We start from the raw sequence: 43,919 nt of genomic DNA, 5'->3' as shown, positions 1-43,919 counted from the left end.
TTTCCACAATCAATTTCTACCTATTTCTATAAATTTCAATCTATTTCTATTATCTTATCTCCATATCACTCTTATCTCCTTATCCCCTTTCTTACACTTTTGATATATAGCCTGAACGGTTACTAATATTTAATTTTTAATTTTGTATTACAAAACTTATTGTATTTCAAATAGTTTTGTAATAACTCGATACTTTTCCTTCATGTTCTCTGACCACGCTAAACAGGTACTTAATTTGATTAATTCTGCTTTCGAGGTCTGACCCCAAAGCCCCCTTTACTAAAACTTAAGCTCTCGTCTCATCTCCATATCATACAATATTCTTTCTTTGGGTTTATCAATTCCAAGTGCCTTGCGTTTTTTATTGATGTGGTCAATCGTGAGATTGACAATCTCTGATGGAGTAACGGCTAAAGCAAATTTGCCATCGACAAGCTCGCCATATTTCTCAAAAACCATCTTTTTTGCTGATTCACTGCCAATGACAGGATAGGTGACGCCAAATATGGTAAAAATTCCAGAGGCAACAACATAATGCCCAATGGCGATTGCCTTTTCGGACATCCATTCTGGTGCGATTCCAACTACAGGTAATTCTGAAATATCATTCCCAAGTCCACCTTCACGAACCATTTCGGTGCAGGCAATAAGGATGCGGGAATTATCCACACAGGAACCACAATGGAGCACAGGTGGCATACCAACTGCCTCACAGACCTCAGCTAATCCCTTACCCGCATATTTCACCGCGGCCTCTGGTAATAATAATCCTTCCTTAGCACAGGCTATCGCCGCACAGCCTGTCTGCACAACTAAAATATCATTGGCAATAAGTTCTCTGGTAACTTCAAGATGCACCGCATCATATTTCACCTTTGGATTATTACATCCCACAATTCCAACCACACCTTTTATCCGACCATTGATAACATTGTCATTAAGTGGGCGGTAAGAAGCCCGAAACCTTCCACCAAGCATATAATTGACATATTCATGGGTAAAGCCGGCAATTAATTCCATAGATTGTTTTGGGATAACGACATCTTTTTTGCGATTTTTGAAATTCAAGACAGCCCGTTTAACAATCTCTTTTGCGGTATTTATGGCATCGTGTTCATCAAACTCGATATGGATTGCACCTGGAATTTTTGCCTTTTTTGAGGTGGTAATTATTTTGGTATGAAAACAGGAGGCAACCGGAGTCAGGGATTGCATAATACATTGGACATCCACAATCATCGCCTCCACCGCGCCAGTCATAATTGCCAGTTCTTGTTGTAAGAAATTACCTGCAAGCAGAATGCCGTGTCGCATAAGGATTTCATTTGCCGTGCAACACATTCCTGCAATATTTATACCTTTTGCTCCTTGCTCTTTTGCTAATTGAATCATTTCTGGCTCTGAAGAAACGGCAACGACCAGTTCAGATAATATCGGTTCATGTCCATGAACAATGATATTTACCTCATCTTCTTTAAGCACACCCAGGTTGGCCCGTGACCTCACGGGGACAGGGGCACCAAAAAGGACATCTTGAAGTTCAGTCGCAATCATTGACCCTCCCCAACCATCTGCCAGACTACACCTGAAATTGGCTAAAGAAATATCCTCAACATCATCACTTACGCCGGTATGAATCTGATGCATTAGATAAACTACCTCGCGGTCTATACCTCCTGGGACAATCCCCAGTTTTTTCCAGATTTCCTGTCTTTTTTCCGGAGCTCGTTTAATGAATGTTAATTCGTCATCTTGCTTACCAAATTCTGATAAGGCAAGTTCGCCAACTTCAATGGCAATTTCCTGATTTGTCTTTTCTACGGTGTTTATCCCAAATAATTTTGCGACCTGATGAAGTCTTATTTCATCTTTAATCTGGTAGCCAGGGGCTTCCCCTTTAGCCGCGGCGAGGAATATTTCAGCAACAGCGCGACCGTGGTCTGAGTGAGCGGCAGAGCCACCCACGGTCATTTTAGCCAGATTTCTTGCGGCAATCAAACCGTCATCTGCACCACAAACACCCTGTGGTGCCTTAGGCGTAATTCGACAGGGACCTTTTCCGCATTCACGACAACATATTCCCCCTTCTCCAAATTTACACCTCGGACTCATCTTCTCGTGTCTATCCCACACGGTCTCAATGTTAGCCGTTCTAGCTTTTTGTAGCATTTCCATCGATGCTTTATCTACGGTTAACTCATCAATCTTTTTTTCTACTTTTTTTTCTTTTTCTGTTGTTACAACCACTATTTTTACCTCCAATCAGTTTAAATGTTTACCTGAAAATCGGGACTCGGGGTTCGGGACTCGGGAAGGCTGGTAGCCGCAGGCTTCAACCTGATTTCACCTGAACCATTAAACCCTCAAACCCATTTTTCATCTTTCTTTGTGCCCACTTCCTGTGGGCATGAGCGTTTCTCCTGAAAATGTAAATTGGGACGCAGATTTTCGCAGATGAACAGGATTAAAATTAATTTTTTATTATTGTATTTCTATAGTTATTCCATTAGTGTTTCTTGATGTTTTTAGAGTGCCTTAGTAGTTTTTCTTTAAAATCTTGTAAATCCTGTAAATCTGCGTCCCATTAATTTTCATCGTCGTTTGTGTCCACTCCTGGGACATGCCCAGTTTCTCCTGTAATCAGTTCGCTTTTTTAGCTAAAAGATGGCTAAATGCTGACAACTGATGGCTGATTCCTGAACGCTTACATTTTTATAAGATTTAATGTTTCCTGGTTTATAAGATTTAATGTTTCCTGGGCTATGTTATCTTCTTTATAAATAAATCTTGTCCCAAGTGGGTTATCTTTGTAAAGGAGATTAACTAATTCTTTAGTCCCACTTACCCAGAAATCCTTGCCCAGAATAACTGGTAGTCCACAACCAAGCATAAAAAATGCCTGGGCAATCGCCTTTTCACCTATCCATTCCGGGATGATTGCTAAAATATTCTCCAAAGACATCATTGACACTATCACCTTTGATATGTCCATACAGGTGCCTACATAAATGCACGGTGAAATATTCTCTTGCTCACAAAAGGCGGCAAGATTTTTCCCGGCAAACTGAACAGCAGACTTATTGAACAAACCGTTTTTAGCCAATTCCAAACTCCCACATCCCGCATGCAAAACGAGAATATCATTGGTAATAAGCTCCTTAATCGTTTCCGTATAGTCTCCTTTGCAGTTTAAAACAATCGCTATTCCCTTTATTTTGTCTGTATTAGTCGGGAGTTTTGAGGTAATTTCCAGTTCATTTTCCGTGATGTTCATTGCCCCGCGATTCTGGATGTTGGCTAATGCCTTTTTTAAGATAGAACTGGCATTATCCATCTTCTTTACGCCGGCAATATCTATTGAAGTTAGTGTAAATGCGCGGGTATGGTAGCAGGAGGCAATGAGTAATGCGGAAATTGGTGTTGTTTCATCAGCCACAATGACATCAATCGCGCCCGTCATCATTGCCATTTCCTGGCTGATGACATCTTCTAAATTTATAATTTTTATCTTTGGAATGCCCAATTGTCTGGCAAGGGTTTTTATCTCAGTTTCTTCAGCGGCTTGATAAAAGGCGTCGAGTGACTCCACAGGCACAATAATATTGAAGGCATCTTTTTCTATAAAATTAAGTGAAAATGTGGATAATTGTTTTGGTGGGGATAATGCCTCTTTAACCTGTGAGCCGATAAATGTACTTCCCAGACCAGAGGAGAGGGCAACTCGCAAACCACACTGCAAGAGATTATTAAAATCCTGGTCAACACCCATATGGGTTCGATGCATCAATTCAACAATTTCACGGTCGATGCCGCGGGGAAGAATATCCATTTTTTGCCAGATATTGTATATTTTTTTCGGGACAGATTTAAGAAATCCTGGTTCTCCGGAATGTCTGCCAAATTCTTCTGCAAAAGTTTTTATCTCTTCTGATTCTACTCTTTTTACTGCAGAACGAGTATAATCAGTAAATAATGAGGCGCCAACAGCAATCATTCGGATAAGATTTCTTGCCGCAATCGTATCTGGAGTTGCCCCGCATAAGCCTTTATCGGTTTTTGGTGAGATTCGGCAGGGTCCCATAGCACAGAGCCGACAACAAACACCTGTTGTTCCAAATTTGCAGGAGACCTTTTGTCCCTCAACTCGTGCCTCGTAGTCATAGCTAAATTTTTCAACTACCCCATCGATAATCACTTCTTTAAGAGAAATGACTGATTTTCTTTTTACAGGCATCTCAACAAAGGGAACGGTTGGTTTTTCTTCACCCACTTTTTCGATTATGACCTCTGCCGGACCTTCAATAATAATCTTAACCGTAGCTGGTTTATGTTCGTCTAATCGTTTCTTCAGGATTTCTATCTCTTGCGTAAGTTTTAAAATCACTTCAGACACATCTGTTGGGAGTGCAGGTTTTGGTATTTCTGGCGTGGGTTTAATTTCTTCTTTTGGTTTTTCCACAGCAGTTTTTTCTATTTCCTTACCCAATAATTTATTTGTAATCTTGCGAACTAATTTTAGAGTCTCTGGATGCCGGATGATAATAATATCTGCCCCGGCGATTAGCAAACCCATAGCCGAGATGGCTTCCCAGAGGATACCTCTTTCTCTGGCATCTCCAATATTGCCCAGTTTTGTCTCATAAGATTCGGGTATTTTTACTTCTTTTACCTTCCATGCCTCTTTGCCAAGATTAACCACAATGGGCATTTGCAATTTTACATCATTTTGGGTAAGAGCGGCCTGTTTAGCTCGCTCGATAATTGAATAGACATATTCAATTCCATATCCGAGTGAAGCGGCAGTGGGGTCAATGATAATCTGGTCATCCGCAACACCAAGATTTGAAAGAAGGATATTGAGTTGTTTGGATAAATTCACATCCATCGGAGCAGAGGCAGAGATTTTATTTTTATAACCAATGGCGACCGCACCGATTGTTTTATAATTATTTTCCTGAACCGGGGCTAAAACCAGATTTTTACCTTGAGTGGCATCAGCGACCTTTTTCAATACCTCTGCATCCTTTTCTATTTTCCCGCTTCCCCAGACAAGGATAGGAATATTCACTGCCTCGGCGATTTTTTTACAAAGTTCTGCGGCTTCTTCCGCGGATTTATTCTCAGCGGTTGGGTCAGTGCCAATCAATTGAACACAAATCATATCCGCCCCGTATTCTACGCATCTTTTTGCCCAGGCAACCGGGTCAGAAACCACCTCTTTAAATGGCTCAAGGCAAGCCTGTGGCCAGTCTTTTGGCTCGATGTCATAGACTTCCAATGCGATTCTGGGTTCATTTGGCAAATCCCCTTCGAAGGTATAAAAAGGAAAGGTATTTTCGCCGCCAACCTTTAAATCTTTGCCAATAACGACTTCACCAATTTTACCAGTATATTTTTCTTTTGGTAATTCTATCATAAATTTTTTTCCTCCTTTTTAAGTGGGACAATCTGCCCCACTTTTTCCATTTTTCCCTTATTTACATCTTCAGATGGCTAAAGAATTGCTGGAAAATGTTTAATTTCACACCTCACTACTATCCAAAATATTTTTGCGATAGAATTTTTCATCAATTTTTTGTAATGCTACCAGGCAGGTATTTTTAACTTCTGGAGAGCTATCATTGATTCCATTCAGCAAAGGTTCTAAGACATCTAAATTGCCAATACTCCCAAGCGTTTGAACGCAGGCTATTCGGACAGGTTCATAAGAATCATTAAGACAGGATATAATTGGTGTGATAGCCTTTTCTGTGCCTAAGTTTTCTAAGGCAATAATAGCTATTTTTCGAACTTCTTCATGTGGGTCACGAAGTCTTTCAATTATAGCATCTTCTATTTTTGTATCAGTTATACTTAGTAATTTTAATCCATTAGCCATTGTCACTCTAACTCGCCAATCAGGGTCATCTAATCCTTCCAGAAAAAGCTCTAACGCCTTTGTATCTTTTGATTTACCAAGGGCAATAGTGGCTATTTCTTTTTTCCACCATTCAGATTCCGCAAGCATATTAAACAGGATTTGCATCGTTCGTGGTGTCTGTAAATTACCGAGTGCCTCAGCAACTGCCTTACGAACATCGGTATCCGGGTCATTCGCCATTTCTAATAAAGGCTCTAATGCCTTTTCATCCTTTAATTTACCTAAGGCAATAGCCGCGGCTTCTCTTACTCGCCAAACCTTATCATTAAAACATAATAAAAGGTCATCAACCGCAGACACACTACTTAGATTCCCAAGTGCTTTAGCCGCCGCCTCTCTTACCTCCGCGTGAGAATCCTTCAATCGACGAATAAGTGGTGTTTGGGCTTTGAGATTACCCAGTTTACCCAGAGCCGTCACCACTGATTTTCTAACCTCAGAGTCCGGGTCATTGATTTTTGTAAATAATAATTCCAACGATTTAGATGCTTTTAAAATCCCTAAACCATCTGCGGCCGCCTTTCTTACTCGCCAATCTGAATTCTCTAATTGAGAAATAAATATCTCTAATATCCTTGGACTACCAAAATTACATAAGGCTTTTATCGTCCCATCTCGAACATCTAAATCTGAATCACTTAATCTTTGCAAAAGATAGTCTATTGTTCTTGGGTCCTTCAGACAACCTAACGCCTCTATAACGGCTTTTCTTACCTCTGTTACCGGGTCATTTAATCTAAGAATAAGATGGTCTAAGGCTAAAATGCCATCTTTGTCTAAAATATCAATAATTCTCTTTATCCCATTACTATCTGCTGTTTTAATAGCATCAACAAGCACTTTCTTGAGTTCGTCAGGTTCAATCTTACGAATCCAGAACCACGCCGGGAAATTGTGTTCCAGAGAACTACGCAGTAAAAGTTCTAATGTTTCTTCTGATGCAGGTAAATCTTCTCGATATAGATATGCCTTACTCAATAAGTTAATATCCATTCGCCAATGATGTGCCCGCCAATCATCTAATGCCTTATTGATATTTTCAATAATCTGCCGTAATTCTATATCTTTTCGAGTTAGCCACTTTTTAGTAATACTATTAATTAAATAATTGGAAATTAATTCATAGGTATCCTTTTTTACTTTTCGCAGTAGGGAATAATTTACTAAACAATCTAATATCATATTTAATTTATCTTCTTCAATTTTAATAAAAGAGCAGATTTGCTGGATATTCATTTCTGGATGTGAGTCAAAAGAAGTAACCATTACCTTCAAAATACCTTTTGCCTGCTCTTTTTCATCCACAGATAGCTCGTTCATTTTTCTTAATGTATCTTCAAGGTAATCTGATAAAATCCCTTGAACTCCACCCAGGTCATCATACCATTCATAACTTATTGTTTGGGGTAATATATCCCTTAACAACTCAGGATTCAGGGTTTGGACTAATTTATTACATACGATTTGAATATGAATTGGCTGGATTAAATCTTGCTCATCTCTAATATCCCAGATTAATGCCTCTAAAAGTTCTCTGGCATATTCAATATTAAACAATTTGGCTGGACATTCAATTGCCTCTAATGCCTGAGATTCAGTAAGTTTTGTTAATTCAAAGGCGTTCTGAAATAGCTCCGGTAATCTATCCTTAAAACTGCCTAAATGAACAAAAAGATCTTTTTGTATGGCAAATATAAATTTAACTAGAGGTTTATCGGCATAAGTGCAGGTTGCTATTTCATTTATAAATTCTTCCTGTGCCTCTTTACCTACCTGTTTAAAGAAATTCTCAAAATGGTCAATAAAGATAATAATAGAATAAGGTAAATCGATATTTTTGAAAAAATCTACTAATGACAATGATTTATCTAATTTGAAGCTTCGGATTCTCTCCCGTTTGAATTCTTTTTCAACCTCTTCTTTAATCAAATTCAACGGGTCACGGTTACAATTGATGTAAATAGCAATATTCCCTTCGGATAATTTTGGAATAATTCCGGCTTTAATCAAAGATGTCTTTCCTATCAAGGCATCTCCATAGATAACAACTAATTTATTAATCAAAATATGACCTACAAATTTAGAAATATCCTCTTCTCGTCCCCAAAATAAATCTTTATCGTAAGTTTCATAATAATGAAGGAATTTGTAAGGGGAAATTTGGAGGGGTTTGTTTTTCACCAAAACTTCCTTTTCTTTAATTTTTGATGAAAGAATGAGTTTAATTTTTTGATAGCCCAGGCCATTTTGATAAAAAACTTCTTTGAAAGAATCAAGGTCTTTATTTAATCTTATTTGTATCTTATCATAAATATCATTTATAAGTTCTGTGTTAGCAAGTAGTTCTGATTTTGGGTTTAAATAGGCACAAATTATCCAGTGTTCTGAATCAATTTTCAAATCAACATCAAATCTTTCCTTTAAAAGAGATAGCACGGTGTGGTCTTTAAATGACCTTTTCCAGGGGGTAAGAAGTTCGCGAGGCACACTGCTATTTCCAATATCTAATTTATCTGATAGCCGAAGTAAATAAGCTAAAAACCTAACTAAAGTTCGGTCATCTTCTAATATTATTTTTTCTTCTGTTTCTTTTGCGGATTCCTTTAAAATTTGTGTAATGAAATGTGCATTAGATTCATCAAGTTTCCAATCTTCATAATGTTTATAAATATAATCATGACTTCTGATATGCGTATATCCTTTACCTTTTTCATCAAATATTTCTCCAACATCATGAAACCAAACCGCCAATAGCATACAAAATATCTCCTTATGATTCATTTTACGCTTGAGGGTAGCCGGGAGTAGGTCATTTAGGTTTTGTTCTACGATTTCACAATGTTTAACTCCATGTTGAGCATGATAGACTACATCTCCGCCTGTCTGAATCTTATTAAGTTCATTAAGAATAGAAAAGAATTTAAAATAATAATCTCTGGATTTCTGTTTAAGTATAAATCTTAAACTATCCTTTTGTTCTAAATCAATAACCATTTCGATTACTACATTATCATAAATTTTATAAAAAGTCAAGAAGAAAAAAAGTTGACAGGTAAAAATATTTAATGTATAATTAATCAATTATGAATAAATGGGTAATTTTTATATTAATAGGATTTATATTGAGTGGTTGTCCCGCCAAAAAAGAAGTAGAACAACCAAAGATTATTACCAGTATGCAGGAATTACAAGAGGATGCAGGTATTCAAAAACAACAAATCCTTAAAAAAGTAGACGATTATATTGAAAAGAAAGATTACGAAAAAGCGGTTTTGGAATTAAATAAAGCCATCGACTTAGACCCGACGGATGCCTCATTGTATTATACACTCGGCGACCTCTATGAGCAATTGGGTAAAGATAAAGAGTCTGTTGAGGCATTTGTTAAGGCATTGCAACTGGATAAGGAAAAGAAGACTGAGGATAGAGGGACGAGGTCAGATTTCTAACCTTTGTTTTCTGCTCTGTGATAAAAAAGGAGGAAAATAAAAGAAATGAAAAAAATTTTTTTAAGTGTGCTATGTTTGTTAATAGTTGGAGCAGGTTGTAATAAACCTACTCCACAGACTAATCAAAAATTAGTTAATCTGGAAGAAGAGGGACAACTTTATACAAGTCCAAATAATGGATTTTCTATCAGGTTATTTCCGGAATATGAAAAGGTTAATGAGGATAAAAACAAAGCCGTTTGCTTTTCTTCCGAAAAAATAACAAGATGTGCAGTAATTTTCTGGAGAGAAAATGTTTATGCTGTTCATAAGGAATATAAAAAGGCATTTGAAAATCCTGAGGATTTTCAGAGTGCCGCCTCCTTACTTATACTTGAGGAATTAGGTGTTTTAGGCGAACCAATCAAGGTTGAAAAAATGGATATAAAAGATGTTGATGCATATTATTTTCAAACAAAACATAAAAAACTCTTTACTGAATTTTATCGCACAAGGATTGAGGCATTTCCTAAGAATAGGAATTTACAGATTACGGTTTTCTTTCAAAATAAAGAAGAGGATCTACCTAAGGTCGTGAAAATGATTGAAAGTATGAAAATTATCCCTGGAAAGAAACAAGAAGAAGAAACTCATTCGCATACTCATACTCATTAAGAGTAAGCGTTCAGATAGTAATTCACCGCAGAGACGCAGAGAAACAGAGAAGATATAGAAATAAATCAGATAACAGAAAAGATTATTGGTGCATCTATTGAAATACATAGGACCTGCTTGTCGAATGTTCAGCAGGCAAGTCAGATTTGTTAATCAATTTTGATGTTGTTGTACTCAAAATCTTGCCGTGATGAAAATCAGGGATGGAATTTCTGCGTATTGTCCATAGATTTTCCCCTCTTGAGAGGGGGTAGGGGTGTATTTTTCTCTGCGTCTCTGTGTCTCTGCGGTGAACAGTTACCAAAAAGTATTTTCAGGAGAAAAAGTTGGGAAAAGAAACAATAATTGAATTATCAAATATTACAGTTAAATATGGGGAAAAAATTGCACTATCTAATATAGACTTGAGTATTTTTAAAGGAGAGTTTGTCGGCATAATTGGTCCTAATGGTTCAGGTAAAACTACCCTTCTGAAACTCATTTTAGGCTTATTAAAACCCAGTTCGGGCAAAATTAAGATCTGGGGAAAACAGGGCAGGTTAAGAGGCAGAATTAGAAATAAAATTGGCTATATCCCTCAAAATCCAGAAATAGACCGTTACTTCCCTATTAAAGTCAGAGATGTCGTAATGATGGGGAGATTTGCCAGAATAGGCTTTTTCAAGAACCCTGCTAAAGAAGATAAAAAAATAGTGCTTGAATCATTAGAAAAAGTAGGGATGAAAGAATATGTGAATACACCATTTGGACATCTATCCTCGGGCCAACAACAACGAGTTGCGGTTGCCAGAGTATTAGCTCAACAACCTGAAATGCTTCTTTTAGATGAGCCTACTGCAAACATCGATATTGGCACTCAAAATGTTATTATTAACTTAATAAACGAAATCCATCAAACTCAACAAATAACCACATTTTATGTTGCCCATGAAATCAATCTTTTAAGTAAATCGCTAGATAGGATAATTTGTTTGAATCAGTCTATCTATAAAATTGGGACGCCTAAGGAAATCTTAAATGAACAGGTTTTAGGTGATTTATATAAAGTAAAAGTAACAATATTTTCTCATAATAATCACTATTTCTTTTTAGTTGACGAAGGGGGAGAGTAATATGGACCTGTCTGGATTTGAACTATATGGATTTCTAAAATATAGTTTTGTGCAAAAATCTTTACTGATTGCAATGTTGGTAGGATTAAGCTGTTCTCTGGTTGGGGTATTTGTTATTTTGCGAGGGCTTTCTTTTATGGGAGTAGGGATTGCCAATGCGGCTTTTGCAGGTGTTGCTCTTGGATTCATTCTGAACATCAGCCCAATTGCACTGGCACTTATCATCAGCCTTTGCACGGCATTACTCATTGGACATATTAGCAAACGAGCAGAACTAAAATTAGATGCCTCCATCGGTATTTTCTTTGCTTTTACTATGGCCATTGGCTTTTTTTTGATGGGTGTTTTACCTGAGCAAGCAGAAGAATTACGCCATTATATCTTTGGCACGCTTATTCTTCCATCTGCTTTTGAAATTCAATTACTTATCGTCACGACGATAATTGTCATTCTTGTTATTCTCCTATTTTTTAAAGAATTTTATTTTATTACTTATAATCAGGATTTAGCTGATGCCTCTGGTCTTCCGGCTACTTTCCTCTTCTATTTTCTCCTTTGTTTAGTCGCCGGCACAATTGTTTCTTCTTTAAAGGCAGTTGGGGAGTTATTAGTTGTGGCAATGATTATTATCCCGGCAGCCTCTGCCTGTCAGCTGACCTATAATATTCGCAAAGCCGTTATTTTATCGGCTATATTTGGTGTTACCTCATCATTTCTGGGTATCTGGATTTCATATTATCTTAATCTAAACAAGGGACTAAACGTGCCAACAGGTGCGGTGATGGTTATTATTGCTGGACTTATCTTTTTATTAACCGTCAGCCTCTCTCCTAAAAGGGGTAAAGGTGGGTATTTATAAATTGGGAATTCGGCGAACATAACACCAAAAAGTAGGGAAGTAGATAGTAGGCAAGTAGGCAAGGGAAATCGTTTTTTCCAAAATTACTTATTCCCTCTCTTACTTTCTTACTCTCCTACTTGTAATGGGTCAGTCATTTGGGGAAACAAACATTAACCTGTGGAAGAAAGAGCGATGAAAATAGGCTGAGGGCTGAAGGACATAGGATAAAAAATCTTCAGCCTTAAGCCTTTCGCCTTCAGCCTATTTTCAGGAGAACGCTCATGCCCACAGGGAGTGGGCACAAAGGAGGATGAAAATAGTGGTAGGAGATAGAAGGTGGGAGATGAGGAGATAAGCGTGGGGAGTGATGTTTTCTTTACTTTCTACTCTCTACTCTCTACTCTCTACTTCCTATTTTCAGGAGAATAAAATGGAGAAGATATACATATTTGATACGACATTACGAGATGGCGAACAATCGCCAGGAGCAAGTCTGGAGATAAAAGAAAAACTTGAGATTGCCAAACAATTAGCCAGGTTGCAGGTAGATATTATTGAGGCTGGTTTTCCAATTTCATCCCCTGGTGACTTTGAGGCAGTTCGGCTAATTGCTCAAACAATTGAAGGACCAACTATCTGTGCCTTAGCTCGTGCCCGAAAAGGAGATATAGATAGGGCATGGGAAGCAATCTCTGGCGCTAAAAAACCCAGGATACACACCTTTATCTCTGCCTCCAACATACAAATAGAACACCAACTTCACAAATCCCCGGCTGAGGTAATCGAAATTGTGAAAGAAATGGTTGCCCTGGCTAAAAGTTATACCGATGATGTTGAATTTTCACCAATGGATGCGACAAGGGCTGATGTAGAATATTTATACGAGATGATTGAATCAGCTATTTCTGCAGGGGCAACAACAATCAATATCCCGGATACTGTTGGTTATACTATTCCCGAAGAATTTGGCAATCTCATCAAAAATATCATCGTCAATGTCCCAAATATCTCTAAAGCGATTTTAAGTGTTCATTGTCATAATGATTTAGGATTGGCTGTGGCTAATTCATTAGCCGCAATTCGTGCGGGCGTCCGACAGATCGAATGCACCATAAATGGCATTGGTGAACGGGCTGGTAATGCCTCTTTAGAAGAAATCGTGATGGGAGTTAAAACCAGACCCGACTTCTTTAGGCTTAAAACCGATGTGGATACAACCCAAATCTATAAAACATCTAAAATGGTGAGTCACTACACAGGAATACCAGTTCAGCCCAATAAGGCTATCGTCGGAGCAAATGCCTTTGCTCATGAATCCGGAATCCACCAGGATGGTTTCCTCAAAGAGCGAACAACTTATGAAATTATGACCCCGCAAAGTATTGGACTTCCATCAAGTAAAATTGTCTTAGGAAAACTTTCTGGAAGACATGCCTTTAAACATAGATTAGAAGAATTAGGTTATGAGATTAGTGAGAATGAATTTGAAAAGGCATTTGAAGTATTCAAAAAGACGGCGGATAAAAAGAAAGAAATTACAGATAGTGATATTGAGGCAATCATTAATGATGAAATTTCAATAGTCGAAGAATCCTATTCACTTGATTCTTTAGAGGTGTGGTGTGGAAATAAAATTACACCAACGGCTAAGGTAAAATTGATTACTTCAAAAGGGCAAATATTAGAAACAGAATCAGCTGGCTCAGGACCGGTAGATGCGAGTTACGAAGCCATTGATAAAATAGTCAATCCCAATTGTAAATTAGTTGAATTCGCAGTCCAATCAGTTACAGGTGGAATGGATGCGATGGGTGAAGTAACTATTCGTATTGAAAAAGAGGGAAGGATATTCGTCGGTCGTGGGGCAGACACAGATATTATTGTTGCTTCGGCTAAAGCATATCTTAATGCCATCAATCGCTTAATGCAAACAAAATAGGTAACTATTCAGTAATTATTTAGCCACTGATTAACACGGATTAGCACGGATAAATACAGAGGGCAGAGGGCAGAAGGCAGAGGACAAAAGACAGAGGTCAGAGGCGGGTTGTCCCCCGCTGGCGGGGATTAAGGGGGTGGAAGTTAGAAGGAGAAAAGCCCTTCAGCCTTCAGCCTGATTACGGACACGGATACAGGATACGATTCACGAATTTTCAGTGTTTCATCCGTGTCCATCCGCGGCTGAATAGTTACCAAAATAGAGAAGAAGTCAGTGAAGAATGAATAGTTAAAAATGGAAGCAAAATTTAAGAAAAAAACATCAATACAACTTAAATTTACCCTCGCCGTTAGTCTACTCATTGTTGGGATTTATCTTTTAATCGGTAAGGGTGTCTTAGACTATCAGAAAAAGGCACTTACCGACGAAACACAAAAACGCATTTTGACACAACTAAAACTCATTGCCCAAAGTAGCCAAAAATTACTCCTCCAACCAGAGCCTGAATTTTTCCTTTCCCCTTTAATTAAACGCACTATGGAAGAAGATAAGGATATTTTATACATAGTGGTGGTAGATGCAAAGGATAAAATTAAGGGACATCAGGATATGATGAAAATAGACACGCTGTATGAGGAGGATAAGAATTTAGTCTCTAACCACCTATTTCATGTTAGCACCCCTATTTATCAAAAAGACATAAAGATAGGCACGGTTTATCTTGGCTTTTCAAAGGAGGGGATTAATAAGATATTATTTGCAACCCGAAATAGGATTATTTTGATGACATTAATTATTCTTTTAATTGGAATAATTGGCACTATTTTCCTGGTTAAATTTATTATTAAACCAATCACGACATTAGCAAAAGGGGCACAAGAAATTAGTAACGAGAATTTTGATATTATCCTGCCTATTAAAAGTAAAGATGAGCTGGGTGAGTTAACTTTTAGCTTTAATCGTATGGCAAGAAGTTTGAAGGAAAAGCAATTGATGAAACATACCTTTGAACGATATGTAACTAAAGAAGTAGCAGATACTATCTTACAGAATATAGAAGGTGTTCGGTTAGGTGGTGAGTATAGAGAGGTTACGACACTCTTTGTTGATATTCGTGGTTTTACTCAAGTGTCAGAAAAGTTATCGGCAGAAAAAATAGTGCATTTATTAAATGAGTTTTTTACGATGATGGTTGAGGTAGTTTTTAAATATGAAGGGACAGTAGATAAGTTTATGGGCGATGGGCTGATGGCTATTTATGGTGCACCAATTAAACATGAAGATGACGCTTTACGAGCTGTTAAGACGGCGATAGAAATGAAAGAGATGTTAAATGAATTTAATAAGAATCTGAAAGAATCTATTCATATTGGAGCAGGCATTACTTCTGGTGAGGTAGTAGTAGGCAATATTGGTTCTGAGAGACGGATGGAATATACGGCGATTGGAATGCGGGTAAATTTAGCCGCTCGACTTCAAAACTTAGCCCAAAAAGACCAAATATTACTTGATAAAAATACTTATCTTAAAATAGCAAGTTTAGTAAATCTCCTTAAATTAGAACCTATTATGATTAAAGGATTAGAAGAACCAATCGAGGTATATGAAGCAATTAATTTAAAAGAAAAGGTTTTGAAATAAAAAAATACTTGCTTTTTTATAACTAATGTGATACAATTTATCAACAGGAGGTAAAAAAGATGTCCAAATATTTTATTGTGTTGATTTGTTTGAGTTTTCTTGTAACAGGTTGTGGGACTAAATCCCCAACTTTAGCTACGGTGAGAGGAGAAAAAATTACACTTAAAGAGTTTGAAGACCAATTTCGTAATCTTCCTCCTGCTTATCAATCTATGCTTACTACACCAGCGATGAAGGAGAAACTTTTAGACCAGATGATTACGGAAAAGTTGATGATTCAAGAGGCAATAAAAGAAGGCTTGCCTCGCAAAAAGGAAGTTCAAGAACGATTAACTCTGCTTAAAAATCAAATGCTGATTGAGGAGTTAATTAAGGTTAAGGTCTTTGATAAAATCAAGATAAGCGATGACGAGGCAAAAGAGTTTTACGAAACTCACCAAACACAATTATCTCAAGCGTTCCCAGGAAAAGGATTTGATGAGATTAAACAAGATATTAAACGGATGATGATGCGAAAAGATGAGACAAAAACGCGATTGATGTTTCAGACATGGATAGAAGGATTGAAAAAAGAGGCAAAGATTACTAAGAATTTGACTTTGTTAGGAAGTAGTAAAAAGGAAGAAGGTAAAAAATGAGGTAACTATTCACCGCAGAGACGCAGAGGAACAAAGAAAAAAGGATTTAAATTAGATTGTGGATACCGGATAGATCTTTTAGTTGAAGAAAAAGTTATCGTAGAATTAAAAGCAGTCGAGCAACTACTTCCGATTCACGAAGCTCAACTTTTAACCTATCTAAAAATGATGAATAAAAGGATAGGTTTATTGATCAATTTTAATGTTTCTGTTCTAAGAGATGGAATTAAGCGTATAGCCAATAGATTTTAATTTTTTCTCTGTGTCTCCGCGTCTCTGCGGTGAATAGTTACATTTATTTTACAATTGCTGGAATTGCAGTACTTTATGTCTCTGTCTATGGGATAATTGAAGAAATTAGACCCACTGATAAAAAATAGTTGTTTTACCGAATAAAATGAAAGAGCAATTTACACAATTAGTTGAGATAATTGCCAGATTACGTGGTGAAAACGGTTGTCCGTGGGATAAAGAACAAACCTCTCAATCCCTTAAACCTTATTTACTTGAAGAAACTTATGAAGTGCTCGAAGCGATTGAGAATGAAGAACCTGATGGATTAAAAGAAGAACTGGGCGATTTGATGTTGCAAATTGTGATGCAGGCTCAATTGGCAAAAGAAAAAGGGCTGTTTGACATTCAGGATGTTTTAACCGGCATCTGTGAAAAACTTACACGCAGACATCCACATGTATTTGGCGATTTGAAGTTTAATAATTCACAAGAGGTCATTGCTCATTGGAAGGAGATTAAAAAACAAGAAAAAAATCAGACAATAAAGTGTTAAGGAAACAAGGAAATAAGTTATGTAACTATTTAGCCGTCTGAAGTAACGGTTAAATCAATTGAAAATCACAAAATTCCAAATCACAAATACCAAATTACAAATAAATTTCAATGACCAATCAACTTAATGGCGGCGTAGCCAAGTGGTAAGGCAGAGGTCTGCAAAACCTTTATGCATCGGTTCAAATCCGATCGCCGCCTCCAGAATCAGCAGTAGAGGATAAATTAAGGAGAAAAATCTGTGTAATCGGCGAAATCTGCGGATATTTTCAGGGGAAAGGAAGTTTCACGCCAAGCACGCAAAGAACGCAAAGGGAAATAAGGGAAAAATTACCTTTGCGTGAAAAAACTATTTTCAGAAGAAACGCTCATGCCCACAGGGAGTGGGCACAAAGGAGGATGAAAATCGGGCATAGAGATTAGAGATTGGAGATTAGAGATTAGCAAGAGTGCAGGTTCTAATTCACTAATTCTCTAATCTCTAATTAACTATTTTCAGGAGAAACGGACATGTCCACAGGGTGGACACAAGGAGGATGAAAATAGTGGTAGGAGATAGAAGGTGGGAGGTAAGGAGATAGGCGTGAGGAGTGATGTTTTCTTTACTTTCTACTTCCGTAACCGTTCAGCCACAGAGGCACAGAGTTCACAGAGAATTAGAGAAATTAGCCACAAATGGACACGAATTAACCTGTGACATTCGATAAATGTAGTGCGAACCTTATGGTTTTTGCAAAATTAACTTCCACTTTTCTGGAATACCATAAAATAAATTAAAAATCAAACATCAAAATGTAAAATTACAAATCAAAAATCAAAATATTCTCCAGCTACTTTGTTAATTTACAAGTATTTTTGCATTTTGCATTGTAATTTTGATATTTGCATTTTGATATTTACATTAAAGTTCTTCTTGCTATCGCTCTCCCCAAAAGAGGAACCTATTTATGAAAAAGCAATTAGGTTCGCTTTCCTGCTTGCCAGAAGCGAGGCTAAAGCCTCGCACTACAAATCTTTTTATTATTCGTGTTCATTCGTGATTATATATTCCCTCTGTGTTCTCTGTGACTATATTCCTGAACGGTTACAGAAAATGAAGTTGACCTTTACCGTTTAGCGAGAACTTCTTTACTGATTACTAAGATTCTATTCACCCCCAATTTTTCTTGGTAGAAGGATTTTTTGTAAAGATTCGGTAACTTTATCTTCCTGACTTACCTCTCTTATCTTATGTATTTCTTCAATTGCTTGTTTCCATATAGATTCATTAGAACTAAATTCTGCTAAGTACTCCAATCCTTCTCTATCTTTAGTTTTCATCATTTCATCAATATATTTTTCTAACTCTTGCACCGCCTTAAGGCAAGTATCTTTATAAACACCTTTAGTAGACCTGACTACATATTTGAGAGATTTTAAATCATTAATTTCTTCTACCGCCCTATTTCGTTTTATTCTATTACTACCTAATGCGGCGACATATCGTAAAGAGTCTAAGTCTTTAGATTTGATTAACTCATCTAACAATTTTTCTAATCCGTCTATTGCTTTGCGTTGAGCCTCTCTATCTTTACTGAAGATTATCAAGCATTTCAGACCATCTCTATCTTTAAATCTAACCAATTTTTCAGTTAATTTTTCAAGTTCTTTAACCGCGCGATTAGCCGTATCCCGATACATATTCCACTGAGCAACAAATCGCAGTCCCTCTGTATCTTTAAATTTAGCCAATTCTGCAACTGATTTGTTTCTAATATCTCTAAATCTTCCCCACTGGGCGATATATCTTAATCCTTTGAGGTCTTCAAATCTAACTAATTCCTTAAGGGCTTTATTTCTATTATCACTAAAATAACTTGCCCTTGCCACATATCTTAATCCTTCTAAATCTTTCGATTTAACTAATTCATTGATTAACTTTCCTAATTCTTTAATCGCTCTGTCTCTAATACTCACACATATACTATGTGAATCGCGAATTAATCTATTAATAAGTTGTTTCATGATTTCCTGAACTTCTGGTGTTGCGGCTTGTCTGGATAGTTCACGAATCAAGAATCCTGTAGATGCAATTGTTTCTTCTCCTGTGCCTGAATGAAGTCTATGGAGTGCTTTCTTTATTTTCGGAAGATTAGCTTTTTCAAGAACTAAAGATTGTGAGAATACAGCCATTTTTTTCTTCCCCCTTTCTCCTTTTGAGCTCTCTCAACATCTCCAGAGCTCGGACATCTCTTCCCTCGTTAACTTAATCATTCCTCGCTTCGCTTGCCTCGCCATATAATATCTCCTTCTAAAGTCTATATTATTATCGGTATTATACACAAAAACTTTATATTGTTATATCTACTTATAGAACGCTATACTCGTTAGGTTTTTTCTTTTTTTCCATTTAATAGAATGTTATCTATTAAATTTAAAAAACTTTCAATAGAAAAAAGCCCTTCTTTTACAACCTCTTTATCCAACGCATGTTCATAGAAACCGCTACGATGAAGCATTTCACCACAGGCTTCACCATGCATTAAATCAAGATTGCCGTATTCTTTAGCCAATTGTGTAGCGGTCTTTCCGAAGTCAGCATGACGCCTAATCTTTGGATTCACTACCTTTAGAGCACAGGCAGCTGTAGCCCACCCCTTTTCGCAAGCTTGCCATAAAGATGTTTCCTTCTTTGTCGCCTCATATCTTTTAAGTTCAAGTTTCCCTTCTTCCAAAAACTCTTCTGCTAAGGCTAATTTTTTATTCATTTTTTAAATCCCCTCGTATCATTCTTTTTAAATTATACCATAAATCTTGTTTTTTGTCAAAGTAAAATTTTTCCTGTAACTGTTCAGGTGGTAATTTACCGCAGAGACGCAGAGGAACAGAGAAGACATAGAAATAAATCAGCTAACAGTTTAATGTTGTTGTACTCAAGAGCTTGCCCTGATGAAAATCAGGGATGTTAAGCGTCTCGTCCATAGATTTTAATTTTTTCTCTGCGAACTCTTTTGTCTCTGCGGTGAACGGTTACAATAACTTTTTCATCTACAAATAATTCACCACCAATAACTTCTTTGTATTTTAGTTTAATTGGATATTCTAATTCTGCTAAATGTTTTCGTTACAATAATTCAACCTGCAATGCTTTTTGATAAACTTTTTCCAGAAAGCCATAAAACCTTTGAACATTGTAAACTTCATAGGCTCCTCCGATAATATCCTCTGTTATTTTTTCATATTTTAAACTCATTCTATTTATCCGTGCTAATCCGTGTTAATCAGTGGCTGAATAATTACTTTGAATATTCATACGCACCTATGTCAACCCTCTTATTGATTATCCTTTCCTTCCCATCTTTGTCTTTCCTGGGAAGTTTTGGGGCTTTGTTTGAACCTCTGTCTATGCAAGGAGAAAATGGCTTTAGATGGAAATCAGTTTCGCTGATAAACTTTGGGTCTTTTTGAATCTCATTTGCCCCTAAATGGGATTTGTAGATGTAGTGTTCTGGCTCGTCTGGAGGCTGTGGGGGTTTAGGAGGAGCCAAACAATAATTCTGTGTCCCTCTAATCCCTGGACCATTGTCAAAAAAACAGTTGAAATCTCCTTTAATATCTGAATTTCGGCAATCAATTCCACATCTTGTCTTTCTTTCCCCTTTTCCATTCTGTGCAATGTTCTTTCCATTCTTGGCAATGATGTTGTTCATAATGATTATCTGAGAATTTCCAACATTGATCCCTCCTCGTTTATTTCCTACAATTGTATTATTTGTGATGGTAAGATAAGATTTATTGCCTCCTATGCCATTCTTTCCTTCTGAGATGAGATTGTTGGTAATGGTTATATAAGAAGAGTCATCACTACCAATATTCAAACTATTTCTTGATATTGTATTATTAGTAATGGTTAAAGAAGATTCTGAGCAAGTAATTCCAAATCTGTTATCCAAGAGCATATTATTTGAAATAATTGAATCAGAATCGGAAAAGTCAACAGCACATCTATTCTTCGAAATGATATTTTTTATAATATTCGGAGAAGAGTGCCAGGAGAAAATACCACCATTCTCATTCCCCTTTATCCTATTTTTCATAATCACAGGACTTGCTCCGTCGCAACAGAGTATTCCATTACCTCTATCTAAGAAGCCTTTTGCCCCGGTTATAGTAAAGCCGGTGATTGTCCCATTGGCAGATTTCCCTTCAAAGATAATGGTATTTCCATTTTTGAGATGGGAAGAGGTTATGATGTATTTGTCCGGGTTTATTCCTATCAGGCTAATCCCTTTTTTAATGGTAATACTCTCTTTATAAATGCCCGGGGCAACATAAATTTTATCCCCTGTCTTTGCCTTGTTCACTGCCTTCTGGATAGTTTTGTATTGGCTGGGGACATATAAATCTGCAGCATAAGCCCCTATACTTATACCTAAAAAAATCGATAGTATTAAATATTTAAACATCTTTTTCATCTGAAAAATACCTTTATGATATTATATTTCTCGCAAAGGCGCAAAGCTCGCAAAGGTTACAACCTGGCGCCTTTGCGAGATTAGTAATCTGTCTTCTGTCCTCTACTTTATCACCCCTATCTTTCCTATTTTCTTGCCGCCTTTGCCTGTAATGCAATAGATATAGATACCTGAGGCAATTCTTTTGCTTTTGACATCCCATCTTTGAGGATTTTTAGTTACATCAATCCTGTCTATTTCCTCACCGGCTATGGTGTAAATTTTTATTGTTGAACCCTCACTTACATTGGCAAAGTAAATATCGCCTTCACCCCTCCATGGATTTGGATAGGCAAAGGCGTTATTATTATTTGGTGCAAATATAAGGATATTTATAAGTTTAAATATCGTTATTGCATAATTTCCATAGGCATCTCTTGCTCTAATTGTCTTTGTCCCTTGTGACTGCTTATCTAAAATAAATGTAGTCTGGAATGTGCCAAATTCATTTGAGGTAGTTGTCGCAATGGTCAGATGCGTTCCAAAATCAATATAAATAATGGAATTGGTGCCAAATCCACTACCTTCTAATGTTACTTCCTGTCCTGCCTCTCCTTGTTCCGGGAATACTTTAATTGTTGAAGATTCAAGTGTTATTATTTCAGAGCAAGAATTATATCTTGTATCCCCTTGAAATCTTGCTCTTAAAGTTATTGGATTTGTTAATACAGGAAGTGTAAATTCAAAATTTATTTCTTTGCCTGTTAATGTCCCTTGTTTAATGGTCTGCCAACCATCATTGTAGTATTCAAGGTATATTATCTTTGGCTCGTCTTCTTGATGTAAAATCTCTGATTCGTCATCATCCACCATCTTTATGGTTATATTGCTTGTTCCTTCCTCTTTTATATCTGAACTTAAGAGAGATATTGAGGTATTTTCCTTTAATACCTTTATCCCTTTTGTATCTGTTGCTGGAAGGTAATAGAATCCATCACCTGCAAAGATAGAGGTTGCGGCATAGGTTCCAGGACTAATATCTTCATCAAAATAGCCAAAGCAATTTCCTTGTTTATCTGTCCTTGTAGTCTGGTTTCCTTTTTCCCAGGCAAATTTCACCTCTCCATAAGGCACAGGCTTTTCTCCTGTTGTAGTAGTAATGCTTGCTTGAAGGATTATTGAGTCAGAGTATTGAACAGAAGGAGATTCTAAGAGCATTCTTGTTTCATAAGGGACTACAGAAACAATGGCATTTGTTTTTGTCTCTTCAGGAACACTTGGGAAATATACCGTAGCATAGTTTTCAATAACCATTCCTTCCGTTGCATCAGCCCTTACCGGGACCCTTATGTTAAACTTCCCTCCATTCTTTGACAAAACCTCTCCTCCATTATCAACAAATACAGTAATCATCCTTGTTTTAGGGTCATATCTGTATGCAAAGTTTGCCTCTGTTTCATTTCCATTTTCATCTATTCTCTTAACGTCACCTACCCAAAGAGAAGAATCATCAAAGTCTTTGTCTAATATATCTGTGATATAAACCCCATAAGCAATTCCCTCGCCCTCATTTTCAAACTCTATGGTGTATTCTAAAATTTCTCCAGGATTTACCATCCCCTGCTTTCCATACTTTGCATTTGGGTCATGGGCTACAACGATTATTGTTGGTGGTGCAAACACTTCATCTCCTTCCCTACCTGTTGTTGATATAACTCTTCCTTCTCCTGGACGGTCATCAGGATGTGGATCTTGCGAAGGTGAGGGATTAATGTGATAGATATTGAGTTCGGGATAAGTTGATATTCCTCTCCAATTACCATTGTTATACAGGGTTGCATTATCATGAGGGTTTGTATGAGCGGCATATCCAATTCTGGTTATTGCACCTTGCTGGTTTGTAGTAACTGACGCAACTACTACCGCATGGTGGCTTTGTCCTGTTTGAGGAGAACCCCAAATTATTACATCACCTACTTCTAGATCATTAGGTGGAGCAGCAAATCTACCATTTATTCGTGTAAGTTCATTATGATCTGATCTATCTCCTGTGGTTAAAAAATTATCTAAATCCTCACAGGAAGGGATACCACCTCTATTGTCTCCCATCCCCGAATTATCTATCTCCTGGCTATAACATCCACTTCTAAGTACTTGGGAGACAAAGTTTGCACAATCTGCCCCTCTTCCTTGAGGATTTCCATAAAAGTTGTAATCCGAATTCCAGCCATTGTGTTGTGTGTTGTTGGGATCCACTGCCCAGTCTTGTATGTATTCACTTGCTGAATCTCTATTATATGCAAGTCCATCTTGTGATATAGATAATAAAGCAATTATTAAACTAATTATTATTCTCATTTCTTCCCTCAATCTTGTTCAATAGCTCTTCAATCCTTTGCTTACGTATAGTAATCTTCATTGCTTCTTTTAATGCATCTATTGCAAATTGATTACCTATAAGATCATCTATGTTTTCTCCTAATGTTTGGGCTATTTTAACTGCTAACCATTCACTTACATTATACGGAGGTGTGTAAGGAGGGATTTTTAGAGCCTCAAGTAGGGTAACTAAAGCAACCTCTCTTAGTGTCTTGTCTGCCTTCTTATTGGAGTAATAACCCATAGCTATGATTATACGCATCTCTATATCTTTATGATACATCATTGCTTTAAGAAGATATGGCCTTGCTAAAGGTATATCAACCAAAGCACTTGACCCTCTAGGCCTAAAGTCTCCTACTGGCTTTGAATCTAATGAGAAATAGGTATTTGCCCAAGTCTTTATAACTAAAATGTCCTTTTCTTTCAATCCCAATAAACTGGTTGCGGCATAATGTTTAACATAAATAGATTCATCATTCAATGCCTTCCTTAGTGCTGGAATAATCCGTGGGTCTTTGGGAAATTTATAATATATCCAATATGCAACTGTAGTTCTTACCTCCCAAGAAGGGTCTTTCTCTAAGGCATATATAAGCTGGGGGACGGCAATTGGGTCTGGTGTATTCTCTCGGGCAAGCCAATCCTCGCCACCCCCTCCTAATATCTCTGCAGCCATTGTTCTGCTAGTAGGATCTTTTTCTAAAAGGAGCATCCCTATAAAACCAATCTGTTTTCCACCTTCTTTTTCATATTGCCCAATAAGTTTCTCTCTCATTTCTAAATCACCCAATTTCTGGAAGTATTCAAGGTCATCTTTTTGACCCCATTCTGTTTCTTCTATTAGCATACCTTCTTTCCATGGCTTAACTTCCCATGGATTAGCATCTGCCATCCTAAACCAGATTAATAACATTGTCAAAACCAAGATAATTTTATTTAATATTCTGACCATTGGATTTTCATCTCCTCATCTATAAAAATGATATTTGTCATCAGCTGTTATGTGAAGGAGACCTTTGCCTTTCCCATCTATATTTATACAATGCACGATATTAGGGAGAATTTGTCCCCTTTCCTTAAGTTCAACAGGTTTTAATATTTCTTCTACTTCAAATCTATTCCCTGATATTTTTATTAATCCTTGATATGTATCAGAGGGGATACTTTTCCCATCATAAATAGGAGCTAAAATTCGTATTTGATTGTTTATTTTAAATATATCAAATGTATACCAAACAAAAGATGTTATCTTTTCTTCAGGATGCTCACTTTCCCATTCTTCAGAAGACCATATTTTGTTATTAGCAAACATAACTGTTTGATCAAGTTTGAGACGATTTTTGGACCACATTAGAAGATTAAATCCACTTGGACTTACATCTGACTGGGTTTCCATTATTACAAGTTGATTTTTACTTCTATTAAATATATCTCCAACGCAAACGAGTGTTGGAGGTGGAACAACACGAGGATCATAAAATCCCATTTTCCCTTTATCTGACCAAATTATTTTTATTTTTTCTTTTTGCCGTTTCAAAATAAATAAATATAACTTAAATCCTTCATCTTCTTCACCTTGTGAATTTTCTTGTGTATTCTTTGCAAATAATATAATCTCATTAATATCGTCATTATCAATGTCTCCTACTATTGCTTGATGTATTTCGTAATTTGATAGTTGAGGCAAGTTATACTCTTTTTTTAAAAATTTACCCTCTCCCCACTCATAAGTTTGAATAGAAGGACTTTTTATAAAAATTATTTCATCCTTTTTATCTTTGTTTAAATCACCACATACCCATAAATTTATTTCTTGAAATGGAATTTGATGAACAATATTTAAATTGTTATTTTCAAACTGTGCCGTCATAATAAAATTACCTGCTTGAAAAACAATAAATTCGTGCTCATTACCATAAATATCAGCAACAAAACCATAATAATTATTCGGCATTTCTTTAGGAAGTTCTCCAGAAAGAATATGTTTAAATCCTTCTATCTCATTTGCAAAAAGGTTAAGATTTTGTAATTCAAAAACAATAAAAATGAGTGTTAATAGAAAAACCTTTAATATTCTGACCATTGTAGTTCCATCTCCTCATAAAAGGCTTCATTTTCATCCGTCCGAACAATCTGGACTGTGGGGGCAATCTGAGTTCCTAGAGGAAGTCCCCACGGAATTCTTACCTGAAAATTAAAGTTGATAATACTTTTAGCAGGGATATTAGTAGGATTCCAACGGACGGTATGGAATGGATAACTATATATCCCACCTGGGGAAGTAGAGATAAACTCAACATCGGGTAAAACTGCTACAACAGACCTATTAAAAGCCTCCTTTAACCCACCATTTCTTAGAACAATCACATAGGTTATTATCTGGCCTGGACTTGCCCCATCAGGACCACAAATTCTAACATCCAGATCGGCCATAGGTGGCATAAGGGGGTCAATCCTTGTTATCGTTACCTCTGGAGGGTCCTCAAGGATTGCTAAGATGTAGCCATAGATTGGATTCTTAAGGAAACCATCAAGAGTCTTTTCTTTGACATAGGCATAACCCTCGCCCGTGCCCTCTTCAGAATTATATGAAATAACACAAAAACCTTCGTTTTCTATCCTGACTATAGTTAAGGTAAGAGTAATTTCCCCTTCTATCATTTTCTGCTCTAATGTTACGGTTTTATTTGATGCATCAGGTTCAGAAGATTCTATACTTCCCTTTATTGCCCTTGTGCTTAAAAAGACTTCATCCCCCATCTGGGTTAAAGTAAGGGTGCCAGTATAACTTGAGTCCTCAAAGACTAATTCCATTATTCCTGATGCATATCCCTCTATCACACCATTAAGGAATGAGACTGTTCCTTTTTGATAAGACATACCTTTAAACAAGCAATTGTTATTATCCATCGTAAGGGTTCCTTTGAAAAACCCCCTATCTGTGAATCCACCTGTCTTTATATTTATCCTCTTAAATTCATTGAAAACTATATTTGAATCCTCACTGGTTAGCATTAAATTCCTTTCTTCTATTGTTTCTGTTAAGGTCTTTTCGTTTGAATATGTAGATGAGCCGGTAAAGGAGATAATCACGGTAAATGTTCCTTGATACTCATAAGCACCAATGTCAACTATTCCATTTACTATTCTTGGATTGCCATCCTTGTCTTTTTCTTGAATTCCTGGAGCGGTATTTGAGCCTGCATCTATACAAAGTGAATATGGGGTAAGATGGAAATCTGTTTCACTTATAAATCGAGGATTCTCAGAGATGTCATGGGTCCCAGGAGAGCAATTGCAATAATTTTGGCTACCAGTTAACCCATTATTCCAGAGATTGTTATAATCAATGATTGGACTGCCAGATATTACATAGATACCATAAGAGTTTAAACTTGTTGTTCCAGTTCGGACGATGATGTTGTTAGTGATAGTTGGAGAGGAATTATTGCACCTGATACCCTCCCATTTATTTTCTGAAATTGTGTTATTGGTAATGGTTGGAGAGGAATTATTGTAGCACAAGATACCATCATCCCAATTCTCTGAAATTCTGTTATTGGTGATGGTTGGAGAAGAATTGTAGCAGTAGACACCCACCATGCTACTTTTTGAAATTGTGTTGTTGGTAATGGTTGGATTTGCATTATTTATGCAATATATTCCATCCCAGCCTGCTTCTCTGATGGTGAAACCGGTTATTGTTCCACCTGCGCCATCAAAGATTACTGCACTTACATATCCCAGCCCAGTTGTGGTAATTGTACAAACATTTGCCCCTGCTCCAATTAAACTAATACTTTTGTTGATATAAACTGACTCATTATAAATTCCAGGAGGAACAAGAATTGTTCCTCCTTCAAAGCAACTATCGACACCTCTATTAATACTCGTGTAAGGAGATTCTAATGAACCATTCTCTGTCCCTGAAGTATTATCCTTATTCACATAAATGGTAAGTGATTGGGTAGAAACCATTTTAAATTCTATATTAGAGATTTGGCCATTTATAAGAAGGTTCCTGTAAAATTGGTAATAACCTACAGATGATGCCCGAATGGTGTATGTTCCAAAAGGAAGATTGCTAATTGTAAAACTACCATTATTGTCTGTAATTGCCTCTCCTCTACATGGACTCTTTACTGGACTCTTTATTAAAATATCAGAGATTACTTTTACCAATGCATTGGAAATTGGATTGCCATTTGTATCAGTAAGTGTTCCCGAGATAGAATATAGACCTGTAGGGCTTCCTTGATATTCATAGGCACCTATGTCAACCCTGTCATTGATTATCCTTGGGTTTCCATCCTTATCTTTTTCTGGAATCCCTGGGGCTGTGTTTGAACCTGCATCAATACAGAGAGATTTAGAACTAAGGTGATAATCATCTTGCCCTATAAATTGAGGGTCAAAGGATATATTGTATAATCCAACAACACAATTGTAGTAATTATTGGTAGTAGTAGAACCATTTCCCCAGACACAGTTGTAATCAACAGAAGGATTACCAGAGCAGACATAGATACCATAGGAATCCGTACTTGTTCCATTTTCTGTAATAATATTGTTCATAATAGATGGGGAAGAATTATTACAGTAGATGCCATGATATCTATTTCGGACGATGATGTTGTTTGTGATGAATGGGGAGGAGGAATAATCGCAATAGATGCCCGCATAACGATTTCCTGATATTATGTTGTTGGTGATGGTTGGAAAAGAATTATATTTGCAGTGGATACCATAATTCAAATTCTTTAAGATTGTATTGTTGGTGATGGTTGGAGAAGAATTGAAACAGAGAATACCATCCTCCACATTCTCTGAAATTGTATTATTGGTGATGGTTGGGGAGGAGTATTCGCAGGAGATGCCATGCCTGCCATTCCCCGATATTATATTATTGGTAATGGTTGGAGAAGAATTGTTGCAGCATCTGATACCACCATTACCCCCATTCTTTGAGATTGTGTTATTGGTAATGGTTGGAGAAGAATTGTTGCAGTGAACACCCAGCAATCTACTTTCTGAAATTGTGTTGTTGGTAATGGTTGGATTTGCATTATTTATGCAATATATTCCATCCCAGCCTGCTTCTCTGATGGTGAAACCGGTTATTGTTCCACCTGCGCCATCAAAGGTTACTGCATTTACATATCCCAGCCCGGTTGTGGTAATTGTACAAACATTTGCCCCTTGTCCAATTAAACTAATACTTTTGTTAATATAAATTGCCTCATTATAAATTCCAGAAGAAACAAAAACTGTTCCTCCTTTAAAGCAATTATCAACACCTCTATTAATAGTCGTGTAAGGAAATTCTAATGAACCATTCTCTGTCCCTGAAGTATTGTCCCTATTCACATAAATGGTAAGTGATTGGGTAGAAACCATTTTAAATTCTATATTAGAGATTTGGCCATTTATAAGAAGATTCCTGTAAGATTGGTAATAACCTACAGATGATGCCCGAATGGTATATGTTCCAAAAGGAAGATTGCTAATTGTAAAACTACCATTATTGTCTGTAATTGCCTCTCCTCTACCTGGACTCTTTGCTGGACTCTTTATTAAAATCTCAGAGATTACTTTTACCAATGCATTGGAAATGGGATTGCCATTTGTATCAGTAACTGTTCCCGAGAGAGAATATAGACCTGTAGGGCTTCCTTGATATTCATAGGCACCTATGTCAACCCTGTCATTGACTATCCTTGTGTTTCCATCCTTATCTTTTTCTGGAATCCCTGGGGCTGTGTTTGAACCTGCATCAATACAGAGAGAATTAGAACTAAGGTGATAATCATCTTGCCCTATAAATTGAGGGTCAAGGGATATATTGTATAATCCAACAACACAATTGTAGTAATTATTGGTAGTATTAGAACCATTTCCCCAGACACAGTTGTAATCAACAGTAGGATTACCAGAGCGGACATAGATACCATAGGAATCCTTACTTATTCCATTTTCTGTAATAATATTGTTCATAGTAGATGGGGAAGAATTATCACAGTAGATGCCATGAGATCTATTTCGGACAATGATGTTGTTTGTGATGAATGGGGAGGAAGAATCGCAATAGATACCCTTATAACGATTTCCTGAGATTATGTTGTTGGTAATGGTTGGAGAAGAATCGAAACAGAAAATACCATCATAATTATTTCCTGATATTGTGTTGTTGGTGATTACAGGATTTGCATTATTTATGCAATATATTCCATACATATATGTTTCTCTGATGGTGAAGCCTGTTATTGTTCCACCCGTACCGTCAAAGGTTACTACATTTACATATCCCAGCCCAGTTGTGGTAATTGTACAAACATCCGCTCCTGCTCCAACCAGGGCAATACTTTTGTTGATATAGAGTGCCTCATTGTAAGTTCCAGTTCCAACATAAATGGTATCCCCAGTTGTTGCGGTATTTACTGCAGACTGGATAGTTGTATATGACCCTGGCACATACAAATCAGCCGCATAAACCCCTATATTTATACCTAAAATAATACCTACTGTTAAATATTTAAGAATCTTTTTCATGTGAATAGTTTTCCTTTTTTTCACCGCACAGACGCACAGACACAGAGAAAAAATTAAAATCTATTCACCAGAGACAGAAATTTCCTTTTTTGTGTGCATTTCAGGTCTTTCGTTGTTTATTAATCTTTTAATACTTACTTTCAGTCTTTTTAAACACCGAAAAACGCGAAAAAAAAAGATATCTTCCTCTCTGTTTCTCTGCGTCTCTGCGGTAAAGGATTACCTCAACGGTTACCAAAAACTTTATATTGTTATATCTACTTATAGAACGCTATACCAGTAATCAGTTATCGGTAAGCGGTTTTTTAACACCTTATCTGAGCTACTGATTACCTGATTACCGATAACCGATTACCTGATTTCACTTACGGACACATCTTATTTTTTCTTATCTTTCTTTTCCTTTTTCTCTTTACGCTTTTCTTCGATAGATTTTTGTGCCTTTTTCTTCACCTTACTTTTTTGCCCCATTATTTTTCCCTCCTCTTTTTTGGTAATTGGTTAGAGTTCTGCAAAACTAAGAAACTGTAGTTTTTAAGCGGGTATTTAAAACCTCTATTTTTATCAATTTCCTCCAAAGAGCAAAATGCAAAACTCGTTTATAGTTTATAGTGTATAGTGTATAGTTTATAGTTTATGGTTTATAGTTTATAGTCTATAGTCCTTCAACTATCTACTATCAACTATAAACTATCAACTATCAACTATCTTTGCCAAAGTTCAGTAAAATTATCTCTTTCCTTTCAGCGTTAAAATACTTGAAGCAAAGATATTACCAAATTCCTCCAACTCTTTGAGAAACCCTGCTACTTCCTTTTTGAAATTTGATTTGTAATTTTGCATTTTGATATTTAATATTTGATATTTATTTGTTGTCTCTCCCAAATCCTATTTTGCAGAACCCTATTTGGTAATTGGTAACTATTTACCTGAACGCTTATTCATTTTCCTCCCTCTCCGACAAAATAACTTGATTTGCGTTTAAACAACAGATTAAAAGTCGTCAAACTACCATAAATACGAGTAATATATTGTTGCATTTCTAGCTTTTCTTCATCGGTGAATTTAGTGTTTGAGTTAATTTTTTGTTCCAGGACTCTCAGTCGGTCGCGAATCATAACTATTTTGTGAAAAAATACTTCTAAAGGGATATGTTTTGGTGCAAGGTTTGTATTTTTAGGTCGTATGATTAATTCTCCACCTGTCCATTTTTCCCCAAATTCGATTTCTGCCTCTTTTAATGACAATTCTTCACTTAAGACTTCTTTGACAATCTCTTTTATCCTGTTATAATCTATTTCTGTAGGCAAATCTTTTTTCCCTCCAGTTTATTATTTTACAATAATCTAATCTAACTGTCAAGAAAAATTTAATAAATACTGTAATGCGTCACTGAAATGAGGGATTCCCCTGGAAAGTAGGAAGTAGGAGAGTAGGAAAGTAGGAAAGGGGGAGACATTGCCCCCAGAAGAGGAATACCGTGCACATCCTTTATCCCTTTCCTACTTACCTACTACCTACTTGCCTACTATTTTCATTGCTCTGTCCTCCGGAGGTTAATGTTCATCCCCCCAAATCACTGACGCCTTACTAAATACTAATGACTAATAATTTAATTGTAACCGTTCAGGATATAGCCACAGAGTCACAGAGAACACAGAGGGAATATATAACCACGAATGAACACAAATACAAAAAGATTTGTAGTGCGAGGCGTTAGATTCGCTTCTGGCAAGCCAAAAGGCGAACTTAAAGGTTCGCACTACATTTATGGGATGTCAGAGGTTAATTCGTATCCATTTGTGGCTAATTTCCTTAATTCTCTGTGAAGTCTGTGCCTCTGTGGCTGAACGCTTACATTTAATTTTCTTCCTCAAGAAATTGTTGTATTCTGATAATACTTTTTGCTTTGCCCGTAGAGGTATCAATTTCAACGATTACGCCGCCAATTTGACCTATACCTTTAGCCACTTCGAATCTTAATGGTATTTGAGTCAGGAATTTTTTTAAAACTATTTCCTTTTTTATACCAATAATTGAGTCTCGAGGACCAGTCATTCCGGCATCAGTAATATATGCGGTTCCTTCAGGCAATATTCTTTCATCTGCGGTTTGAACATGGGTATGTGTGCCAATGACTGCACTTACCCTTCCGTCTAAATACCAGCCCATAGCTACTTTTTCCGAAGTAGCCTCAGCGTGCATATCTACAATTATGTTTTTTGTCTTTTCTCTTATTTTAGTAATTTCAGGTAGGACGACCCGGAATGGACAATCTAATTCATCAATGAAAACTCTTCCGGCTAAATTTATCACACATAACAAGTCATTTTGGACTTTATAAAGATTATATCCTCTTCCGGGAACTCCAGTGGGATAATTAAGGGGTCTTAAGATATTTTCATTTTCTATTATTTCATAGACTTCTTTTTTACTCCAGACATGGTTACCACTGGTTAGAACATCTACGCCCGCAGTAAAGACTTCATTTGCTGTTTTTTGAGTTAATCCAAATCCGCCAGCAAGATTTTCACCATTGGCTACACAGAGGTCAATTTGATATTCTTGTTTAATCTTAGGTAATAATGCCTTAATTACCTGTCTTCCTTTTTTTCCGACAATATCACCTATAACTAAAACTCTCAAGATATATTCTGTCCCCTCCTTCAGGTAATCGGTAAAAGGTTTTTTCGTCACCGATTACTTTTTATTTTGCATAAACTACTTCACGGGTTTCTCTAATTATGGTTACTTTAACCTGACCTGGATATTCTAATTCTTCTTCAATCTTTTTAGCAATTTCTCTTCCCAGAGCAAATAATTCTGCTTCATCTATTTCGTTAGATGAGACGATAACCCGTAGTTCTCTACCAGCCTGGATTGCGTAAGATTTTTCTACACCACGAAAAGAAGTAGCAATTTGTTCTAATTTTTCTAATCGGCGGATATAATTTTCCAGGCTTTCTTTTCGGACACCAGGTCTTGCGGCCGAGACAGCATCTGCGGCTTGAATTAAGACTGCTTCTACGGTTTTTGGTTCAACCTCTCCATGATGAGCGGCGATAGCGTGTATTATTTCAGGTGATTCACCATATTTACGGCATAAATCGGCGCCAATAGAAGCATGTGAACCTTCTACGGTAGAATCGATTGATTTGCCAAGGTCATGGAGTAATCCGGCTCGTTTAACTAAAGGGACATCTACATTTAGTTCTGCGGCCATAAGAGCGGCTAATTGAGCAACTTCGATACTGTGTTGTAAGACATTTTGACCAAAACTGGTACGGAATTTCAATTTACCCAGTAAATACAGCATTTCCTTGTTAAATCCATGAACACCGAGATCAAAAGTAGCCTTCTCGCCTTCCTCTTTTAGTGATTGTTCTACATCCTTTTCTACTTTTGCAATTACCTCTTCAATTCTTGCGGGATGAATCCTTCCATCTGTAATCAATCGTTCTAATGAAATTTTAGCAATCTCCCTTTTTATGGGGTCAAAGCCCGAGAGTATAACTGCTTCTGGCGTATCATCAATAATCAAATCCACACCAGTCAAATTCTCAATGGTTCTTATATTCCGTCCTTCGCGACCAATTATTCTTCCTTTCATTTCATCACTTGGTAATGCAACTACAGAGACTGTAGTTTCAACTACCTGTTCAGCCGCGCATCTTTGAATAGCCTGAGAAATTATCCATTTAGCCTTCTTTTCCGCAGTGTTCTTTGCATCATCCTCTATCTCTTTTATCATTTTATTCGCTTCATGTCTAATCTCGCTTTCAATACTTTGAATCAACATCTTTTTGGCTTCATCACAAGTTAATCCTGAAATACTTTCTAATTGTTTAATCTGGTTTGATTTTAACCTTTCTATTTCCTTTTTTTCCTGCTGAAGTATATCTTGTAGATTTTGGTTTTCTTTTTCTTTTCTCTCTAATTTACCCAATTTTTGTTCTAAACTTTCTTCTTTCTGTCTAAGTCTTGTCTCTAATTTTTCAAGTTCAAGTCGTCTGTTTCGAGTTTCCCGTTCAAATTCAGTCTTTTCCTTATACAACTCATCTTTTGCTTCAAGAAGTGCTTCTTTTTTTACTCTTTGCGCATCTTCTTCTGCCTCAGCAAGTATCTGTCTACTTATTTCTTCAGCCGAAGAGGTTTTAACCTTTTCGAGATATTTACGACCCAGATAACCCAAAATAGCACACAGAAGCCCTGTAATAAGGACAGGTAAGATAATATTACCTTGCTCCACTATCTTTACACCCCCTTAAAATGGGTGATGTTCTATTGAAGTGTGTTTTTATGTCAAACCCCAGGAAGAAACAAAGGTGGGAAATTTGATTTGATAAATATTTTTATATTTTTTTCCTGTAATGGTTTTATTTATATACATTTTGTTTATCTCCTAACACTTAATCGAACACTACCCGAAATTTTTAAAATTCAAGTAATTATATAATACATTATTTTTTAAAAATTGTCAACCTTTTTTATTGACTTAAATGATATATTTTATTAAAATAGATATTAGAGGGTAGAAGAGTGAAGAATATATCGTTGGCAAAAAAAGATAATATTTTTATCCAGGCACTATCTCTATCATCTTTAATTTTATTTTTCTTGATGGAAATTATACTCCTGAATATTGATTTAAAAAGAATCTATCAATTGAAATCAGGAATGATAACAATCTGTGAGCAGTCAGCCTCTAAAGGTGCTTTTTATCTTTTAGAAGGAATTTCCAGGGTAAATTTGATTGTAAATGATTTTATTAAAAAAAGTGGTTTTGAGATAGATAATATTTTGATTAAAACAGAAGATTTGAAGATAGAAATCCTTTTAACTAAAAAAATAAGGCTTATCTCTGGGGTAATATTCGGTTTTAGTCACCAAAAGATAAATACACGGGCTGTCGCCTATCATCAACCTATGCAAAAAATATGGGAATTTGATACCAGGTCTCATATTCATTCTTCGCCTGTTATCCAGGAGGATATTTTATATTGCGGAGTGACTTCAGGATTTATGTATGCACTTGATATAACGACGGGCAGAAGATTGTGGAGTTTCGATACATCTTCCGGCATCCTCTATGATAAAAATGGCGTGGCAGTAGAATATGAAAATTATAAACTTAATCGAGGTGGCTGTTGTATTCAATCTAATCCCGTAATAAGTAATAATTGCCTTTACTTCACTGTAGTTAATGCTGAAAACAATCCACAGAGATTTACCTATCTTTATAGATTAGATACTATGACTGGTTCTCCGCAAGGGCTTTCGCCTACCTTGATTAGCGATGGCTATGGTCGAGAAGATTATATCTGGTGTAATTCTTCTCCAGTGATTTTCAAAGATACTTGTTATGTAGGCAGTGTGGAGGGAAAACTTTATGCCATAAATATTGACAGCGGTAAGATAATTGATAATTATTCTACTTCTGGCTCGATTATTTCATCACCATTGATTAAAGATGAAATTATTTACTTTGGCTCAAATGACGGTAAATTAAGGGCACTTAAGATACTCAGATCAGGAAAATTGGAATTAAAATGGGCATATCCCTGGACAGGCTCTTTAGAACCAATTAGATGCAAACCAACTATATTTGCCAACAAGGTATATTTCACCGCTGGAAAATATTATATCTATGCGGTAGATATTCAATCTGAGGAATTATCCTGGGCTTATGATACATCAGAGATAAATATTAGCCATTTTGATATTCTTTCTTCGCCAGTAATTCAAGTAACTTTTAACGGAGAAAAACTTATCCACTTTGGCACTGGAGAAGGTGTTGCAATTTGCTTAAAAGAAGATAATAATGAAGTTGAACTGAAATGGAGACGAAATTTAGGAGTTAAAATAGAATCTTCCCCGGTTATCTCAGATGGGATAATTTATTATGGAGTCAAATCTGGTCAGGATAAAGGATGTTTATTTGCCTTAAGTTCGCTGGATGGCACTATCCTGCAAAAATATTACATTAAAAATAACCTTCGTTCAACGCCGACAATTCATAATCAGATTTTATATTTTGGTGGCTGTGATTTCTGTATTCAGGCAATTAAAATGGAATAATGGGAACGCAGATAAACGCAGATTTTCAAGATTTTTTAGTTACCAGGATACAATTAAACTTTTAGTTATTTAACACTACCGAGTAATTAATCTTTGTGTCTTTATAGTATCATTTTAGTTTTTATTATCCTGATAATCTGCGAAAATCTGCGTCCTATTAACTTGACTGCCTACTGGTTACTTTTCTGGAGGTTATTATGAGATGGTTAATTATTCTCTCTATCGTAATTTCTTCAGGATGTAGTAAATCCTTTGATAATAAAGAAGTTATTGAGGATAAATGGTATATTTTCGTCGATAAGGAATATGGTCCAATAGAGCTAAAGGAACTTAAACTCTGGTGTGAAGAGGGAAGGGTATTGCCTGATACCCTGGTGAAAAAAGGCAAAATAGGGTATAAATTGGCTAAAGAGTTCTCAGAATTACAAGCGGTATTAACTAAAGATAGGTCGCAACACATTGAATCTCTCTCGGATAAAAAAGAAATACCTTTAATTCCAAATGTAACCTATGGGCTTCAACCTGAGGAAGATGAAGGTGAGTAAGGTATGATGTTAAATAAGATTTTAATAATAGTTGCCATTATCCTGGGTCTTTTTTTAGTCGGATTAATTACGGATGTCATCCGGCTACATTTGATAAAAAACAGAGTAGAAGGATATTTGGAGGAGATAATTAAAGAAGGGGCTATTTTAATCGATACACCCCGGGCGACTAATAAAAAGATAAAACAAATGGCAAAAAATTATGGTATTTTGTTAAATGATGAGGAAATAATTATCAGTCCCTCCCTAAATAAGATAACCATTAATAAATCCTTATCCATCAATACTTATTTTGCCTGGCTTGTTGGTAAGAAAACAATTACATTATTTCTCCAAAAACAGGCAGAGATTTTAAGAACGATTTGCCCTATTACTGAATTAGAAACTATTTCTCTGGGAATTATTCGACCTTCGGGGTTAAACTTTGGTTTTTTGTATAAACTTGCCAGACAGCCAGAAACGAATTTGTTGGAAGAAAAATTAGTCGGGCTGGATTTTGGGTCTGCATTTTCTAAAACACTTAAAGTAGGTAATATCTTTAACCTGCGTGAACTAAAAGAGAATGAATTGGAAGAATTAGTCAGCCTTTTTACTGGTGCTTGTAAAAGTGATTGTCGTATAAATAATTTCTCAGCACAATGTCCTAAATTATTAAAAATACCGGTTGTCGAAATTTTTAAACCTATCCCTTCAATGGTCAAAGTAGTAGGTTTTGCTTGCTTTTTTATCGAAGAAGGGGATAACGAAGTAATCACAGGTTACTTTGTTGAACATTATCAGCCTGGGCTTTCAGATGATAGGGTTAGCCACGATTTTGGTCTACGAACACGGAGTAAAATAGAGATAACTATTCACCACGAAGAACACAAAGGACACGAAGAAAATTAAATGGTCTCTGAAATTATAGCAGTTATTATTCAAAACTTTACTTAGAAATACAAATAATGTCCCATAGGGACAATATATCGGTAAATGGCTTTCCATAAATTTTCTACCAATATATCGTTCCTACGGAACTGATTGATTTGTCTATCTATTCCTACCGATATTATGTTCCTAACGGAACGATTATTCTCATGCCTTATTTATGGGTATTATCCTATGTAAACTTCCAGTTAATAACCGCTATACATTCCATCAACCGTAGTCCACAGCCGTAAATAAGTTTCCACCTGTGCAGTTAGAAATAAAAGGATAATTGATTAAACAGATTACATTTTTTATTGTAAGCGGATTAAACGGATTGAGCGGATTTTTTTTATTTCTTTTTCCGCTAAATCCGTTAAATCCGCTTACTAAATCCACCCGCTTACTATTAAAAATCTGCTTCCTTAATTTTCTACCTGCACAGGTCGAAAAAATTTATAATGCAGTAAAATAAAAACCGCTAATAGGCAGGATAATACTTAGGATGTTATTTTTCAGTATTTTCTAATTTTGATATTAAAATTCTTCTTGACAGAATATTTTATTTATGCTACTCTATAAATAGCCTAACTTATAATGCAGTAAAATAAAAACTGCCAATAGGCAGGATAATCTAAGGTTAGCCCATAACAACCCTATTTGTAAGAAAATCTAAATAAGATATAGAGCAGAAAGGAGAAATAAACATGGAAACGATTACTTACTCTAAGATTCAAAAATTAGTTAAACAAATCCCAACAACAAATCTTCAATGTGCATACAGTTTGTTGCTTGAATTGGCTGATAAAGAAACAGATGTGTCATCTCAAATCGATTTTATGCAGCTTCCTTTGAATGAACGACGTCAACTTATGGCACAACAAGCTGAGAAGATGGTAGCTCACTACGAGCAAACAGCAAACGAACGTCAAAAATGGCAAGCAGGAGATTTTATTTATGAGCATTAATCGTGGTGAGATTTGGTTAGTAAGTCTCGACCCAACCATTGGTGCGGAAATCCGAAAGACTCGTCCAGTTGTTGTTGTCAGTTCTGATTCCGTTGGTATGTTGCCCATTAGGTTGGTTGCTCCACTAACTGAGTGGAAGGATTACTTCGCACAAAATGTCTGGCATGTTAAACTGATGCCAGATAGCATAAACGGCTTAACAAAGACATCAGCTGTTGACACCTTACAACTACGTGGTGTTGATACTCAACGATTTGTTCAGAAACTGGGCATCATTTCCCCAGTAGTTATGAAATCAATTGTCGTAGCGATTGCCGCAGTGATTGAGTATTAGTTTGGTGTGTTTTTCGTACCGGTGGGTGGCTAACATAATCTCAAATCTGATAGTGCTGATGTTTTGTTTATGAATGTGGTAATATCCGTTTTCTGGATAACATCCCAAATGGAATGATATACAGAACTGTATAATCTCTTGTTAAAAAACGAGTAACAACCCAACTTCCATTAAAAACAAGGATTGAAACAACTTTAACAGGCAGGCAGGGAAATAAGGCGGAAAATAAAATGGAAAAAGTAAAAGTAAGTGAAGAAATAGATTCAGAATTAAGCGGATTCCTGATAGAAGAAGGGAGAATCTATTCTTCAGATTTTGAGAAATTGAAAGCAGAGAGATTAGTTAAACATTGGAGTGAGAAACTTGTGGAGGAATACTTCTTTGGGACAAAACCGGGTTGGCGGATTACCCTAGAGGGAATTCAGGCTTTGAAGCAAATGGGTTATGAAGTTCACATTCATACTCTTGCAGAGCAAACGCTAGAGCGAGAGCGAAAGCAAGAGCGGAAGCGTGAAGAATATAGACGGGCTAAAGAAGAAGAAAAAAAGCGGAAAGAGGAAGAAAAAGAAAGAAATGACTGGATTGCCTGGACAAAAAAGGAAGTGAATGAAGACGAAATGAATGAACATATCAATTATATTCGTTTAAATTATAGAGAGACTATCAGAAAGTTAGAAAGGAAGTTAACCAACTGGAAAGCTGCGGCAATATATTTTATGATACTGTGGGTAATAACTCTTATTGCTATATTTTTGACTGATAGGAAATTGCTTTTTCAAATTATAGAGAGACTATCAGAAAGTTAGGGGGAGATGGGGGTCAAACCGTGAATGTGGAATGCACAATAATTCGGTGAGGCAGAGGAAAAGGAAAAGACAGCGAATCAAAGCTTTTGTCTAACCCTGCGTTGCAGTTGACGGCGGGGGACTGTGCCGTGGTCAGAGTTTTGTGGTCTCTCAAAGTTTTATCTGGCTATCAAACTTTAGTGGTAATTCTCCCCGCCGCACCTGAACTCTATCGTTAAATTGTCAGAAAGCCATCTTAAAAAAATTAACTTCTTCCTACCTTTTATTAGATAATACACCACTTTACCACCTCTGTCAAGTATTTTTTCGCAAATCCATCAATTTTTAAATCCAAAAACCTATCCATTTGCTACCTCGCAAATGAGAACTTCTTGATTTTAAAAGACTTACTTTTGAAAAAGTCTTCGCAAATCGTGGTTGAGTTTTTTGTAACTATAGCAGTTATTAGTCAAAACTTTACTTAAAATTAAATGACGGATAACTACTTGTAGTGAATTATCAAATTTTTTAAGATTAAGTGGTTTATCCTTTTTTAACCGCAAAGAACGCAAAGAAATTAACCGCAAAGAACGCAAAGATTATAGGTTGTTCACCACCCTTTTAATTCCTTCCTTGAGTCTTAATACATTGAAATTTATAAGCAATCCTAATTTACAATTTGACAATTTTAAATAAGTTAATATCTGAGCTAAATGTATCTCTGTTAATGCCTCAAGAGATTTAACTTCTATGATTAATTTCTTTTCAACCAACAAATCTACTCTATAACCACATTCAAGTTTAACCTGTTCAAATGTCAATGGTAATGTTTTTTCTTTTTCAACCAATAATCCTTGTTCCGCAATTTTGTATGCTAAACATTCTTTATAAGCTGATTCAAGCAATCCAGGACCTAATGCATCATGAACTTTTATAGCCATACCAATAACGATATTTGAAAGTTCGTTTTCGTTCATAGACCTATTTCCCTTCCTTTGCGTCCTTTGCGAAATCTTCCTTTGCGCTCTTTGCGGTTAAATCTTTATACCTTTAAAAAACTTGAACATTGAGTATCAAGGATTGGTTCTATCAGATTCTAAAAAAGTTCCTCCAACAGTCTAATATTTTCGATTTGGGTTTTTAATTCAGGAATGTCATCATTAACTATTTTTCCACACTTCATCTATATCTATTCCAAAATATTCATGTGAGAGAATATCTCTGAGTCCTGCAATTTCTTTCCAGGCTAAGGAGTAGGGAAAAATTCAGGGAGTGAAGTTTTGAGGATGGTTTCCCAAATGTCAGTAATTTCCTGCATAAATAGAGTCTATAGCCTTGTGTCTGATGTCCAGTGTCTGAATCACAGGTTTCAGTACAGCAATTCTCGGTGAATGGAAGAACCGTGATTTAATGGGGTTTTGAGGGGGATGAGGGAAAATATTTTTCGCTGAGATTTTTATTTTATGGAGTGCGAAAGATTGCTTTCGCTTTGTTTCTCTTCAGTAGATAACGCTTGCTTTAGACGGACTCTGAAAGCGGTGGCTTGCCACCGCACTCCATAAAATTCACCGAGAATTGCTGGTTTCAGTAGAAAAATCTTGACAAAATTGATAATTATGCGTATAATTGAAGAAATTTGCAGAGGCTTTAAATTGCTTGGAGATGTTGAATCAATATCAACACATACACAAACTTATATTAACGACAAGGGCAAATGTGTAGTCCAAAGAAACAATCATGAGCTAAAAAATTCAGATATATTAACTACTTTAATGAAGTCATTAAAGACAGCAAAACTATAAATGACCAAAAGTGAAAGAAATTTCTATTAATAGAATTTCACGAAATTAAAAAGCAGGAAATCGGTAATTGATAACTAATTACCATTCACCAGTTACCATTTACCAGACTTAAGGAGGGAAAATAATGAAACAGCCATTTAAAGATGCCCTTAAATCAGGCGAATTTATCATTACTTCGGAGATTGGGCCGCCAAAAGGAACAAATATTGAGAAGATGGTTCATCATATTGAGATGTTGAGAGACAAAGTGCATGGGTTGAATGTTACGGATAATCAATCATCGGTAATGCGACTTTCTTCTCTTGCCGCCTGTCATATTATCAAGGATTATGGTGGTGAACCAATTTTACAAATGACCTGCCGTGACCGAAATCGAATGGCATTGCAGTCAGATTTGCTTAGCGCCTATGTGCTGGGTGTTCACAATGTCCTTTGCTTAACTGGAGACCATATTAGTCTTGGTGACCATAAAGGGTCCAAACAGGTTTTTGATTTAGATTCAGTGCAGTTAATCTCTGCGGTTAAAACTTTAACCCAGGGTAAAGACCTTGGCGGGACACAACTTGATGGAGGAGTAGAATTTTGTATTGGAGCAACTGCTACCCCAGAGGCTGACCGAATGGATTCCCAATTATTAAAATTCCGCAAAAAAATCAAAGCAGGTGCAGAATTTTTCCAGACGCAAGCCGTTTATAATATGGACATGCTTAAGAAATTTATGGAATATGCCAGACAATTTGATGTGAAGATATTAGCCGGTATTTTAGTCCTGACTGGCGTTGGTATGGCAAAATATCTTAATGCCAATGTTGCGGGCGTTACTGTTCCTCAAGAACTTATTGATGAAATGGCAAGCGTAGAAAAAGGTAAAGCACTCCAAAAAGGCATAGAAATTGCCGCCAGACAGATTAAACAAATAAAACAAGAAAATATCTGTTCAGGCATCCATATCATGGCTATTGGCAAGGAAGAGATTGTGCCAGAGATATTGGAAATGGCTTCTGTGTAACTGGTCAAAAGGGTTCATAAATAATTACAAGGGTTTAAATTGAATAAATGCAAGTAAAACATTACCTTGAATTTATCGCCGTAAAGATATTATCTGATTTAATTACTTCATTACCCTGGCGGATAAATTATTGGTTAGCTAATCGGTTAGGGGAAATTGGTTATATTTTGGATGCTAAAAGAAGAAAACTGGCGATTGATAATCTCACTCATGCATTTAAAGACCAATATGATAAAAAGCAAATTAAGCGATTGGCGATTAATGCCTTTAGAAATATGAGCAAAAGCCTGATTGAATTTATCTTATTCCCCAGACTTAATAAAGATAATGTGAATAACTTTGTGCGTATTAAAGGATTAGAAAATTTAGAGAGGGCTAAAAAAAAAGGTAAGGGGGTCATTATTTATAGCGGACATATAGGAAATTGGGAACTTATGACTGAAGCCTTAATACTTAAAGGCTATAATTTGAATCTTATGATTCGTCGTCAAAAAAATGTGTTCGTCGAAAAACTAATTCAACAGAAACGAACTAAGTTCAAAACTAAAACTATATTTCACACAGTCGCTCCAAAAGAGATTTTTCAAATTCTCAAAAATAATGAGATTATAACGATAATTGGTGACCAGGATGGCGGGAAAGGTGGAGTATTCGTTGATTTTTTTGGCAGACCTGCATCAACTCCTCCAGGGCCTGTAGTTTTTGCCATGCGGACTGGGGCAGAATTAATCCCTATCTTTGATATTCGAATAAAAAATAATCAACATCAGATTATTATCGAACCTCCCTGTCAATTAACCACTACCCCAAATATAAAAACCGCTATTGTGGAAAATACACAAAGATTAACAAAGAGGTTAGAATCATATATTCATCAGTATCCTGACCAATGGCTCTGGTTTCACAACCGCTGGGCAACAAAACCTGATAATTAACAAGTAATATCAATTCTAATTAATTTCTGCCGATTTAATCCAAGAGAACCAACACATAGAATTTAAGCGTTCATTGTCGTTAGTTACTTCCAGCCAAGCCTGGCAAGAAACATCCACTATTTCATCATAACCCTGATAAATTCGGTTACTAAGATAATATCTCCGTATCCAATCCCAAAGCCGTTCCACTGGATTTAATTCAGGTGAATAGGG

General features: G+C 36.3%; 36 protein-coding genes, 1 tRNA gene and 1 pseudogene. 21 read left to right on the top strand and 17 right to left on the bottom strand.

What is annotated here, in order from left to right; genetic code table 11:
- Positions 1 to 279: 279 nt before the first annotated feature.
- From cooS to AB1422_00875, 3 genes are all read right to left on the bottom strand, one after another.
- Positions 280 to 2,247, bottom strand: a complete 1,968-nt coding sequence (gene cooS / locus AB1422_00885; GenBank protein MEW6617901.1) for an anaerobic carbon-monoxide dehydrogenase catalytic subunit — start codon at positions 2,245 to 2,247, stop codon at positions 280 to 282.
- A gap of 457 nt (positions 2,248 to 2,704) precedes the next feature.
- Positions 2,705 to 5,416 (bottom strand): acetyl-CoA decarbonylase/synthase complex subunit delta, encoded by a 2,712-nt coding sequence (locus AB1422_00880; protein MEW6617900.1) that lies wholly within the window; start codon positions 5,414 to 5,416, stop codon positions 2,705 to 2,707.
- Between the two features lie 105 nt (positions 5,417 to 5,521).
- Positions 5,522 to 8,953: a HEAT repeat domain-containing protein gene (locus tag AB1422_00875; protein MEW6617899.1), complete on the bottom strand. Its 3,432-nt coding sequence runs from the start codon at positions 8,951 to 8,953 to the stop codon at positions 5,522 to 5,524.
- 50 nt (positions 8,954 to 9,003) lie between these two features.
- Between AB1422_00875 and AB1422_00870 the strand changes: the two genes are divergently transcribed.
- The 11 genes and pseudogenes from AB1422_00870 to AB1422_00820 all read left to right on the top strand — a co-directional run bounded on the left by AB1422_00870 (position 9,004) and on the right by AB1422_00820 (position 17,677).
- Complete coding sequence (locus tag AB1422_00870) at positions 9,004 to 9,369, top strand: tetratricopeptide repeat protein (protein MEW6617898.1); 366 nt, start codon at positions 9,004 to 9,006, stop codon at positions 9,367 to 9,369.
- Between the two features lie 45 nt (positions 9,370 to 9,414).
- Positions 9,415 to 10,023, top strand: a complete 609-nt coding sequence (locus tag AB1422_00865) for a hypothetical protein (GenBank protein MEW6617897.1) — start codon at positions 9,415 to 9,417, stop codon at positions 10,021 to 10,023.
- Positions 10,024 to 10,349: 326 nt separating this feature from the next.
- A complete protein-coding gene (locus tag AB1422_00860; GenBank protein MEW6617896.1) occupies positions 10,350 to 11,135 on the top strand; it encodes a metal ABC transporter ATP-binding protein in 786 nt (261 codons plus the stop codon).
- A gap of 1 nt (position 11,136) precedes the next feature.
- The gene (locus tag AB1422_00855; protein MEW6617895.1) at positions 11,137 to 11,994 is read left to right on the top strand and encodes a metal ABC transporter permease; all 858 of its coding nucleotides are present in this window, start codon (positions 11,137 to 11,139) and stop codon (positions 11,992 to 11,994) included.
- A 412-nt stretch (positions 11,995 to 12,406) separates the two neighbouring features.
- Positions 12,407 to 13,915 carry a 2-isopropylmalate synthase gene (locus AB1422_00850; protein MEW6617894.1) on the top strand — a complete coding sequence of 503 codons (1,509 nt, stop codon included), beginning with the start codon at positions 12,407 to 12,409 and terminating at the stop codon, positions 13,913 to 13,915.
- A gap of 294 nt (positions 13,916 to 14,209) precedes the next feature.
- Positions 14,210 to 15,556 (top strand): adenylate/guanylate cyclase domain-containing protein, encoded by a 1,347-nt coding sequence (locus tag AB1422_00845; protein ID MEW6617893.1) that lies wholly within the window; start codon positions 14,210 to 14,212, stop codon positions 15,554 to 15,556.
- A 59-nt stretch (positions 15,557 to 15,615) separates the two neighbouring features.
- Positions 15,616 to 16,194 carry a SurA N-terminal domain-containing protein gene (locus AB1422_00840; protein MEW6617892.1) on the top strand — a complete coding sequence of 193 codons (579 nt, stop codon included), beginning with the start codon at positions 15,616 to 15,618 and terminating at the stop codon, positions 16,192 to 16,194.
- A 39-nt stretch (positions 16,195 to 16,233) separates the two neighbouring features.
- Positions 16,234 to 16,446, top strand: a pseudogene (locus tag AB1422_00835) (GxxExxY protein).
- Positions 16,447 to 16,591: 145 nt separating this feature from the next.
- Complete coding sequence (locus tag AB1422_00830; protein ID MEW6617891.1) at positions 16,592 to 16,981, top strand: MazG family protein; 390 nt, start codon at positions 16,592 to 16,594, stop codon at positions 16,979 to 16,981.
- A 128-nt stretch (positions 16,982 to 17,109) separates the two neighbouring features.
- Positions 17,110 to 17,184 (top strand) — tRNA-Cys (locus AB1422_00825).
- Between the two features lie 358 nt (positions 17,185 to 17,542).
- A complete protein-coding gene (locus tag AB1422_00820; protein ID MEW6617890.1) occupies positions 17,543 to 17,677 on the top strand; it encodes a hypothetical protein in 135 nt (44 codons plus the stop codon).
- 449 nt (positions 17,678 to 18,126) lie between these two features.
- Here the strand turns inward: AB1422_00820 and AB1422_00815 are convergent, their stop codons facing one another.
- The 9 genes from AB1422_00815 to AB1422_00775 all read right to left on the bottom strand — a co-directional run bounded on the left by AB1422_00815 (position 18,127) and on the right by AB1422_00775 (position 31,654).
- On the bottom strand, positions 18,127 to 19,152 hold the full coding sequence (locus AB1422_00815) for a hypothetical protein (protein ID MEW6617889.1): 1,026 nt from the start codon (positions 19,150 to 19,152) through the stop codon (positions 18,127 to 18,129).
- Between the two features lie 194 nt (positions 19,153 to 19,346).
- Positions 19,347 to 19,727 (bottom strand): hypothetical protein, encoded by a 381-nt coding sequence (locus AB1422_00810; protein MEW6617888.1) that lies wholly within the window; start codon positions 19,725 to 19,727, stop codon positions 19,347 to 19,349.
- A gap of 356 nt (positions 19,728 to 20,083) precedes the next feature.
- Positions 20,084 to 20,212 carry a GxxExxY protein gene (locus AB1422_00805; GenBank protein MEW6617887.1) on the bottom strand — a complete coding sequence of 43 codons (129 nt, stop codon included), beginning with the start codon at positions 20,210 to 20,212 and terminating at the stop codon, positions 20,084 to 20,086.
- A 43-nt stretch (positions 20,213 to 20,255) separates the two neighbouring features.
- On the bottom strand, positions 20,256 to 21,434 hold the full coding sequence (locus tag AB1422_00800) for a NosD domain-containing protein (protein ID MEW6617886.1): 1,179 nt from the start codon (positions 21,432 to 21,434) through the stop codon (positions 20,256 to 20,258).
- Between the two features lie 102 nt (positions 21,435 to 21,536).
- Positions 21,537 to 23,771, bottom strand: a complete 2,235-nt coding sequence (locus tag AB1422_00795) for an amidase domain-containing protein (protein MEW6617885.1) — start codon at positions 23,769 to 23,771, stop codon at positions 21,537 to 21,539.
- The gene (locus tag AB1422_00790) at positions 23,755 to 24,747 is read right to left on the bottom strand and encodes a HEAT repeat domain-containing protein (GenBank protein ID MEW6617884.1); all 993 of its coding nucleotides are present in this window, start codon (positions 24,745 to 24,747) and stop codon (positions 23,755 to 23,757) included. The genes AB1422_00795 and AB1422_00790 overlap by 17 nt, the downstream gene beginning before the upstream one ends.
- A gap of 15 nt (positions 24,748 to 24,762) precedes the next feature.
- Entirely contained in the window at positions 24,763 to 25,878 is a 1,116-nt protein-coding gene (locus AB1422_00785) for a VCBS repeat-containing protein (GenBank protein MEW6617883.1), read from the bottom strand.
- Complete coding sequence (locus tag AB1422_00780; protein MEW6617882.1) at positions 25,863 to 30,344, bottom strand: right-handed parallel beta-helix repeat-containing protein; 4,482 nt, start codon at positions 30,342 to 30,344, stop codon at positions 25,863 to 25,865. The genes AB1422_00785 and AB1422_00780 overlap by 16 nt, the downstream gene beginning before the upstream one ends.
- Positions 30,345 to 31,285: 941 nt before the next feature.
- A complete protein-coding gene (locus AB1422_00775) occupies positions 31,286 to 31,654 on the bottom strand; it encodes a hypothetical protein (protein ID MEW6617881.1) in 369 nt (122 codons plus the stop codon).
- A gap of 369 nt (positions 31,655 to 32,023) precedes the next feature.
- Between AB1422_00775 and AB1422_00770 the strand changes: the two genes are divergently transcribed.
- On the top strand, positions 32,024 to 32,173 hold the full coding sequence (locus AB1422_00770) for a hypothetical protein (protein ID MEW6617880.1): 150 nt from the start codon (positions 32,024 to 32,026) through the stop codon (positions 32,171 to 32,173).
- A gap of 31 nt (positions 32,174 to 32,204) precedes the next feature.
- Here the strand turns inward: AB1422_00770 and AB1422_00765 are convergent, their stop codons facing one another.
- Together AB1422_00765 and rny are read right to left on the bottom strand one after the other, a co-directional pair.
- Positions 32,205 to 32,990, bottom strand: coding sequence for a TIGR00282 family metallophosphoesterase (locus AB1422_00765; GenBank protein ID MEW6617879.1), 786 nt, complete (start codon positions 32,988 to 32,990; stop codon positions 32,205 to 32,207).
- A gap of 61 nt (positions 32,991 to 33,051) precedes the next feature.
- Positions 33,052 to 34,593 carry a ribonuclease Y gene (gene rny / locus AB1422_00760; protein ID MEW6617878.1) on the bottom strand — a complete coding sequence of 514 codons (1,542 nt, stop codon included), beginning with the start codon at positions 34,591 to 34,593 and terminating at the stop codon, positions 33,052 to 33,054.
- 290 nt (positions 34,594 to 34,883) lie between these two features.
- Between rny and AB1422_00755 the strand changes: the two genes are divergently transcribed.
- From AB1422_00755 to AB1422_00730, 6 genes are all read left to right on the top strand, one after another.
- Entirely contained in the window at positions 34,884 to 36,422 is a 1,539-nt protein-coding gene (locus tag AB1422_00755; GenBank protein MEW6617877.1) for a PQQ-binding-like beta-propeller repeat protein, read from the top strand.
- A 197-nt stretch (positions 36,423 to 36,619) separates the two neighbouring features.
- Positions 36,620 to 36,967: a hypothetical protein gene (locus tag AB1422_00750; GenBank protein MEW6617876.1), complete on the top strand. Its 348-nt coding sequence runs from the start codon at positions 36,620 to 36,622 to the stop codon at positions 36,965 to 36,967.
- A 3-nt stretch (positions 36,968 to 36,970) separates the two neighbouring features.
- The gene (locus tag AB1422_00745; protein ID MEW6617875.1) at positions 36,971 to 37,855 is read left to right on the top strand and encodes a hypothetical protein; all 885 of its coding nucleotides are present in this window, start codon (positions 36,971 to 36,973) and stop codon (positions 37,853 to 37,855) included.
- Between the two features lie 725 nt (positions 37,856 to 38,580).
- Positions 38,581 to 38,841, top strand: coding sequence for a hypothetical protein (locus AB1422_00740; protein MEW6617874.1), 261 nt, complete (start codon positions 38,581 to 38,583; stop codon positions 38,839 to 38,841).
- A complete protein-coding gene (locus tag AB1422_00735; GenBank protein ID MEW6617873.1) occupies positions 38,831 to 39,175 on the top strand; it encodes a type II toxin-antitoxin system PemK/MazF family toxin in 345 nt (114 codons plus the stop codon). Before AB1422_00740 ends, AB1422_00735 begins: the two co-directional genes overlap by 11 nt.
- Before the next feature lie 230 nt (positions 39,176 to 39,405).
- Complete coding sequence (locus AB1422_00730; GenBank protein ID MEW6617872.1) at positions 39,406 to 39,981, top strand: hypothetical protein; 576 nt, start codon at positions 39,406 to 39,408, stop codon at positions 39,979 to 39,981.
- Positions 39,982 to 40,559: 578 nt separating this feature from the next.
- On the opposite strand, the gene AB1422_00725 is transcribed toward AB1422_00730, so the two are convergent.
- Together AB1422_00725 and AB1422_00720 are read right to left on the bottom strand one after the other, a co-directional pair.
- Entirely contained in the window at positions 40,560 to 40,937 is a 378-nt protein-coding gene (locus tag AB1422_00725; protein ID MEW6617871.1) for a GxxExxY protein, read from the bottom strand.
- Positions 40,938 to 41,120: 183 nt separating this feature from the next.
- Positions 41,121 to 41,177, bottom strand: coding sequence for a hypothetical protein (locus AB1422_00720; GenBank protein ID MEW6617870.1), 57 nt, complete (start codon positions 41,175 to 41,177; stop codon positions 41,121 to 41,123).
- Positions 41,178 to 41,576: 399 nt separating this feature from the next.
- On the opposite strand from AB1422_00720, the gene AB1422_00715 reads away from it, so the two are divergent.
- The 3 genes from AB1422_00715 (at position 41,577) to AB1422_00705 (ending at position 43,706) form a co-directional block, all read left to right on the top strand.
- Entirely contained in the window at positions 41,577 to 41,762 is a 186-nt protein-coding gene (locus tag AB1422_00715; protein ID MEW6617869.1) for a hypothetical protein, read from the top strand.
- 124 nt (positions 41,763 to 41,886) lie between these two features.
- Positions 41,887 to 42,771: a methylenetetrahydrofolate reductase gene (locus tag AB1422_00710; GenBank protein ID MEW6617868.1), complete on the top strand. Its 885-nt coding sequence runs from the start codon at positions 41,887 to 41,889 to the stop codon at positions 42,769 to 42,771.
- Between the two features lie 47 nt (positions 42,772 to 42,818).
- Entirely contained in the window at positions 42,819 to 43,706 is an 888-nt protein-coding gene (locus AB1422_00705) for a lysophospholipid acyltransferase family protein (protein MEW6617867.1), read from the top strand.
- Positions 43,707 to 43,721: 15 nt separating this feature from the next.
- Here AB1422_00705 and AB1422_00700 read toward each other — a convergent pair.
- Positions 43,722 to 43,919 (bottom strand): IS630 family transposase (locus AB1422_00700; protein MEW6617866.1); only part of this gene is annotated, 198 nt, incomplete at its 5' end.

Source organism: bacterium (genome assembly GCA_040757115.1).
GTDB lineage: Bacteria > UBA9089 > CG2-30-40-21 > CG2-30-40-21 > SBAY01 > JBFLXS01.
The sequence above is the reverse complement of the archived record's forward strand: the minus strand, read 5'-3'. Positions and strand labels throughout refer to the sequence as shown.

What these genes read in the sequence shown, in the direction of transcription:
- AB1422_00705 (MEW6617867.1), top strand. Translation starts at nt 42,819, where the DNA reads ATGCAAGTAAAACATTACCTTGAATTTATCGCCGTAAAGATATTATCT.
- AB1422_00840 (MEW6617892.1), top strand. Translation starts at nt 15,616, where the DNA reads ATGTCCAAATATTTTATTGTGTTGATTTGTTTGAGTTTTCTTGTAACA.
- AB1422_00770 (MEW6617880.1), top strand. Translation starts at nt 32,024, where the DNA reads ATGAACACAAATACAAAAAGATTTGTAGTGCGAGGCGTTAGATTCGCT.
- AB1422_00780 (MEW6617882.1), bottom strand. Translation starts at nt 30,344, where the DNA reads ATGAAAAAGATTCTTAAATATTTAACAGTAGGTATTATTTTAGGTATA.
- AB1422_00735 (MEW6617873.1), top strand. Translation starts at nt 38,831, where the DNA reads ATGAGCATTAATCGTGGTGAGATTTGGTTAGTAAGTCTCGACCCAACC.
- AB1422_00810 (MEW6617888.1), bottom strand. Translation starts at nt 19,727, where the DNA reads ATGAATAAAAAATTAGCCTTAGCAGAAGAGTTTTTGGAAGAAGGGAAA.
- AB1422_00730 (MEW6617872.1), top strand. Translation starts at nt 39,406, where the DNA reads ATGGAAAAAGTAAAAGTAAGTGAAGAAATAGATTCAGAATTAAGCGGA.
- AB1422_00715 (MEW6617869.1), top strand. Translation starts at nt 41,577, where the DNA reads ATGCGTATAATTGAAGAAATTTGCAGAGGCTTTAAATTGCTTGGAGAT.
- AB1422_00795 (MEW6617885.1), bottom strand. Translation starts at nt 23,771, where the DNA reads ATGAGAATAATAATTAGTTTAATAATTGCTTTATTATCTATATCACAA.
- AB1422_00815 (MEW6617889.1), bottom strand. Translation starts at nt 19,152, where the DNA reads ATGGCTGTATTCTCACAATCTTTAGTTCTTGAAAAAGCTAATCTTCCG.
- AB1422_00850 (MEW6617894.1), top strand. Translation starts at nt 12,407, where the DNA reads ATGGAGAAGATATACATATTTGATACGACATTACGAGATGGCGAACAA.
- AB1422_00880 (MEW6617900.1), bottom strand. Translation starts at nt 5,416, where the DNA reads ATGATAGAATTACCAAAAGAAAAATATACTGGTAAAATTGGTGAAGTC.
- AB1422_00740 (MEW6617874.1), top strand. Translation starts at nt 38,581, where the DNA reads ATGGAAACGATTACTTACTCTAAGATTCAAAAATTAGTTAAACAAATC.
- AB1422_00805 (MEW6617887.1), bottom strand. Translation starts at nt 20,212, where the DNA reads ATGAGTTTAAAATATGAAAAAATAACAGAGGATATTATCGGAGGAGCC.
- AB1422_00855 (MEW6617895.1), top strand. Translation starts at nt 11,137, where the DNA reads ATGGACCTGTCTGGATTTGAACTATATGGATTTCTAAAATATAGTTTT.
- AB1422_00845 (MEW6617893.1), top strand. Translation starts at nt 14,210, where the DNA reads ATGGAAGCAAAATTTAAGAAAAAAACATCAATACAACTTAAATTTACC.
- AB1422_00830 (MEW6617891.1), top strand. Translation starts at nt 16,592, where the DNA reads ATGAAAGAGCAATTTACACAATTAGTTGAGATAATTGCCAGATTACGT.
- AB1422_00785 (MEW6617883.1), bottom strand. Translation starts at nt 25,878, where the DNA reads ATGGTCAGAATATTAAAGGTTTTTCTATTAACACTCATTTTTATTGTT.
- AB1422_00870 (MEW6617898.1), top strand. Translation starts at nt 9,004, where the DNA reads ATGAATAAATGGGTAATTTTTATATTAATAGGATTTATATTGAGTGGT.
- AB1422_00745 (MEW6617875.1), top strand. Translation starts at nt 36,971, where the DNA reads ATGATGTTAAATAAGATTTTAATAATAGTTGCCATTATCCTGGGTCTT.
- AB1422_00725 (MEW6617871.1), bottom strand. Translation starts at nt 40,937, where the DNA reads ATGAACGAAAACGAACTTTCAAATATCGTTATTGGTATGGCTATAAAA.
- AB1422_00800 (MEW6617886.1), bottom strand. Translation starts at nt 21,434, where the DNA reads ATGAAAAAGATGTTTAAATATTTAATACTATCGATTTTTTTAGGTATA.
- AB1422_00790 (MEW6617884.1), bottom strand. Translation starts at nt 24,747, where the DNA reads ATGGTCAGAATATTAAATAAAATTATCTTGGTTTTGACAATGTTATTA.
- AB1422_00710 (MEW6617868.1), top strand. Translation starts at nt 41,887, where the DNA reads ATGAAACAGCCATTTAAAGATGCCCTTAAATCAGGCGAATTTATCATT.
- AB1422_00750 (MEW6617876.1), top strand. Translation starts at nt 36,620, where the DNA reads ATGAGATGGTTAATTATTCTCTCTATCGTAATTTCTTCAGGATGTAGT.
- AB1422_00865 (MEW6617897.1), top strand. Translation starts at nt 9,415, where the DNA reads ATGAAAAAAATTTTTTTAAGTGTGCTATGTTTGTTAATAGTTGGAGCA.